Source organism: Leisingera sp. XS_AS12, assembly GCF_041224635.1.
GTDB lineage: Bacteria > Pseudomonadota > Alphaproteobacteria > Rhodobacterales > Rhodobacteraceae > Leisingera.
Genome location: NZ_JBGFGM010000104.1, coordinates 54725 through 111097 on the forward strand (window position 1 = coordinate 54725; position 56373 = coordinate 111097).

General features: G+C 66.0%; 50 protein-coding genes (2 of these 50 only partly in view). 24 read left to right on the forward strand and 26 right to left on the reverse strand.

The genetic code is table 11. The features are described 5' to 3' along the window. A protein-coding gene (locus AB9K35_RS13095) for a permease (protein ID WP_369926678.1) crosses the window boundary here: on the forward strand, positions 1-767 show its 3' portion. Its footprint begins 265 nt before the window's first position; only the last 767 of its 1032 coding nucleotides appear in the window; its start codon lies beyond the left edge, outside the window; it ends in the stop codon at positions 765-767. A gap of 298 nt (positions 768-1065) precedes the next feature. On the opposite strand, the gene AB9K35_RS13100 is transcribed toward AB9K35_RS13095, so the two are convergent. Then, on the reverse strand, positions 1066-2463 hold the full coding sequence (locus AB9K35_RS13100; RefSeq protein ID WP_369926680.1) for an aspartate aminotransferase family protein: 1398 nt from the start codon (positions 2461-2463) through the stop codon (positions 1066-1068). A gap of 259 nt (positions 2464-2722) precedes the next feature. Here AB9K35_RS13100 and AB9K35_RS13105 point away from each other — a divergent pair, with 259 nt between their 5' ends. Together AB9K35_RS13105 and AB9K35_RS13110 are read left to right on the forward strand one after the other, a co-directional pair. Continuing rightward, a complete protein-coding gene (locus AB9K35_RS13105) occupies positions 2723-3505 on the forward strand; it encodes a 3-keto-5-aminohexanoate cleavage protein (RefSeq protein ID WP_369926682.1) in 783 nt (260 codons plus the stop codon). Then, positions 3502-4830, forward strand: a complete 1329-nt coding sequence (locus AB9K35_RS13110; RefSeq protein WP_369926684.1) for an aspartate aminotransferase family protein — start codon at positions 3502-3504, stop codon at positions 4828-4830. Before AB9K35_RS13105 ends, AB9K35_RS13110 begins: the two co-directional genes overlap by 4 nt. A gap of 55 nt (positions 4831-4885) precedes the next feature. On the opposite strand, the gene AB9K35_RS13115 is transcribed toward AB9K35_RS13110, so the two are convergent. Then, the gene (locus AB9K35_RS13115; RefSeq protein WP_369926685.1) at positions 4886-5554 is read right to left on the reverse strand and encodes a DsbA family oxidoreductase; all 669 of its coding nucleotides are present in this window, start codon (positions 5552-5554) and stop codon (positions 4886-4888) included. A 212-nt stretch (positions 5555-5766) separates the two neighbouring features. Here AB9K35_RS13115 and AB9K35_RS13120 point away from each other — a divergent pair, with 212 nt between their 5' ends. The 6 genes from AB9K35_RS13120 (at position 5767) to AB9K35_RS13145 (ending at position 12765) form a co-directional block, all read left to right on the forward strand. Then, positions 5767-6870, forward strand: a complete 1104-nt coding sequence (locus tag AB9K35_RS13120) for a CaiB/BaiF CoA transferase family protein (protein WP_369926687.1) — start codon at positions 5767-5769, stop codon at positions 6868-6870. Positions 6871-6927: 57 nt separating this feature from the next. Continuing rightward, entirely contained in the window at positions 6928-8916 is a 1989-nt protein-coding gene (locus AB9K35_RS13125; RefSeq protein WP_369926688.1) for a CocE/NonD family hydrolase, read from the forward strand. Positions 8917-9150: 234 nt separating this feature from the next. Beyond that, positions 9151-10128 (forward strand): glycosyltransferase family 2 protein, encoded by a 978-nt coding sequence (locus AB9K35_RS13130; protein ID WP_369926690.1) that lies wholly within the window; start codon positions 9151-9153, stop codon positions 10126-10128. Positions 10129-10130: 2 nt separating this feature from the next. Further along, positions 10131-10511 carry a GtrA family protein gene (locus tag AB9K35_RS13135; protein ID WP_369926692.1) on the forward strand — a complete coding sequence of 127 codons (381 nt, stop codon included), beginning with the start codon at positions 10131-10133 and terminating at the stop codon, positions 10509-10511. Between the two features lie 17 nt (positions 10512-10528). After that, entirely contained in the window at positions 10529-11293 is a 765-nt protein-coding gene (locus tag AB9K35_RS13140; RefSeq protein ID WP_369926694.1) for a class I SAM-dependent methyltransferase, read from the forward strand. After that, a complete protein-coding gene (locus AB9K35_RS13145; RefSeq protein WP_369926696.1) occupies positions 11290-12765 on the forward strand; it encodes a hypothetical protein in 1476 nt (491 codons plus the stop codon). Before AB9K35_RS13140 ends, AB9K35_RS13145 begins: the two co-directional genes overlap by 4 nt. Before the next feature lie 23 nt (positions 12766-12788). On the opposite strand, the gene nadC is transcribed toward AB9K35_RS13145, so the two are convergent. From nadC to nadA, 3 genes are read right to left on the reverse strand one after another with little or no spacing between them, the layout of a single operon-like run. Continuing rightward, positions 12789-13643, reverse strand: a complete 855-nt coding sequence (nadC, locus tag AB9K35_RS13150) for a carboxylating nicotinate-nucleotide diphosphorylase (RefSeq protein ID WP_369926698.1) — start codon at positions 13641-13643, stop codon at positions 12789-12791. Further along, on the reverse strand, positions 13640-15199 hold the full coding sequence (locus AB9K35_RS13155; RefSeq protein ID WP_369926700.1) for an L-aspartate oxidase: 1560 nt from the start codon (positions 15197-15199) through the stop codon (positions 13640-13642). The genes nadC and AB9K35_RS13155 overlap by 4 nt, the downstream gene beginning before the upstream one ends. 3 nt (positions 15200-15202) lie before the next feature. Next, on the reverse strand, positions 15203-16255 hold the full coding sequence (gene nadA / locus AB9K35_RS13160; RefSeq protein WP_369926702.1) for a quinolinate synthase NadA: 1053 nt from the start codon (positions 16253-16255) through the stop codon (positions 15203-15205). A gap of 286 nt (positions 16256-16541) precedes the next feature. On the opposite strand from nadA, the gene AB9K35_RS13165 reads away from it, so the two are divergent. Genes AB9K35_RS13165 through AB9K35_RS13175 form a run of 3 tightly spaced genes read left to right on the forward strand, consistent with a single transcriptional unit; the run spans position 16542 to position 18756 of the window. Continuing rightward, a complete protein-coding gene (locus tag AB9K35_RS13165) occupies positions 16542-17246 on the forward strand; it encodes an ABC transporter permease (RefSeq protein WP_369926704.1) in 705 nt (234 codons plus the stop codon). Further along, positions 17246-17956: an ATP-binding cassette domain-containing protein gene (locus AB9K35_RS13170; RefSeq protein ID WP_222454900.1), complete on the forward strand. Its 711-nt coding sequence runs from the start codon at positions 17246-17248 to the stop codon at positions 17954-17956. Before AB9K35_RS13165 ends, AB9K35_RS13170 begins: the two co-directional genes overlap by 1 nt. Next, positions 17953-18756: a substrate-binding domain-containing protein gene (locus AB9K35_RS13175; RefSeq protein WP_369926706.1), complete on the forward strand. Its 804-nt coding sequence runs from the start codon at positions 17953-17955 to the stop codon at positions 18754-18756. The genes AB9K35_RS13170 and AB9K35_RS13175 overlap by 4 nt, the downstream gene beginning before the upstream one ends. A 75-nt stretch (positions 18757-18831) precedes the next feature. Here the strand turns inward: AB9K35_RS13175 and phnF are convergent, their stop codons facing one another. Further along, a complete protein-coding gene (gene phnF, locus AB9K35_RS13180; RefSeq protein WP_369926708.1) occupies positions 18832-19545 on the reverse strand; it encodes a phosphonate metabolism transcriptional regulator PhnF in 714 nt (237 codons plus the stop codon). Between the two features lie 107 nt (positions 19546-19652). On the opposite strand from phnF, the gene phnG reads away from it, so the two are divergent. Genes phnG through phnN form a run of 7 tightly spaced genes read left to right on the forward strand, consistent with a single transcriptional unit; the run spans position 19653 to position 24668 of the window. After that, positions 19653-20105: a phosphonate C-P lyase system protein PhnG gene (phnG, locus tag AB9K35_RS13185; RefSeq protein ID WP_369926710.1), complete on the forward strand. Its 453-nt coding sequence runs from the start codon at positions 19653-19655 to the stop codon at positions 20103-20105. Further along, the gene (phnH, locus tag AB9K35_RS13190) at positions 20105-20689 is read left to right on the forward strand and encodes a phosphonate C-P lyase system protein PhnH (RefSeq protein ID WP_369926712.1); all 585 of its coding nucleotides are present in this window, start codon (positions 20105-20107) and stop codon (positions 20687-20689) included. Before phnG ends, phnH begins: the two co-directional genes overlap by 1 nt. A gap of 3 nt (positions 20690-20692) precedes the next feature. Then, a complete protein-coding gene (locus AB9K35_RS13195; RefSeq protein WP_222454905.1) occupies positions 20693-21793 on the forward strand; it encodes a carbon-phosphorus lyase complex subunit PhnI in 1101 nt (366 codons plus the stop codon). After that, on the forward strand, positions 21790-22647 hold the full coding sequence (locus tag AB9K35_RS13200) for an alpha-D-ribose 1-methylphosphonate 5-phosphate C-P-lyase PhnJ (RefSeq protein WP_369926714.1): 858 nt from the start codon (positions 21790-21792) through the stop codon (positions 22645-22647). The genes AB9K35_RS13195 and AB9K35_RS13200 overlap by 4 nt, the downstream gene beginning before the upstream one ends. Further along, positions 22647-23417, forward strand: coding sequence for a phosphonate C-P lyase system protein PhnK (phnK, locus tag AB9K35_RS13205; protein ID WP_369926716.1), 771 nt, complete (start codon positions 22647-22649; stop codon positions 23415-23417). The genes AB9K35_RS13200 and phnK overlap by 1 nt, the downstream gene beginning before the upstream one ends. A gap of 10 nt (positions 23418-23427) precedes the next feature. After that, entirely contained in the window at positions 23428-24111 is a 684-nt protein-coding gene (gene phnL / locus AB9K35_RS13210; RefSeq protein WP_369926718.1) for a phosphonate C-P lyase system protein PhnL, read from the forward strand. After that, positions 24108-24668 carry a phosphonate metabolism protein/1,5-bisphosphokinase (PRPP-forming) PhnN gene (gene phnN, locus AB9K35_RS13215; RefSeq protein WP_369926720.1) on the forward strand — a complete coding sequence of 187 codons (561 nt, stop codon included), beginning with the start codon at positions 24108-24110 and terminating at the stop codon, positions 24666-24668. The genes phnL and phnN overlap by 4 nt, the downstream gene beginning before the upstream one ends. Here phnN and AB9K35_RS13220 read toward each other — a convergent pair. Then, a complete protein-coding gene (locus tag AB9K35_RS13220; RefSeq protein ID WP_369926722.1) occupies positions 24650-25333 on the reverse strand; it encodes a DUF1045 domain-containing protein in 684 nt (227 codons plus the stop codon). The two genes, phnN and AB9K35_RS13220, sit on opposite strands and share 19 nt — an antisense overlap. A gap of 50 nt (positions 25334-25383) precedes the next feature. On the opposite strand from AB9K35_RS13220, the gene AB9K35_RS13225 reads away from it, so the two are divergent. Continuing rightward, entirely contained in the window at positions 25384-26526 is a 1143-nt protein-coding gene (locus AB9K35_RS13225; RefSeq protein WP_369926724.1) for an alpha-D-ribose 1-methylphosphonate 5-triphosphate diphosphatase, read from the forward strand. Positions 26527-26555: 29 nt separating this feature from the next. Here the strand turns inward: AB9K35_RS13225 and AB9K35_RS13230 are convergent, their stop codons facing one another. The 7 genes from AB9K35_RS13230 to AB9K35_RS13260 are packed head-to-tail and all read right to left on the reverse strand — an operon-like array spanning position 26556 to position 33071. Further along, positions 26556-27035 (reverse strand): class I SAM-dependent methyltransferase, encoded by a 480-nt coding sequence (locus AB9K35_RS13230; protein WP_369926726.1) that lies wholly within the window; start codon positions 27033-27035, stop codon positions 26556-26558. Between the two features lies 1 nt (position 27036). Continuing rightward, the gene (locus AB9K35_RS13235; protein WP_369926728.1) at positions 27037-27795 is read right to left on the reverse strand and encodes a polysaccharide deacetylase family protein; all 759 of its coding nucleotides are present in this window, start codon (positions 27793-27795) and stop codon (positions 27037-27039) included. Continuing rightward, positions 27792-28928, reverse strand: a complete 1137-nt coding sequence (locus AB9K35_RS13240) for a glycosyltransferase family protein (protein ID WP_369926730.1) — start codon at positions 28926-28928, stop codon at positions 27792-27794. Before AB9K35_RS13240 ends, AB9K35_RS13235 begins: the two co-directional genes overlap by 4 nt. After that, complete coding sequence (locus AB9K35_RS13245) at positions 28925-29512, reverse strand: histidine phosphatase family protein (protein ID WP_369926732.1); 588 nt, start codon at positions 29510-29512, stop codon at positions 28925-28927. The genes AB9K35_RS13240 and AB9K35_RS13245 overlap by 4 nt, the downstream gene beginning before the upstream one ends. Beyond that, entirely contained in the window at positions 29512-30597 is a 1086-nt protein-coding gene (locus AB9K35_RS13250; RefSeq protein ID WP_369926734.1) for a glycosyltransferase family 4 protein, read from the reverse strand. Before AB9K35_RS13250 ends, AB9K35_RS13245 begins: the two co-directional genes overlap by 1 nt. Positions 30598-30603: 6 nt before the next feature. Next, on the reverse strand, positions 30604-31848 hold the full coding sequence (locus tag AB9K35_RS13255) for a glycosyltransferase family 4 protein (RefSeq protein ID WP_369926736.1): 1245 nt from the start codon (positions 31846-31848) through the stop codon (positions 30604-30606). Next, complete coding sequence (locus tag AB9K35_RS13260; protein ID WP_369926737.1) at positions 31845-33071, reverse strand: glycosyltransferase family protein; 1227 nt, start codon at positions 33069-33071, stop codon at positions 31845-31847. The genes AB9K35_RS13255 and AB9K35_RS13260 overlap by 4 nt, the downstream gene beginning before the upstream one ends. Before the next feature lie 388 nt (positions 33072-33459). On the opposite strand from AB9K35_RS13260, the gene AB9K35_RS13265 reads away from it, so the two are divergent. Then, positions 33460-35835, forward strand: a complete 2376-nt coding sequence (locus tag AB9K35_RS13265) for a mechanosensitive ion channel domain-containing protein (protein ID WP_369926739.1) — start codon at positions 33460-33462, stop codon at positions 35833-35835. 97 nt (positions 35836-35932) lie between these two features. Here AB9K35_RS13265 and AB9K35_RS13270 read toward each other — a convergent pair whose 3' ends face one another. The 5 genes from AB9K35_RS13270 to AB9K35_RS13290 are packed head-to-tail and all read right to left on the reverse strand — an operon-like array spanning position 35933 to position 43139. Further along, positions 35933-37276, reverse strand: coding sequence for a CoA transferase (locus AB9K35_RS13270; protein ID WP_369926741.1), 1344 nt, complete (start codon positions 37274-37276; stop codon positions 35933-35935). After that, positions 37273-38430, reverse strand: coding sequence for an ABC transporter permease (locus AB9K35_RS13275; RefSeq protein ID WP_369926743.1), 1158 nt, complete (start codon positions 38428-38430; stop codon positions 37273-37275). The genes AB9K35_RS13270 and AB9K35_RS13275 overlap by 4 nt, the downstream gene beginning before the upstream one ends. Continuing rightward, positions 38427-39455 carry an ABC transporter permease gene (locus AB9K35_RS13280; protein WP_222454922.1) on the reverse strand — a complete coding sequence of 343 codons (1029 nt, stop codon included), beginning with the start codon at positions 39453-39455 and terminating at the stop codon, positions 38427-38429. The genes AB9K35_RS13275 and AB9K35_RS13280 overlap by 4 nt, the downstream gene beginning before the upstream one ends. Next, positions 39455-41365, reverse strand: a complete 1911-nt coding sequence (locus AB9K35_RS13285) for an ABC transporter substrate-binding protein (protein ID WP_369926745.1) — start codon at positions 41363-41365, stop codon at positions 39455-39457. The genes AB9K35_RS13280 and AB9K35_RS13285 overlap by 1 nt, the downstream gene beginning before the upstream one ends. Further along, the gene (locus tag AB9K35_RS13290; RefSeq protein ID WP_222454924.1) at positions 41358-43139 is read right to left on the reverse strand and encodes an ABC transporter ATP-binding protein; all 1782 of its coding nucleotides are present in this window, start codon (positions 43137-43139) and stop codon (positions 41358-41360) included. The genes AB9K35_RS13285 and AB9K35_RS13290 overlap by 8 nt, the downstream gene beginning before the upstream one ends. Positions 43140-43491: 352 nt before the next feature. Between AB9K35_RS13290 and AB9K35_RS13295 the strand changes: the two genes are divergently transcribed. Then, positions 43492-44157, forward strand: coding sequence for a TetR/AcrR family transcriptional regulator (locus AB9K35_RS13295; RefSeq protein ID WP_222454925.1), 666 nt, complete (start codon positions 43492-43494; stop codon positions 44155-44157). A gap of 69 nt (positions 44158-44226) precedes the next feature. Here AB9K35_RS13295 and AB9K35_RS13300 read toward each other — a convergent pair whose 3' ends face one another. After that, positions 44227-47649 carry an indolepyruvate ferredoxin oxidoreductase family protein gene (locus tag AB9K35_RS13300; RefSeq protein WP_369926748.1) on the reverse strand — a complete coding sequence of 1141 codons (3423 nt, stop codon included), beginning with the start codon at positions 47647-47649 and terminating at the stop codon, positions 44227-44229. A 146-nt stretch (positions 47650-47795) separates the two neighbouring features. Between AB9K35_RS13300 and AB9K35_RS13305 the strand changes: the two genes are divergently transcribed. Further along, the gene (locus AB9K35_RS13305; RefSeq protein ID WP_222454927.1) at positions 47796-48254 is read left to right on the forward strand and encodes an Lrp/AsnC family transcriptional regulator; all 459 of its coding nucleotides are present in this window, start codon (positions 47796-47798) and stop codon (positions 48252-48254) included. A gap of 71 nt (positions 48255-48325) precedes the next feature. Here AB9K35_RS13305 and AB9K35_RS13310 read toward each other — a convergent pair whose 3' ends face one another. Continuing rightward, complete coding sequence (locus AB9K35_RS13310; protein ID WP_222454928.1) at positions 48326-48718, reverse strand: DUF3307 domain-containing protein; 393 nt, start codon at positions 48716-48718, stop codon at positions 48326-48328. 196 nt (positions 48719-48914) lie between these two features. Between AB9K35_RS13310 and AB9K35_RS13315 the strand changes: the two genes are divergently transcribed. Further along, positions 48915-51911: a cyclic nucleotide-binding domain-containing protein gene (locus AB9K35_RS13315; protein WP_369926750.1), complete on the forward strand. Its 2997-nt coding sequence runs from the start codon at positions 48915-48917 to the stop codon at positions 51909-51911. 29 nt (positions 51912-51940) lie between these two features. Here AB9K35_RS13315 and AB9K35_RS13320 read toward each other — a convergent pair whose 3' ends face one another. From AB9K35_RS13320 to AB9K35_RS13340, 5 genes are all read right to left on the reverse strand, one after another. Continuing rightward, positions 51941-53173, reverse strand: a complete 1233-nt coding sequence (locus AB9K35_RS13320) for a mandelate racemase/muconate lactonizing enzyme family protein (RefSeq protein WP_369926751.1) — start codon at positions 53171-53173, stop codon at positions 51941-51943. Positions 53174-53176: 3 nt separating this feature from the next. Further along, positions 53177-53545 carry a hypothetical protein gene (locus tag AB9K35_RS13325; protein ID WP_369926753.1) on the reverse strand — a complete coding sequence of 123 codons (369 nt, stop codon included), beginning with the start codon at positions 53543-53545 and terminating at the stop codon, positions 53177-53179. A 39-nt stretch (positions 53546-53584) separates the two neighbouring features. After that, entirely contained in the window at positions 53585-54673 is a 1089-nt protein-coding gene (locus AB9K35_RS13330) for a Zn-dependent alcohol dehydrogenase (protein ID WP_369926755.1), read from the reverse strand. 105 nt (positions 54674-54778) lie between these two features. Next, complete coding sequence (locus tag AB9K35_RS13335; RefSeq protein ID WP_369926757.1) at positions 54779-56125, reverse strand: adenylosuccinate lyase family protein; 1347 nt, start codon at positions 56123-56125, stop codon at positions 54779-54781. Further along, positions 56125-56373, reverse strand: the final stretch of a protein-coding gene (locus tag AB9K35_RS13340) for an alpha/beta fold hydrolase (protein ID WP_369926759.1). It continues 462 nt past the right edge of the window; only the last 249 of its 711 coding nucleotides appear in the window; the start codon falls outside the window, past its right edge — the gene reads right to left on this strand; it ends in the stop codon at positions 56125-56127. The genes AB9K35_RS13335 and AB9K35_RS13340 overlap by 1 nt, the downstream gene beginning before the upstream one ends.

The following is a 56373-nucleotide window of genomic DNA, read 5'->3' on the forward strand; positions in this document are numbered from 1 at the left end:
TCGTGCTGGCCGCCCTGTTTGGCGGGCTGGCGCCGTTTTGCTCCTGCGAGGTGATCCCGTTTATCGCCGGGCTGCTGGCGCTGGGGGCACCGTTGTCGGCAGTGATGGCGTTCTGGCTGTCCTCGCCGCTGATCGACCCGCCGACGCTGCTGATCACCGCGGGCGCGCTGGGGTGGCCCTTTGCCATCGGCAAGGCCGTGGCAGCGGTGGCGCTGGGGCTCTTGGGCGGCTTTGCCGTCAAGCTGTTACAGCGGCACGGCGTCTTTGCCAGCCCGCTGCGTCAGGCGCCCGCCAGCAGCTGCTGCGGCTGCGGTGCGCCGAAGCTCGACGGCCAGCCCCACTGGAGGTTCTGGCAGGAGGCCGGACGCCGGGCGGTGTTTCGCCGTGAGTTCGGCTCTAACGGGTTATTCCTGCTGAAATGGCTGACGCTGGCCTATGTGCTGGAGGCGCTGCTGGTCCACTACGTGCCTGCCGAGCTGATTGCCGGGCTGGTGGGCGGCGAGGGCGTGTTGCCGATTGCCGTCGCTGCCCTGGTCGGGATGCCGGCCTATCTGAACTCCTATGTTGCGCCACCCCTGCTGGCGGGGCTGATGGAGCAGGGGATGAGCGCAGGCGCCGCCATGGCCTTCATGGTGGCGGGGGCGGTCAGCTCGATCCCGGCGATGGCGGCGGTCTGGTCGCTGGTCAAGGCGCGGGTGTTCGTGACCTATCTGGGGCTGGGTGTCAGCGGTGCGGTGCTGTCGGGCATCCTGTTCCAGCTGGTCTGACCCGCCGCGAAGGGGCGGCTCCCGCCCGGTGCCGGGACAATTGAAAATTGCCCCGCACCCGTTGGGCCTGGCGCCGCGCTGACGCGCGGCGCTGAAAGTTTTCGCTGAGAAGGCCCTGAGGGGCAGGTCTGCCCCGCAGGGCCCGCGCCGATTTTGGGGTGAAGGATGCGCGTCAAGGACAAGCCGCCTGGCGGCGGGGCCTTGCGGCCTACTTGACCCGCGGGGACCTGCGGCCGCATGAAAAAAAACGCCCCGGAGCGGTCCGGGGCGCAGGTTGGTCGTCCGACAGGGAGGAGTGTCAGCCGAATACCTTGGTCAGGGCGTTGTCCACCGCGGCGCAGATCTGGTCGATGTCGTCCGCGGTTGCGATCAGTGCGGGGCTGAAACACAAGGTGTTGTTCTTGCCCGGAACCGAGCGGTTGGTGACGCCGATGATGACGCCTTGCGCGCCGCATTCAGCCACCACCTGCTGGGCCAGCTTCTCGTCCACCGGTTCCTTGGTTTCGCGGTCCTGCACCAGTTCGGCACCGAGGAACAGACCCTTGCCGCGCACGTCACCGATCACCTGGTGCTTGTCCATCAGGGCGCGCAGGTTGGCCTTCATCCGCTCGCCCATGGCGGTGCAGTTCTCCAGCAGGTTTTCCTCCTCGATGATGCGCATGTTTTCCAGCGCTGCGGCGGGGCCGGCGGTGCAGCCACCGAAGGTGGAAATGTCGCGGAAATAGTTCAGCGGATCACCGGCGTCGTCCTTGAACATCTCAAAGACTTCTTCGGTGGTGACCATGCAGGCAATCGCCGCATAACCCGAGGCCACGCCCTTGGCCATAGTCACGAAATCGGGCTGGATGCCGTACTGCTGGTAGCCGAACCAGGTGCCGGTGCGGCCGACGCCGCAGACGACCTCGTCGATGTGCAGCAGGATATCGTATTTCTTGCAGATTTCCTGTACGCGCTCCCAGTAGCCTTCGGGCGCCTCGATCACCCCGCCGCCTGCGGTCACGGGCTCCAGGCACAGCGCGCCTACGGTTTCGGGGCCTTCGCGCAGGATCACCTCTTCGATGGCGTCCGCCGCGGCGCGGCCGAAGTCGGCACCGGACAGATGCTCGAGGCCCAGCTCATGCTTGCGGTACTCCATGCAATGGGGCACGCGGACGAAGTCCGGCGCGAAGGGGCCGTATTGCGCGTTGCGCTCATCCTGGCCGCCTGCCGACATCGCGGCGAGGGTGGAGCCATGGTAGTCGCGGTCGCGGTAGAGGATCTTGGTCTTCTTGCCGCCGTATTTCTTGTGCGCGATCTGGCGCACCATCTTGAAGGCCTTCTCGTTCGCCTCCGAGCCGGAGTTGGTGTAGTAGACGCGGCTCATGCCCGGCATCTTCTCGATCAGCTTCTCGGCAAACAGCGCGCCGGGGATCGAGCCTGCGGAATTTGCGAAGTAGCAGAGTTTCATCAGCTGGTCGTAGACCGCCTTGCAGACGCTTTCGCGGCCGTAGCCGACGTTCACGGTCCACACGCCGCCGGACACCGCATCCAGGAACTCCTTGCCGTTCTGGTCCCAGACCCGCATGCCCTTGCCCTCGACAATGATGCGGGGGTCGGCGGTCTCCAGTGCCTTGTGCTGGAACAGGTGGTGCCAGATGTGGGCCTTGTCGGCTTCCACCACGCGGGAGAGATCGTTTTCGTTGAACGTGCCGTCCATGACATGTCCTTTCGGCGTTGAAGGTGAAACGGGCCGCCGGTTGGGCAGTCCTCTTACCTTAACACAAACGTCAGAATCGCAGCTTTCGTTAGGTCCAGTGCTTGCGGTTGTTTAGGTCCAGCGACGGGTGCCGAGGCGCTGGCAGCGAAAGAACATATGTTCTGAATTCGCCATCTTGAGATCGCACGTGCTGTCTGGCCAGTCTGCACCCGATCCCGCGCGGCGTGCGCGCAGGGGGAAACAGGCGTGGAGAACGGATGTGGCGAACTTTGAATTGATGGTGGCTCTGAACGGCGCGCGGCGGCAACGGCGCGATCACCCCCGCCTGCCGGTGACGGCCGCGCAGCTGGCCGAGGCCGCGGCGGCCTGCCAGGCGGCGGGTGCGCAGGCCGTGCATTTGCACGTTCGCGACGACCAGGGGGCACATTCACTGGATGCCGGGCGCTATCGGGAAGCGATGGCTGCAGTGGCCGAAGCTGCGCCGGGCATGGCCATCCAGATCACCACGGAAAGTGCGGGAATATACGATGTGGCCGATCAGCTGGCCTGCCTTGAGGCACTGCGACCGGGGGCGGCGTCAATCTCGGTGCGGGAAATGGCGCGGGAGCCGCGGCTGGCGGCCCGGACCTATGCGCTGTGCGCCGAGGCAGGCACGCGGGTGCAGCATATCCTGTATGGTGCCGACTGCATTGACCGGTTGCGGGCCTGGTATCGGGAGGGTCTCGTTCCGGGCACGATGCGGGACGCGATCTTTGTGCTGGGCAGCTATCGGCCTGCGATGCCGGGACAGCCCGAGGGGCTGGCGACGTTTCTGAACGCCGCGTCGGATCTGCAATTGACCTGGTCGGCCTGCGCCTTTGGTCGTCATGAGCAGGCGTGTTTGCTGGCCGCCGTTTCGGCAGGCGGGGATGCGCGAATCGGATTTGAGAATAACATCGAAACACCCGATGGCGGTCTGCTGGCGGACAACGCCGCGTCAGTTGCCGCATTTGTTCAGGCCGCAAGGGCCGAGGGCCACACACTCAAGGAGTGCCGATCATGAGCTATGTCTTTCCACGCCATACCAAGGCCGACCTGCCCACTGCCGTTGCCGGGGAGGGGTGCTACCTGATTGATGCGGCGGGCAAACGCTACTTTGATGGCTCCGGCGGGGCGGCGGTGTCCTGCCTTGGCCATTCGGATGCCGATGTCATCCGCGCCGTGCAGGAACAGGTCGGCAAGCTGGCCTTCGCGCATACCGGCTTCATGACCTCGGGGCCGGCCGAGGCGCTGGCGGATCTGCTGGTTTCCCATGCGCCGGGGGAACTGGATCGGGTCTATTTCGTCTCTGGCGGGTCGGAGGCGACGGAGGCCGCGATCAAGCTGGCGCGGCAGTACCATCTGGAGCGGGGCGAGCCGCAGCGCCGCCACCTGATCGCGCGGCGGCAGAGCTATCACGGCAACACGCTGGGTGCGCTGGCCGCGGGCGGCAACGAATGGCGGCGGCAGCAGTTCGACCCGCTGCTGATCGGCGTCTCCCATATTGCGCCCTGCTACGAATATGTTGACCGCGCGGAGGGGGAGAGCAGCTACGACTACGGCCAGCGGGCAGCGGATGAGCTGGAGACCGAGATCCTGCGTCTTGGCCCGGAAACGGTGATGGCCTTCATGGCGGAACCCGTGGTGGGGGCCACGTCCGGTGCGGTGCCGGCCGTTGCGGGGTATTTCAAACGCATCCGTGAGATCTGCGACAAGTACGGCGTGCTGCTGATTCTGGACGAGGTGATGTGCGGCATGGGGCGCACCGGGCACCTGTTCGCCTGCGAGGCAGACGGCGTCGCGCCGGATATCCTATGCATCGCCAAGGGGCTGGGCGCGGGCTATCAGCCGATCGGTGCGATGCTTTGCACCAAGGCGATCTATCAGGCGATCGAGCAGGGCTCGGGTTTCTTCCAGCACGGCCATACCTATATCGGACACCCGGTGGCCACGGCGGCGGGGCTGGCGGTGGTCAGCGCCTTGCTGGAGCGCGGTCTGGTGCAGCGCAGCGCCGACATGGGCGACACGCTGCAAGCGGCGCTGGTGGAGCGGTTCGGAGCGCATCCGCATGTGGGCGACATCCGCGGCCGCGGCCTGTTCCGCGGGGTGGAGCTGGTCGAAGACCGGGAAACCAAGGCTCCGTTTGATCCGTCGTTGGGGCTGGCCGCGAAAATCAAGAAGGCGGCGTTTCAGGCCGGGCTGATCTGTTACCCGATGTCCGGCACCCGCGACGGCCGCAACGGCGACCACATCCTGCTGGCACCGCCCTTCATCATCACCGAGGAGCAGATCACAGAGGTGGTGGACAAGCTGGAAACGGCAATCACCGAGAGCCTGCCGAAAGGCTAGCCCTCACGAAGGTGACACACTGTCCGTCCCACCGGTCGCGGGGCGGGCAGCGGTCTCAGCTGAATCTGGGGGCGGCAGCGCCCAGCTGTTCCAGAATGCTGGCGTAGGTCTCGACGCCCTGTGCGCCGGTCACCAGGTGGCGGCGGTCGAACACCATTGCGGGCACGCCACTGATGCCCTGCTGCACCCAGAACGCCTCGCGCTGGCGCACGCTGTCTGCGTGTGCGCCGCTGTCCAGCGCCGCACGTGCATCGGCTGCGTCAAGGCCGAGGCCCTCGGCGGTCTGCACCAGAACCTGAGGATCCGAGACGTCCTTGCCATCGGTGAAATAGGCCTTCAGAAGCGCCTGTTTCATCTCGTGGCCCTTGCCTTGGGTTTCGGCCCATTCGATCAGCTGGTGGGCCTGGAAGGTGTTGTAGATCTGCATGTCGTCGCCAAAACGGAAGTCGAACCCCAGCGCTGTGCCAAGTTCGGTCAGCTGGCTGCGGATCTGCGCCGACTGTTCGGCCGTACTGCCGTATTTTGCCGCCAGATGCTCGCGCAGGTTTTCGCCCTCGGGTGCCATGTCGGGGTTCAGCTCGAACGGCTGCCAGTGAATATCAAGCACAGCTCCGCTGCGGCGGGCCGCCATGGCCAGCTGGCCGTAACCGACGGCGCACCAGGGGCAGACCACATCGGAGATGATATCAACGCGCAACGGGCGCAGGTTGGCTGTGTCGGTCATAAGGGCTCCCCGGTTGGCGCAGTGGCTGGCTGACTTGACATGGGGGTTCGGCGTGCTCGGCGCAAGCGCCTTGGCCCGAGGCACCTGCTAGGAGCGATGGAGGAGCGCTTTGTTGCGTTGGGTGTCATTAATTTGATCAAATCTTGCCAGAGCATGTCAGACCGTCTATTCAGCTAGGGCACGCGCTGCCGGGACAACAGGAAGGAATGCCCATGACTCCGCTTGAAGGTCTGAAAGTGGTCGAACTCGCCCGCATCCTGGCAGGCCCGTGGATCGGCCAGTCGCTGGCGGATCTGGGGGCCGAGGTCATCAAGGTCGAAAGCCCGGATGGCGATGATACCCGCAAATGGGGCCCGCCCTTCATCGAGCGCGAAGGCGACCGCAGCGCGGCCTATTACTACTCTGCCAACCGCGGCAAATCCTGTGTGACCGCTGATTTCCGCACCGAGGAAGGCCGCCAGACGGTGATTGACCTGGTCCGCGATGCCGACATCCTGATCGAGAATTTCAAGGTCGGTGGCCTCGCCAAATACGGTTTGGACTATGCCAGCCTCAGCAAGATCAATCCGCGGCTGATCTACTGCTCGGTCACCGGTTTCGGACAGGACGGACCTTATGCGCCGCGGGCGGGCTATGATTTCCTGCTGCAGGGCATGTCCGGGCTGATGTCGATCACCGGCGAACCGGACGGCCAGCCGCAGAAGGTTGGGGTGGCGATCACCGATATCGTGACCGGGCTATACGGCAGCATCGGCATCCTCGCCGCGGTGGAGCAGCGTCATCGCACCGGACGCGGCCAGCATCTGGACATGTCGTTGATGGATTGCGCCACCGCGCTGCTGGCCAACCAGGCGATGAACTACCTGGCGACCGGTGAAAGCCCCAGACGGTTGGGCAATGACCATCCCAACATCGCGCCATACCAGGTGATGGCGGTGCAGGATGGTCATGTGATCCTCGCGGTGGGCAACGACGGCCAGTTCCAGCGGCTGTGCCAGGTTCTGGAGCTGGCGGATGTCGCCGAGGATCCCCGGTTCCAGACCAATCAGCTGCGCGTTGACAATCGCGAGGCGTTGACGACGCGGCTGGAGCAGGCTCTGTCCGGTTGGACCCAGGCTGAACTGCTGCAGGCACTGGAAGCGGCCACGGTTCCTGCAGGGCCGATCAACACCATCGGGCAGGCTTTCGACGATCCGCAGATCCGTCACCGCGGCATGAAGATCGCGCCGGAGGGGGTGCCGGGGGTGCGGGGGCCGTGGAAATTCTCCGATGCCGAACTGGCGCTGGACAAGACCGCTCCGAAACTGCCACGCTGATCCGCGTCCGCCGCGCGCAACGTCCGGCTGTGGCGCAATGCAAGATGCGAGGTCAACATGGCAGGTGCCTTTGAGGTGATCGACAACCACTGGATCCCGTTGCCGGATGGTCGACGGCTGGCAGCGCGGATCTGGATGCCCGCAGGCGCGGGGCCGTTTCCGGCGATCCTGGAATACCTGCCTTACCGCAAGGGTGACGGCACCGCGCCGCGCGACGCCACCACCCATCCGGTTTTTGCCGCCGAAGGCTATGCCTGCATCCGGGTGGACATCGCGGGCACCGGCGACAGCGAGGGAGTGTTCGACGACGAGTACTCCGAACAGGAACTGTCCGACGGCGAGGCAGTATTGACCTGGATCGCGGCGCAGGCGTGGTGCGACGGCAATGTCGGCATGATCGGCATCAGCTGGGGCGGCTTCAACGGGTTGCAGCTTGCCGCGCGCCGCCCTCCGGCGCTGAAGGCGGTGGTCTCGGTCGCTTCGACCGTGGACCGCTATGCCGATGACATTCACTACATGGGTGGCTGTTTGCTGAGCGACAATGCCAATTGGGGCAGCCAGATGTTCGCCTATCAGTCCCGCCCGGCGGATCCCGAGCAGCGGCCTGATTGGCGTGCGGACTGGATCCGGCGGATCGAGGGGATGCCCTTCATGGCAGCCGAATGGCTGCGCCAGCAGACGCGGGGCGATTTCTGGAAACATGGCTCGGTCTGCGAGGATTGGTCCGCGATTGAGGCGCCGGTGCTGGCGATCACTGGCTGGGCGGATGCCTATGTGAACGCGCCACCGGCGCTGGCGGCCAATCTGAAGGTGCCCGCCAAGGCGCTGATCGGCCCGTGGGAGCACCGCTATGCCCATATCGCCAAGCTCGACCCGGCGGATTTCCACGGCGAGGTGCTGCGCTGGTTCGACAAATGGCTGAAAGGGCAGGACAACAGCGCCGAGGCGCTGCCGGACTACCGCACTTTCATGCAGGAACACTTCAACCCCTCCATGCAGAACAAGCCGCGCCGCGGCCACTGGATCGCGGAGGCGGCCTGGCCTTCCCCCAACGTGCGGGACCGCCGCCTGCATCTGGGGCAGGGGGGGCTTTCGGATCAGCCTGCCAGTGGTACGGTTGCGGTGCGCAACCCGGCGACGCTGGGACAGGCCTCGGGCTATTTCTGCCCGGGTATGCGGTTTGACAATGAACTTGCCGGGGACCAGGCCGGGGATGATGCGCTGTCCGTCTGCTTTGACAGCACGCCGTTGCAGGAACCGTTGCAATTGCTGGGGCGGCCGCGGTTGAAGGTGGCTTTCACCGTCGACAGGCCGGTGGCGCAGCTGGTGGCGCGGCTCTGCGATGTGGCCCCGGACGGGGTGTCGCAGCGGATTACCTACCGCCCGCTGAACTTGTGCTGCCGCGACAGCTTCGAGACGCCGGAACCGCTGGTTCCGGGAGAGCTCTATGAGGCGGAGATCGAACTGAATGAATGCGCGCATCAGCTGCGGGCGGGCCATGTGCTGCGGCTGGCGCTGTCGACCTCGTATTGGCCAGTGGTCTGGCCCGCGCCGCAGGCCGCCGAGGTGACGCTGCATCTGGAGCGCTGCACGCTGGTGCTGCCACAGCGCGAGGTCACCGCGGAGATCGCGCCGCAGAACCCCGGTCCGCCGCGGGCGTACCCGACCTATGACGCCCACGAGCTGCGGGCGCCGGGCGGCCGCTCGGAAACCGTATCGCGCGCCGATGGCACGCTGGTTCTGGATACTTTTGACGATTACGGCATGGCCGAGGATGCGGCCAGCGGGCTGCGTGTCGGCAGCCATGTCGCCATGCATTACGAGATCCATCCGGACGATCCGGCCTCGGCCGTCTTTGCCAGCAACTGGACGTTTGAATTCTCCCGTGGGCAAGACTGGCAGGTCTCGATCGAAACTGAAAACCGGATGCATTGCGATCAGGAAAATTTCTACCTGTGGCGCAAGGTGCGCGCCCATGAAGGGCCGGAGCCGCGCGAGGTCGTCACACGGGAGTGGCAGGAAACGATTCCCCGAGGACTGCTGTGACAAGGCCGGTGCGGGGTGCGAATGCCGCCGCCGAGACGGTGAATTTCCGGCAGGTTTTCGGCAAGTTCTCCGCATTCGCCACGGTTTTGACATAGTGCGTTACTGAAAGCACACAGGGCCTTAACCATTTGGCTGCAAATTTGGGTCTTGGTGAACTGCCGTTGCCCTTGCTGCGCCGGACCGGCAAATATCTGGGTTAACGAGCGGTTAACGAACAGAATTGAGGGCGACACAGTGCAGCTATCGGTTGTTGTGCCCTGCTACAACGAAGAAGAGTCGGTGCCAATGCTGGTCGACCGGCTGGTGCAGGCGATTGAACCATGGGCCGACGAGGCCGAAATCATCCTTGCGGATGACGGCTCCAGCGATGAGACTTGGGCCGCGATCGAGGCGGCGCATCGGCGCTACCCGGTGGTGCGTGGCATTCGCCTGTCAGCGAACCGTGGTCATCAGGTGGCGCTCACGGCGGGGTTGGAAGCCGCGAAGGGTGAACGCATCTTCATGCTGGATGCCGACCTTCAAGACCCGCCGGAAATCCTGCCGGACATGATGATGATGATGGACCGCGGCTATGACGTGGTCTATGGCCGCCGCGCCGAACGTCAGGGCGAGACGCTGTTCAAGAAGGCGACCGCCTATCTGTTCTACCGGTTCCTGAACACCCTGTCGGATGTGGAGATCCCCAAGGACACCGGCGATTTCCGCCTTGTCAGCCGCCGCTCGCTGGATGCGGTGCTGGCGATGCCTGAGCGGGCCCGCTTCATTCGTGGCATGTTCGCCTGGGCAGGGTTCAAACAGATCGGGTTGGAATATGTCCGTGATCCACGGGTGGCCGGGGTGACGAAATACCCGTTTCGCGCCATGCTGCGCTTTGCGACCGATGCGCTGACGGGATTTTCCACCAAGCCGCTGAAAATGGCGACGCGGCTGGCATTTCTCAGCCTGTATGTCACCTTTCTGATGGCGGTCTACGTCTTCCTGTCGCTGGTGCTTCACAACACGGCGCCCGGCTGGGCCTCGATGCTGTTGGCGATCTCCTTCTTCTCCGGCATCCAGCTGCTGACACTCGGCATCATGGGCGAATACATTGGCCGCCTGTACATGGAGAGCAAGCAGCGGCCGATGTATTTCGTGGCCGAGGAAACCGGGGCCAGCGACGTGCCAACGGTTCCGCAAACTCTGCGCGAGCCTCTGCGCAGGGAAGCCTCCTGACCATGGTGGATGTCGGACAGATACTGCGCTTTGCCACAGTCGGCGTCTGCGTCGCCGCATTCTACGTGCTGGGGTATTCAATGCTGCTGAGCGCCGGAATGTCGCCACTGCCAGCCAATATCCTGGCCTTCGTTGCCGCGGTGATTGCGCAATACGTGCTTCAGACCAGCTGGACCTTTCGACGATCGCTGGGGTTGCCCGACCAGATGCTGCGTTTTGCCTGCACGGTCGCAGCGGGCCTCGCTGTCTCGACGCTGGTGACCTGGGCAGTTGGTCCCGCATTGGGCTGGGCCCCCTGGGTTGCGGCAGCGGTCGTCGCGGTGCTCCTGCCCGTGCAAAATTACCTCATCTTTCGCTTGTGGGTCTATTCCGCGGCCGGTTGAAACAGGAACAAGACACCATGTCCCATATCTATTCCAACGCCTTCTACGACTATATCGACCGTGGTGCGCGCAGCTCGGCGCAGGCGATGATCTCAGTGGTGCAGCCCTGCCTGCAGGCGCAAAGCGTGCTGGACCTCGGCAGCGGCCGCGGCGTGTGGCTGGGCGAATGGCTGAAGGCCGGAGTGGCGGATGTGGCCGGGGTGGACGGCGACTATGTCGACCGCGACCGGCTGTCGATCCCGCGCGACAGTTTTCATGCCGCGGATTTGACCAAGCCTTTCGACCTGGGGCGGAAATTCGATCTGGCGCAAAGCCTGGAGGTGGGCGAGCACCTGCCCGAGGCAGCCTCGGCCACGCTGGTCGACAGCCTGACCCGCCACGCCGACCGGGTGCTGTTCTCGGCCGCGGTGCCGGGGCAGGGGGGCGAGTTCCACATCAACGAAAAGCCTTTGTCCTTCTGGCAGGAGCTGTTCGCGGAGCGCGGCTATACCGCCTTTGATTTTGCCCGTCCCAAGCTGAAGCATATGGAGGGGCTCGAGCCCTGGTACCGTTACAACACCGTGCTGTATGTCAATGACGCAGGCCGTCAGGGGCTGCCGCCGGAGGTGCTGGCCAGCGAAGTGCCAGCCGGGCGGCCGGTGCCGCTGGCGGGCAGCCTCGGCTGGCGCATGCGGCGCGGTGTCGTGTCGATGATGCCGCGCGGCATGGTGACCAGGATTGCGCAGGCGCGCGCCGCCGTGCTGGCCCGCCAGGCGCAGCGCCAGCAAGAGGCGCAGGGATGAGCCTGACCGCCGACGTCTCCGGCGCAGCCGCCCGGCCGCAGGCAGCCTCGCAACTGCCGGTGACCGTGGCGGCGGTCTTTGCCGTGATGCTGCTGGCGGCGGTGTTCCAGCTGCCGGATCCGATGCTGCGGCATGACGACTATCCTGCGCTGCTGGCGGATCCTTCGCTGTTTTACAGCAAGACACTGACCGAAGGGCGCTGGGTCAATTACCTGTGGCATCTGCGCGGGCTGGTGACACCGGCCTGGCTGAACTTTCTGGCCTACCAGTTGCTGTGGGCGATCTACCTCGGGTGCCTGGTTCACAACGCCTTTGGTCGGGAGGTGGCGCTGTGGCAGCGGGTGATGGTGGCGCTGATTGCCGGGCTGGCGCTGCCTTGGGTGCTGATTTCCCTGTGGTTCAACACGCTGCTGCTGGGGCTGGCGATCGTTGCGCTTTATGCTTGGCTGTCCACCCGGCTGAGCGAGCGCAGCTGCCGCTGGCTGATGCTGCTGTTCGTGCCGGTGTCACTGATGGCCTATACCACCTATCCGTTTCTGATCCTGGCGCTGAGCCTGACGCGGGCAGAGACGAACAGATCTGCCCGCGATCTGGCCGGGCTGCTGGCGCTGTTCATTGCCAGTTTCGCGTTGGGCATGCTGACGATCTACTCGCTCAACTACGCGGTCCATGGGGTTTTCGGCGTGCCGATGGCCGAATGGCGCAATCCCAGCCCGGCCACCGATCTGGCTTCGCTGCTGGAAAACGGCAGACTGGCACTTGATTACCTGGTGGCGCTGGTGCGCAGGGGGACCTACGGCAATACCGGGCTCGCGCTGCTGCTGGCGGGCGTGCTGGCGGTGGCCGTCTGGTCGGTGCTGCGCCGGGACAGGTGGCGCGGGCTCTATATGCTCAGCGGTGTCGGGTTGGGGCTGGGGCTGGTCTGCCTGCAGGTCATCCGCACGGGTATCGACATGCCCCTGCGCTCTGGCGGGTTCGTGTGGCTGTATGGCGCGGTGTTTCTTGGCCTGTTCGCGATCGCTTTGCAGGATGCAGGCCGTGCCCGGCTCAGCCGCAACCTGTTGTTCTCTCTTACGGCGATGTCGGTGATCTTTGCGGGGATGACGCATTATTTCGCGTCCGAGTGGCAGCGACTCAGCCGCGCGATGGCGGACGAGCTGGGGGCGGGCAGCGGGCCGATATTCGTGACCGGCACCTATCTGTCACTGGAAGCGGCGCGCAAATCGGACCTGCAAAAGGACCAGTCGGTGGTCTTCCGGCTCGAGCACCTGACGGGCCGCCCGGTGGTGATGTGCGAAAGCCAGCCGCAGGAGTGCGCACATCTGCCAAAGGCGCTGCGCGCAGGACTGCAGGAGAGCGTCAAACCCTACGAGGTGCGCCAGATCGACGGCGCGTCGGTGCTGATGCTGTCGCCCGTTGCCCTGCGCAAGGCCAAGCTGGAACCGACGCAGCCGCAGCCTCAGGCGGATTGATCAGGGGCGGCGGCGCCCGGCCCTCAGAAATCGAGACCCAGGTCCAGGGTGCGCGCCGAATGGGTCAGTGCCCCCGAGGAGATGTAATCCAAGCCGGTTGCCGCCACCTCGGCAATCCGTTCCAGTTGCATGTTGCCCGAGGCTTCGGTCACCACATGGCCGCGTGCCATCGCAACGGCCTGCGTCAGCGTTGCGGTGTCCATGTTGTCCAGCAGCACCACGTCGGCGCCGCCGGTGGCGATCACCTCTTCCAGCTGCTCAAGGGTGTCGACCTCGATTTCCACTTTCATCATGTGGCTGGCGCAGGCCTTGGCGGCGGTCAGTACCGCCTTGATGCCACCCGCGGCGGCAATGTGGTTGTCCTTGATCAGGATCGCATCGGACAGGCCGAAGCGATGGTTGTAGCCGCCACCGTGCAGAACCGCCTGCTTTTCGGCGATGCGCAGCCCCGGCGTGGTCTTGCGGGTGCAGGTGATGCGGGTGTTCGTGCCTGCGGTCTGTGCCACGAAACCAGCGGTCAGGGTGGCAATGCCGGTCAGCCGCCCGGCAAAGTTCAGCGCGACCCGTTCGGCTGACAGGATCGATGCGGCCGAGCCTTCGATGGTCATCAGTGTATCGCCTTTGGCGCAGGTGGAGCCATCGTCCAGCAAGGTCTCTACCTTCAGTCCGGCGTCCACCAGGTGAAAGGCGATGCGGGCGATCTGCATGCCCGAAACCACACCCGCCTCGCGCGCGTTCAGCCGCGCCTGGTAGGTCGCACTGGCCGGGATCACGGCGCGGGTGGTGATATCGCCGTTCTGGCCCAGATCTTCCATCAGGGCAGCGCGCACCATCGGTTCCAGGATCAGGTCGGGCAGGCGGGCAAATTGTTGTGTCATTGGAAATCCTCTTGCACCCGGGCGCGGATGGCCAGGGCTTCGGCCAGGGTTATGCGTGTGCGTTGCGCCTGGGCCGGATCGGTTTCGGGGTAGTCATCGCGGTAGTGACCGCCACGGCTTTCCTGCCGGGCGAGGGCCGCGGCAGCGATCAGGGTGGCAGTGGCGCACATGTTGACGAAGTTCTCGTCCTCCGCCTGTTCGGCCTCCAGCCGGGCAAGGATTGCCAGGGCCCGCCGCAGGCCCGCGGCGTCGCGCCGGACGCCGACAAAGGCGGTCATGGTTTCACGCAGAGTGGTCAGCGCCTTAGCGTCCATCGGGCAGCCGCCAACGGGAAACTCCGGCGCGATCTCGGCGCACTCCGCGGTTGTCTGCAGCTGGGCTGCGATGTCCTGCGCGGCGTTGCGGGCATAGACCAGCGCCTCCAGCAGGCCGTTGGAGGCAAGCCGGTTGGCCCCGTGCAGCCCGGTCGAGGAGGCCTCGCCGCAGACCCAGAGCTTGCGCAGGCTGCTGCGTCCCTGCATGTCGGCCTCGACCCCGCCCATGTGGTAATGCGCGGCGACCGCGACGGGGATCGGCTCGGTGACCGGATCGATGCCCGCCCGGGCACAGGTCTGCGCCACGGTGGGAAAGCGGCTCAGAACCTCCGCGCCGAGGGCGGCGCGGGTGTCGAGCATCGGGCGGCGGCCAGCTTGGGTCTCGGCAAAGATGGCACGGGCGACGATGTCGCGCGGCGCCAGTTCCGCATCCGGGTGGACCGGCAGCATGAAGCGCGCGCCCTCGGTATTGATCAGCACCGCGCCTTCGCCGCGCAGCGCCTCGGTGGCCAGCGGCGCGGGGTCTTCGCCGATGTCGAAGGCGGTGGGGTGAAATTGCACGAATTCCGGATCCGCGAGCCGCGCACCGGCACGGGCGGCAAGCCCGATCACCTGGCCGCGGATGCGCGGCGGGTTGGTGGTATGGGCATAAAGCCCGCCAGAGCCGCCACCGGCCAGAAGCACCGCGGGCGTGCGGATCAGCACCGCTGCGGAGGGCGTGTCCGCCCGGCTGATCCAGACGCCGGAGACGCCATCCTCGTTGGTTTCCAGCCTCACGGCCAGGGTGTTTTCCAGCACCTGTACGTGGCGGGCGGCCCGCACCGCAGTGATCAGCGTTTGCATGATCCGGTGACCGGCCTGATCGCCCTTGACCCGTACCACGCGGGCGGCGGAATGGGCGGCCTCGCGGTTCATCACGTAGTTGCCGGCGGCGTCGCGGTCGAACGGCGTGCCCAGTTCTGTCAGGTCCAGGATGTGATCGCGGGCCACGCGTGTCACCATCGCGGCCACCCGGCTATCAACCGTACCGGCTCCGGCGCGCTGGGTGTCGGCGGCGTGGGCCTCGGGGCTGTCGGGGCGTTCCATCGCGGCGGCGACCCCGCCTTGAGCCCAGGAGGAGCTGGCGCCCCGGCCCAGTGGTTCGGGGGAGATGACCAGCACCGGGTGCGGCGCCAGTTCAAGCGCTGCGTAGAGCGCCCCCAGACCGGCGCCGACAATCACGATGCGGCCGGTGTCCAGCACGTGTCAAATGCCCAGTTTGCGGCTGAGGCCGATCATCCTCTGCACCGCGATGCGGGCTTTCTCGGCCACCTCGGGGTCCACTTCGACCGGTTCGGTCATCGTGTGCAGCGACCACAGGATCTTCTCCAGCGTGATCTTCTTCATGTAGGGGCACATGTTGCAGGGGCCGACGAATTCGACCTCCGGCAGCTGGTCGGCAATGTTGGATGCCATCGAGCATTCGGTGATCAGCAGCGCCTTTTCCGGCTTCTCGTCGGTCACGTATTTCACGATGCCACTGGTCGAGCCGGAGAAATCCGCCTCAGCCACCACGTCGGGCGGGCACTCGGGATGCGCGATCAGCCGGGTGCCGGGGTTCCATTCACGGAAGTCGCGCAGATCCTGCGCCGTGTACTGCTCATGCACGATGCAGGAGCCTTCCCACCAGACGATGTTCTTTTCCGGCACCAGCTTGGCGATGTTCTGCGCCAGATACTGGTCCGGCGTCATGATGATGGTGTCTTCCTCCATCGCGGCGACGATCTGCGCGGCATTCGAGGAGGTGCAGCAGATGTCCGACGCCGCCTTCACCTCGGCGGTGGTGTTCACGTAAGTCACCACCGGCGCGCCGGGATAGCGGCGGCGCATCTCGGCGACGCCCTCGGCGGTGATGCTTTCGGCCAGCGAGCAGCCGGCCTCCATATCGGGGATGAGGACGGTCTTTTCCGGGCTCAGGATCTTGGAGGTCTCGGCCATGAAATGCACGCCGCACTGCACGATCACGTCGGCTTCGACCCGGGTTGCCTCGATCGCCAGCTGCAGGCTGTCGCCGACCACGTCGGAAATGCCGTGGTAGATCTCGGGCGTCATGTAGTTATGCGCCAGCACCACCGCGTTGCGCTGTTTCTTCAGCTCCAGGATGGCGGCGACATAGGGCGCATGGGTGGCCCATTCGATCGGGTTCACCACCCGGTCCATCCGCGCGTAGACATCGGCCATCTTCTCGGCCAGTGCCGGATTGGGGGCCAGATCGTAGTGGTTGGCGAGCTGATCCCGCATGGATTGCAGGTCGAACATGGCATATCCTCAAGATTGCGTCCGGGGGGGGCACTTTGGGCGCGGTTTGTTTCATGTTCGCATGCCGCACGCAAGCGCAGTGGTGCGAAATAGGCACCAAATGCGGTGATTTGGCACGTTGGGCGCCGATTGGCGGCAGCGTGGGCTCCTTGGGGCGCGGCAAAGTGGCGGCAGAGCGGCGTGTTTGCCGTTTTTGACTGTCCGAATGTCCCGTCCTGTGGTTGGAACAGACCTGAGCCGTGATAGTTCCGGCAGCAATTGAAACCGCGGGGAAAAGACCGGGCCGATGGGTGATTTGTGGGCAGGGCTGGGGCAGGCATTCTGGCTGCTGGTGACGCTGGATGCGGATCTGGTCGAGATCACCCTGCGTTCGCTGCGGGTGACGCTGACGGCGCTGGTCATCGCCTGCGCCATCGCACTGCCGCTGGCGGCCTTTCTGGCGGTGCGCCGGTTCCGCCTGCGTCGCGCCACCATCGCGGTGCTGAACGCGCTGATGGGGCTGCCGCCGGTGGTGGTGGGGTTGATTGTCTACGTGTTCCTGTCGCGGGCCGGGCCGTTTGGCGTCTTCGGCCTGCTGTTCACGCCGACCGCGATGATCATCGCGCAGGTGATCATCGTGGTGCCGCTGGTGGCCTCGGTCGCGCATCAGTCCCTGCGTGAGCTGTGGAGCGACTACCACGACTTGCTGATCTCGATGAACGCCACCCAGTTCCAGCGCATCAAGGCGCTCTTGTGGGACGGGCGGCGGGCCTTGCTGACCGCGGCGCTGGCGGGTTTTGGCCGCGCCATCGGCGAGGTCGGCGCGATCATGGTAGTGGGCGGCAATATCGACCATGCGACGCGGGTGCTGACCACGGCGATCGCGCTGGAGACCGGCAAGGGCGAGTTTGCCATGGCGCTGGGTCTGGGATTTGTGCTGATCGCGCTGGCGGTGGCAGTAAACCTGATGATCCACTGGCTGGGCCGCACCGAGAGCGAGGGGCGCTGGTAATGGAGATGTTCCCTCTGGTGGTTCAGGGCGCCTGCGTGCGCCGCCGCGGTAAGCTGCTGGTCGGGCCGGTGGATCTGACGCTGGGCGGGCAGGGCAGCGCCATCGTGATCGGTCCCAACGGCGCGGGCAAGACCACGCTGTTGAAGATGCTGCACGGTATCGTGCGGATGCGCGACGGCAGCCTTGATTGGGCCTGCCCGCTGGCCGAGGCGCAGAAACATCAGGCCTTCGTGTTCCAGACCCCGGTGATGATGCGCCGTACAGTGATCGAAAACATCGCCTACCCCCTGCGTCTGACAGGTGTCCGCCGCCGCGAGGCCCGCGCCCGCGCCGCCGACTGGGCCGAGCGGGTGGGGCTGGGCAGCATTCTGGAGCGGCAGGCCACCAATCTCTCGGGCGGCGAGCGGCAGAAGCTGGCTCTGGCCCGTGCCCTGGTGCGCGAGCCGCAGGTGCTGTTTCTGGATGAGCCCTGCGCGGCGCTGGACGGCCGCGCCACCCGCGAGATCGAGGAGATCCTGACCCGCGCCGCCGCCTCCGGCACGCGGCTGATCATGTCGACCCACAACATGGGGCAGGCGCGGCGGCTGGCGGATGAGGTGATCTTTGTCCTTCGCGGCCGCATCCACGAATTCGGCCCGGCAGATGAATTCTTTGCCGGCCCGCAAACCGCGCAAGCGCGCGCATTTCTGAACGGAGATATTGTAGAATGAAAAAGCTGATTATCGGCGCAGTTGCCTCCTTGGCGATGGCCTCGACCGCGCTGGCCGAAGAGATGAAGATGGCGGTGACCACCTCTTTCCACAATTCGGGACTGGCCGAGATCCTGCTGCCGGAAATCAAGAAAGACCTCGGTCTGGATGTGCAGCTCTTGGTGGTTGGCACCGGCCAGGCGATCCGCCTGGGCGAGGCGGGTGATGTGGACGCGATCCTGGTGCATTCAAAAACCGCCGAGGAGAAGTTCCTCGCGGGTGGCAACGGCACCCACCGGCGCGAGATCATGTACAATGATTTTGTCTTTATCGGCCCCAAGGCGGATCCGGCCGGTATTGCACAGGCCGCCGATGCCGCCGCTGCCCTGCAGCAGATCGCACAGGCCGAGGCGGCATTTGTCAGCCGTGGCGACGACAGCGGCACCCACAAGAAAGAGCTGAGCCTGTGGTCCGCTGCCGGTCAGGCGCCGGAGGGTTTTGGCGATTGGTACCGCGCGGTTGGCGCAGGCATGGGCGCAGCGCTGAATACCGCCGCTGGCATGGATGCCTACATCATGTCGGACCGCGCGAGCTGGCTGAACTTTGGCAACAAGGGCGGCCTGGATCTGCTGTTTGCCGGTGATCCGGTGCTGTTCAACCAATATGCCTACCTGCCGGTGAACCCGGAAAAGCACCCCCATGTGAAGCATGATCTGGCGATGCAGCTGGAGGGCTGGCTGGTCTCGGACAAGGCCAAGGAACTGATCAACGGCTACCAGATCAATGGCGAAACGCTGTTTGTCTTCAACGCCAAACAGTAAACTCCGCACCAGCGGAACACGGCCCCTGCCAAGCGGCGGGGGCTTTTTTGTTGCAAAGGGGGGCTGCGGCAGGCCTCAGTCCTCGCCACCGACGGTCAGGGTGACCCGGTCTCCGGCAAACCAGGTGCGGCCGAACTCGACCGGGGTGCCGTCGGTGTCCACGCTGATCGAGGTGGTGCGCAGGATTGGCGCGCCCTCGCTGATGCGCAGGTGCAGCGCCTGCGTGGCGGTGGCCAGCTTGGCGGTGATGCGGGTTTCCAGCCGGGTGTAATCCGCCACGCCGCAGGCCTTCAGCGCCGCGGTGATCGAGGCTTCTTCGCGCAGGGCGTTGCAGAGGTCCGGCAACCGCTCCGCCGGGAAGATTGCCTGCGCCAGCGCCACAGGCTGGCCGTCCGCCAGCGACAGCCCGTCATAGACATGCACGGGATCACCGGGCGCCAGCCCCAGTGCCTCGGCCTCGCGGACACCGGCCGCACGGGTTTCCAGCATCAACACCTGCTTGGCCGGGGTGCGCCCCTCGCGCGCCAGGTTCTGGTGAAAGCGCACCCGCTTGCCGATCGGATAGTCAGCTGGCTTGGCCGCCACGAAAACGCCCGCACCGCGGCGCGCATGCACCAGGCCCTGCTCGGCCATCTCGGCCAGGGCGCGGCGCACCGTGTGCCGGTTCACCCCGAAGCGTGCGGACAGCTGTGCTTCGGGCGGTAGCTTGGCACCGGTCTCATAGCGCCCCTGCGCGATGTCGTCGGTCAGGGCGATGGCAATGGATTTCCAAACGGGGGTGCGGGCCATGTCACGGAACTTTCACAAGACTCAGATTGCGCCGCCCGGGGCGACTCGGCTAACATTTGTCTAGTTGTATAGTTGAAGTAGACAACCCGGCCAAGAGGCTTAGACAGATGAACACAGAAATTTCCGCACAGGACCGCAAGGGCTGGATGAGCCTGCTGGCCAGTGCAGACGAGGCCCGGCTTTCAGAGCTGTGGCAGGGCTATGGGGCGGATCCCGCCTTTGACTGGCTGCGCGCGCCCGAGGCGGGCGGCGTCATGGTGCGTGGTCGCATGGGCGGCAGCGGCGCGCCCTTCAACCTCGGCGAGATGACCGTCACCCGCTGCGCGCTGGTGCTGGCGGATGGCACCGCGGGCCACGGCTACGTGCAGGGCCGCAGCAAGGCCAAGGCCGAGATCGCCGCCAAGATCGACGCGCTGATGCAGACCTCGGCGGCAGAGGATCTGCGCGCCGCGGTGCTGGCGCCGCTGGCCGCCGAACAGACGGCCAGGAAGGAAGCCCGCGCCGCCAAAGCGGCGGCCACCAAGGTCGAATTTTTCACGATGGTACGGGGAGAGGACTGATGCAGGCACAGGCCCGAAACACGGTCTATGGCGGTGGTTTTGCCAACCCGCCGGTGGACTCGGCGCATGGGTTCCGCGCCGCGATGAACGTCATGGCGCGCCCCGGCACGATCCAGCAGATCAGCGGTGCTGTGCCGCCCGACGGCATCTCGCCTGCGGCTGGCGCGCTGCTGCTGACCCTTTGCGACCCGGAAACCGGCGTCTATCTGGCGCCGGATGTGGACAGCGACGACCTGCGCGGCTGGCTGACCTTTCATACCGGCGCGCCGGTTGTCGCGGCTGAGCAGGCGGACTTCGCCTTGGGCAGCTGGGCGGCGCTGATGCCGCTGGACCGCTTCCGCATAGGAACCGCGGAATATCCGGACCGGTCGGCGACGCTGATCGTCGAGATGCCAGAACTGGATGCCCCCAACGCACGGCTGCAGGGGCCGGGGATCAAGGACAGCGCCGACCTGACGCTGCCGGACCTGGAGGCATTTCAGCACAACGCGATGCTCTATCCGCTGGGCGTCGATTTCTTTTTCACATCGGGTTCGCAGCTGGCGGCGCTGCCGCGCTCGACCAAAGTCACCGCTGGGGAATAGTCCATGTATGTTGCAGTAAAAGGCGGCGAGCAGGCGATCGACAACGCCCATGCCTGGCTGGCTGAGGAACGCCGCGGCGATACCTCGGTGGCCGAGCTGAGTCTTGCCCAGATCCGCGAACAATTGGCCCTCGCGGTCAACCGGGTGATGGCCGAGGGTTCGCTCTATGATCCCGATCTCGCCGCGCTGGCGATCAAGCAGTCGCGCGGCGATCTGATCGAGGCGATCTTCCTGATCCGCGCCTATCGCACCACGCTGCCGCGCTTTGGCTACACGCAGCCGGTGGACACCGGAGCGATGGCCTGTGACCGCCGCATCTCGGCCACCTTCAAGGACGCGCCGGGCGGACAGGTGCTGGGGCCGACATTTGACTACACCCACCGGCTGCTGGACTTCAAACTGGCTGCCGACGGGGAGGTGCCTGCCGCGCCCGAGGCAGAGCCGCGCCGCGAGCCGACGCCGCATATCACCGAGTTCCTGCAGGGCGAGGACATCATCGAGCGCGAGCCCGCCTCTGACGCGGAGCCGGGCGATCTGACCCGCGAGCCGATGGCCTTTCCGGCTGGCCGCGCGGTGCGGCTGCAATCGCTGACGCGCGGCGATGAGGGTTTCATCCTTGGCATGGCCTATTCGACCCAGCGCGGCTATGCGCGCAACCACGCCTTTGTCGGCGAGCTGCGCATCGGCACAGTGCCGGTCGAAATGGAGATCCCCGAACTGGGCTTTGCCATCGAGATCGGCGAGATCGAGCTGACCGAATGCGAGACGGTGAACCAGTTCAAGGGCTCCAAGACCGTGCCGCCGCAATTCACCCGCGGCTATGGTCTGGTGTTCGGCCAGTCAGAGCGTAAATCCATCGCCATGGCGCTGGTTGATCGCGCCCTGCGCTGGGAAGAGCTGGGCGAGGACAATGTCGGGGCGGCCGCACAGGACGAGGAATTTGTCCTGAGCCACGCCGACAACATCCAGGCCACCGGCTTCCTCGAGCACATCAAGCTGCCGCATTACGTCGATTTCCAGTCCGAGCTGGAGCTGGTCCGCAAACTGCGCCGCGAGGCCGCGGAACTGGCGGAAAACCTTGCAGCACAGGAGGCTGCGGAATGAGCGACTACAACTTTGCATACCTGGACGAACAGACCAAGCGGATGATCCGTCGGGCGATCCTCAAAGGCTTGGCGGTGCCGGGCTATCAGGTGCCCTTTGCCAGCCGCGAGATGCCGATGCCCTATGGCTGGGGCACCGGCGGCGTGCAGGTCTCGGCCGCAACGCTGACGCCGGACGACACGCTGAAGGTGATCGACCAGGGCGCAGATGACACCACCAACGCGGTGTCGATCCGCAAGTTCTTTGAACGCACGGCAGGCGTGGCCACAACCGAAGAAACCGCCAAGGCCAGCGTCATCCAGACCCGTCACCGCATCCCCGAGGCCGAGCTGAGCGAAGATCAGATCCTGGTCTACCAGGTGCCGATCCCCGAGCCCCTGCGCTTCCTTGAGCCGCGCGAAACCGAAACCCGCAAGATGCACGCCTTGCAGGAATACGGGCTGATGCACGTGAAACTCTATGAGGACATCAGCCAGCACGGCGCCATCGCCACCGCCTATGCCTACCCGGTCAAGGTCGAGGGGCGCTACGTGATGGATCCCTCGCCGATCCCGAAGTTCGACAACCCCAAGATGGAAATGGCCGCGATCCAGCTATTCGGCGCAGGCCGCGAGCAGCGCATCTATGCGGTGCCGCCCTACACCAAAGTCGTGTCGCTCGATTTCGAGGACTACCCGTTTGAGGCCAGCAAGGCCGACCACCCCTGCGACCTGTGCGGGGCAGAGGACAGCTATCTGGACGAGGTGATCCTGGACGACGCGGGCAACCGGATGTTTGTCTGCTCGGACACCGATTATTGCCGCTCGCGGCGCGAGGCGGGCCACAGCGGCCGTCTGGGAGAGGAGGCAGCGTGATGACACCTTTGCTGCAAGTGAAAAACGTCGCCAAGATGTATGGCGCACGGATCGGCTGCACCGACGTCAGCTTTGATCTCTACCCCGGCGAGGTGATGGGCATCGTCGGCGAAAGCGGCTCGGGCAAGTCGACGCTGCTGAACAGCCTGGCAGGGCATCTGACGCCGGACCGCGGCGAGGTGATCTTTGACACCCGCGCGGACGGGCCGGTGGATGCCGTCACCATGTCGGAACCGCAGCGGCGCATGCTCAGCCGCACCGATTGGGCCTTTGTGCATCAGCATGCCCGCGACGGGCTGCGGATGTCGGTTTCGGCCGGCGGCAACATCGGTGAACGGCTGATGGCGGTGGGCGACCGGCATTACGGGTCGATCCGCGAACGCGCCGCCGACTGGTTGGGCCGGGTCGAGATTGCCGACAGCCGCATCGATGACCGTCCCTCGGCCTTCTCCGGCGGCATGCAGCAGCGGCTGCAAATCGCCCGCAACCTGGTGACCGGCCCGCGGCTGGTGTTCATGGATGAACCAACCGGCGGGCTGGATGTCTCGGTGCAGGCACGGCTGCTGGATCTCTTGCGCGGGCTGGTGCGCGAGATGGGTCTGAGCGCCATCATCGTCACCCATGATCTGGCGGTGGTGCGGCTGCTGGCGGACCGGCTGATGGTGATGAAAGACGGCCATGTGGTTGAAAGCGGGCTGACCGATCAGGTGCTGGATGACCCCCAGCACGGCTATACCCAGCTGCTGGTCTCCAGCGTGCTGCAAGTCTGAGGGTGACGAGATGATTGAACTGAACAACGTCAGCAAAAGCTTCACACTGCACAATCAGGGCAGCGCGGTGATCCCGGTGATGGAGGGCGCCAGCCTGAGCGTCAAACCCGGCGAATGCGTCGGCCTGATCGGCGCGTCGGGGGCAGGGAAATCCACCCTGATGCGGGTGATCTACGGCAACTACCTGGCAGCCTCCGGCAGCGTCATGGTTGGTGGCACCGACGTGGCGACGGCAGAGCCGCGCGAGATCCTTGAGCTACGCCGCCACACGATGGGCTACGTCAGCCAGTTCCTGCGGGTGGTGCCGCGGGTGGCGACGCTGGACGTGGTGGCGGAGCCGCTGCTGGCGGTGGGTACACCAGTTGATGCGGCCCGTGACAAGGCCGCGTCCTTGCTGGCGCAGCTGAACATTCCCGAGCGGCTCTGGGGGCTCAGCCCGACTACCTTCTCGGGCGGTGAACAGCAGCGGGTCAATATCGCCCGCGGCTTTGCCCATGACTACCCGGCGCTGCTGCTGGATGAACCCACAGCCAGCCTGGACGCGCAGAACCGCGCCACGGTGCTGGAGCTGATCACAGGAGCCAAGGCGCGCGGCGCGGCGATTGTCGGCATCTTCCATGACGAGGCCGCCCGCGAACAGGTTTGTGACCGCTTCATCGATGTCTCGGCCTTCACCCCGCGGAGTGCGGCATGACCGGCCCCGCGGTAAAAGGCCCGGTGATCGCCGTGGTTGGTCCCTCGGGCGTGGGCAAGGACAGTCTGATGTCGGCGCTTGCGGTGTCGGGGCCGGGGCTGCGGATCATGCGGCGGGTCATCACCCGCGCGCCGGAGGCAGGCGGCGAGGACTACCAGCCGGTGAGCGAGCCAGAGTTCTCCGCCCTGGCAGAGAATGGCGTCTTTGCGCTGCACTGGCAGGCGCATGGGCTGCACTACGGTATTCCGCGCGACATTGAAACGCTGCGTGAGGGCGCAGGCGGGGTGTTGGTCAACCTGTCACGGGCTGTGCTGCTCGAAGCACAGGAGGTGTTCGGCGATCTGATCGTGCTCTCGGTTACCGCCCGGCCCGAGGTGCTGGCACAACGTCTGCTTGCCCGTGGGCGCGAGGATGCGCAGGAGGTCGAACGCCGATTGGCCCGCTCCGGCAACCCGCTGCCGCAGGGGCTGGCGCGGGTGCATGAGATCGACAACAGCGGCGCGCTCAGCGCTGCGGTGCAGGTGGCGCTGAGCGCGCTTCAGCCGCTGAGGGCGTAGCGATGGATCAGGTGAAACCGCCCGTCCTCAGCCTCGCCCATCAGCGCCAGATCGCGGATTTCGAACGGTTCGGGCAGCAGCGGCAGCAGGTGGCTGGCCAGCGCGTCCTCGACCACGGGCAGCTGGGGCTTCGGCAGCTTGCCGGTCAGGGTGATGTGAAAGCGGAACTGGCCCAACACGTAAGGGTAGCCCCAGCGGGTCAGGTTCTCGTCCTGCTCGGCGCTCAGCCCCGCCGCGCGGCGGCGGGCCAGCTCAGCCTCGGGGGCAGGGGCGCGGAACGGATCAAGGTCTCGCACGCAGGCCGAGGCCAGCGCATTCAGCGCCGTCTCATCCCCCACCGGGCGCAGCGCCAGGAACCGGCCCAGCCGCGCAAGCTGCAGACCGTCCAGCGTGACGGGCTGCTGGCGCGCGGCCAGCGCGGCGCAGGCGTCCTCCAGCGCGGCCTGGGTCTGCCCCTTGGCCAGCCGCAGCGGCGGTTTCATCGTCGCATGCAGCCCGTACTTGCGCGGCACCGCGGTGATTTCGGCAACATCCAGTCCGGCGATGTCGGGATGGGGCAGCTCTGCCCCCGTTTCCATGTCCCAGCCCAGCCAGCTGGCGGCAAACCGGCTCCAATCCGCCGTCGCGGGCGGAGCATAATAGATCGCGTATCGCGTGAATGTCACATTGGCCTCCTAAACGTGGCCTTCCATAGCTCGAAAGATGTGAAGTTCAGATGACAGAAGAGTTGATTCTTGCCAATGCCACCCTGGTACTGCCCGGCGAAACCCGCACCGGCAGCGTGAAAGTCGTGGATGGCGCCATTGCCGATATCTCCGATGGGACTGCCGTGCCTGCAGGCGCGGTCGATTGCGGCGGCGACTGCATCTGCCCCGGTCTGGTCGAGCTGCACACGGACAATCTGGAACGCCACATCCAGCCGCGCCCCAGCGTCGACTGGCCCCATGCCAGCGCCATCATCGCCCATGATGCGGAACTGGCGGGCACCGGCATCACCACCGTGTTTGACGCCATGCGCGTCGGCTCGATCAAGCGCAAGGAAAGCCGCTATGGCGCCTACGCCCGGCAGCTGGCCAGCGAACTGCTGGAGCTGCGCGGCCAGAACGCGCTGAAAATCTCGCATTTCCTGCATCTGCGGGCCGAGGTCTGTTCCGACTCGCTGGTGGAAGAGCTGAACGAGTTCGGCGAGGCGGACCGGGTCGGGCTGGTCTCGCTGATGGACCACACGCCGGGCCAGCGGCAGTTTCGCGACATCTCCAAGCTTGAGGCCTATGTGAAGGGCAAGCACGGGTTCGATGACGCGGGCTTTCAGGCCCATGTGGCGCACCTGAAATCGTTGCGCGACACCTACGGCGATCTGCACGAGGCCGAGGCGGTAAAGGCTGCGCGGCGCTTCGGGGCGGTGCTGGCCAGCCATGACGACACCACGGCGGAGCAGGTCGCGGTTTCGGCGGGTCACGGCATCCAGCTGGCGGAGTTTCCCACCACGGTGGAAGCGGCGCGGGCCTGCCATGCCCACGGCATCAAGGTGATGATGGGCGCGCCAAACCTGATCCGCGGCGGCTCGCACTCCGGCAATGTCGCAGCGCATGAGCTGGCAGAGCTGGAGCTTCTGGACATCATCTCATCCGACTACGTGCCGGCTGCGCTCTTGGTGTCGGCAGTGCGGCTGGGCGAGCTGTGGGGCGATATGGCCCGCGGCCTCGGCACCGTGACCCATGCGCCTGCCGATGCGGTGGCGCTGGCAGACCGCGGGCGGCTGGAGATCAGCAAGCGGGCCGACCTGATCCGTTTCCGGCTGGTCGGCGGCGCGCCGGTGCTGCGTGGCGTCTGGTCACGCGGACAGCGGGTGGCCTGACGGCGCGGGCGCGCGCCGTCAGCGGGCAGTCAGGACGCGCGGTAGAACATGTAGCGGCCCGGCGGGATGCCCGCGGGGCCGTCCAGCTCCTCCAGCCCGACCAGCGGCTGGCCGGAGACGATGATGCCGCCGGGGGCCATCACGGCGGCGACATGCGGCGACAGGGCTGCGGCCTCGGCCACGTCCTTTTCCTTGTCACCAACGCCGAAATCGTAGTGGGCTAGGGCAATCCGGTGACCACCGGCCGCCAGCTGCGCCAGCATCGGCTTTGCCTCACCTTGCAGGAAATCCTGTTCCGGCGGCACGCAGGAAGGATGGCATTGCAGCACCCGATCGATCACCCAGACCCGCCGGTCCGGCAGCGTTTCGCGCAGATGGTCGTAGGTGCGCCCATTGCCGAGCCCGAGGTCCAGCACATCGCCGGCGGTGTCCGCAATCTGGTTGGCAGCCCAGTTCAGCCCGTCGCGTTGGGCGGTCAGTCGGCGCAGCATGGAATCAAGGCGGCTCATGTCAGGAAATCCTTTCGTCGAAGGTCCAGGCTTCTGCCGGTCCGGCCAGCAAGCGCTCTGCAAGGGCAACGGTGAAGTCCCACGTCGCGCGGTCCTGCACAAGGTGGTGGGTCAGCAGACCATAGGGTTCGTTGTTGTCGGCTTCGCCGAGGCGGCGGTCGCGCAGCTGGCGGGTCACTTGCGCAATCAGCTGCTGCGGTGGCAGCAACCCGCGTCCCCCCTTCCAGTCAATCGGATCCAGATGGGTGTTGACCCGCAACAAACCCGGCGCAGGTTTGGCCTGCTTGCGGGGCGTGAAGGTTGAAATTGCCGAGTACCCCGCGCCTGCGAGCCAGGTCAGCATCTGCGGGGTGATGCGGTTCCAGGGCGGAACGAACATCGGGCGCAGGGCGCTGCCGAACAGGTCCTCTAAGGCCGCCAGCCCGCGTTCGGCGTCGTCCAGCAGGTCATCCAGGGGGCGATGGGCACCGAATTCGGCTTTCTTCTCGCCCGCCGGGGCATGGTTCTGATGCGCCCAGCCATGCACAACCGGCAGCAATTGCGGATGTGCCGAGACATATCGGGCAAGGTCCGCCGTGGCGCCCTGCGGGATCACCGCCAGGTGTACGGGCAGCTCCAGCCGGGCAGAGACCTTGGCCAGGCGTTCCAGCTCGGTGGAATGGGAGGTGGCGTCATCATCGCGCCACCACAAGGGGAGCGTCATGCGCGCCGCGCGCCAATGGCTCAGCTCTGTATCCAGCTCGTTCCAGTCGGGTTTCATCCGCGCTCCTTCTCCAGCTGCGCAGCAATCTCCACGGTCCGGGCGGCGCCGTCAAACCGGAAACCGCTGGAATCACGCTGCGGCGCCTGCATGGCAGCCTTGACCGCAGTGCATAGCGCCTCGGGCGTCAGCGCGGCCGTGGCCAGCACCTCGATGCCATCAAGTGGTGCGAGGCTGTCGGCGCGCAGGCTCTGTTCGGTCTCATTGCCCGCATCAAAGGGGATCAGCACCGCCGGGGTTGCCGCCTGCAGAAGATCCAACGCGGTATTATAGCCGCACATGCTGACAGAGGCGGCGGCATGCGACAGCATCTGACGGAAATCGGGGCGGGCAGGTTCCAGCAAGGCGGGGGAGCCCGCCTGCGCAAACTCCGCAATCCGCGCCGCTGCGTCGGTGCCGCCGACCAGCAGCCGCCAGCGATGGTCCGGCATCAGCCGTGCGGCCTCCAGCGCGGTGCGGTAAAGATCGGCACCGACGCTGCCGCCACCGGCGCTGACCAGGATTTCGCCCGTCCCGGCCCGCTCGGGGTGCGGCCCGGCAGCGGCGGGGGCGACGTAGCCGGTATAGCGCAGCTTGGCCTCCAGCATCGGCGAGACCGGCCAGCTGACCTGCAGCCGGGTCGCGGCGGGGTCGGAATGCACCAGCACCGCGTCGTAGAAATGCGAGATGACCGCATCGGCCTTCTCGGCCTTTTCCGGTTTCGAGGGCGGCGCCAGGATGTCGCGCACCGAAGACAGGATCACCGGGCGGCGCGGCATCTTGTGGGCCGCCTCCAGCAGCGCCAGGAACTCGCCGCGCAGGGAGCGGCGGCCAAAGGGGTAAAGCTCGGTAATCAGCACATCTGGCTGCGCCTTTTGCAGGGCAGCGCAAAGCTGCGACTGACGCTGGGCCAGATCCTCAGCCTGCGCCACGGAGCCTTCCGCGGTCAGCAGCCGGGTGAAATCCACCCCGTCAGAGCGCAGCGGCGGCAGCTGCACCAGCGTCACGCCGCACGTGTCCAGCTGCGGTGCCGGAAAGCCGCCGCTGACCAGCGTGACCTGATGCCCTTCGTGGTCGAAGGCCCGTGCCAGTGTCAGCGCCCGCGACAGATGGCCCGTGCCCAGAAGATGCGTGACTGCGATCAGGACTTTCATGCGGTCTCCTCGCGGATCAGGCGGATGGGCTCATCCACGGGGCGCAGGGTCGGGCCGTCGATTTCCACGATGAACAGCCGGTTGCGCTTGACGCGGAAGGGCGCGGGGCCGTCAAAGTCCCAGCCGTGGGCGCGGGCGAGGATCATCCGCATGATGCCGATGTGGCAGACTGCGACCGTGTCGCGCGTCAGCCCCCGCAGCCAAGGTTCAATGCGATCCCAGACCTCGGCCGGGGTTTCGCCGCCGGGCGGGCGGTAGTGCCAGCCCCAATCCTCGATGTCGCGAAAACCGCTGCTGGAGTCCGCCTTCAGGTCGGTGCCGTGCAGTCCTTCCCACTCGCCCCAGTTCATTTCCGTCAGCGCGGGCGCGGTGCGGGGCGGGCGGCCCGCGACCAGTTCCGCGGTCTCCGCCGCGCGCTTCAGCGGGCTGGACCACAGGTCTGCATCCGCCCAGTCCGGGGGCAGGCTTTGTGCGGCCAGCTCGGCGCGGGCGGTGTCATCCATCGGGATATCGCTGCGGCCCTGAATGCGGCCCGCGCGGTTCCAGGAGGTATGGCCGTGGCGCAGCAGGGCAAGTCGGATCATCAGGAGACCTCGATCAATGGGGTGACAGTGTTCCAGAAGCAAGCGACCGCTGCCGGTTCAAGATGGCGGCCCGCGATCCGCGCGCGGGCCTGGGTGCCGCGGTGGCGACGCAGCGCGGTATCGCCCAGCAGTTCCGTTGCCAGTGCCGCGAGGCCCGCCGCACCCTGTTCTGGCGCAGGATACGTTCCGGGCAGGAGCACGTCACGCACGCCGGGCCGGTCCTGTGCCACCACCGGCAGCCCATGCGCCTGCGCCTCCAGGTAGACCATGCCGAAGGCCTCGTTGACGCCGGGCCACAGCAGCAGGCTGGCGCGGGCATAGGCCTCTGCCAAAGCGTCCTGCGACAGCTGGCCCAGAAACCGGACGCGACTGGCGAAGGGCGCCATCATCGCCTCGACTTCCGGGCGGGCAGGGCCGTCGCCGGCAATGTCCAGCTGCCAGTCGCCTGCCATCATCGACAGAGATTCGGCGATCAGCCGGTAGGATGCCAGTTTGTCGCCCTTGCGCATCATCGCAGCGGTCAGCATCGGTCCGTCCAGTGCGGACGCGCGGGGCAGAGCGGTGCGCGGCAGGAAGGGCGGCAGCTGCGCCAGCAGTTGACTGCCTGTGCGGTCCCGCTGCAGGGCAAAGCGGTCGTGTTCGGTGAAATAGAAGATTGCCGCGGCAGCATCGGCGGCGGCATGGGCCGCACGGGCGAACTCCGCCCAGTCGCCGCTCAGCCGTTTCTGCGCGCGGGTGGATTCGATCTGCACATAGGGCATGCCGCGGGCGCGCGCCACGGCGGGCCCGATCAGGTCCGGCGCCTTGTAGTAGTTGTGGTAGGTGACCCAGAGATCCGCCGGGGGCATGTCGCGCAGCAGCCGGGCGACCTCTTGACTGGCTGCATCTTTCAGCTTCGCTTGCGTCTCTGCACAGACCTGCTTGTCATAGATCCGCAGTTCCGAGGCAAGCTGCACTTCGGCCCCGCTGGCGGTCAGCATCGCCATCAGGTTGCGGGCAATCGCGCGGTCGCCCGAGGGCACCGGGTGGTGCGGCGGCTTCATTGGCGCGTAAAAGGCGATCCGCGTGCCGCGTCCCGGTGCCATCCGTGATCAATCCTGCGCCAGCATCGCCTTCAGCCGCCGCGACAGCTGGGCAATGCCGGGGTCCATGCCAAAGTCGCTGCGCAGCCGCTCCAGCGCGGCTTCGGCCATTTCTGCCAGCCGGTCCGGATGCCGCGCGGCATAGAGCAGGCTTTCGGCCAGCATCTCGGGGCTGTCCTCGCTCAGCAGGCCGTGGGTGCCGTGGGTGATGAACTCGGGGATGGCCGACACCGGCGTCGACAGGATCGGCAACCCTTGCGAGGCGGCCTCCATCAGCACGTTCGGCAGCCCGTCGCGGTCGCCGTCGGCGGCCACCCGGCTGGGCAGCACGAACAGATCGCTGGCCCGCATCGCCTCGATCACCTCTGGCTGGTCGCAGGCGCCGCGCCAGGTGATGCGATCGGCGATGCCCGCATCCTCGGCCATGCCTTGCAGCAGATCGCCAAGGCCGCCGCCGCCGATATGGGTCCAATGCCAGTCCAGCCCCGCAGGCAGCAGCGCCAGCGCCGCGATCAGCCGGTCAAAGCCCTTCTTCTCCACCAGCCGCCCGACGGACATGAAATGCACGGGGTCCTGCGGCTGGCGCGGGCTTCGTTGCGGCGGGGCCGGAAAGCGTGACAGGTCCAGCCCGTGATAGACCAGATCCACCCGGTCGGGCGTATCGGCCATGTCCTGCAGATGACGGGCGCCAAAGCCGGTGCAGGTCGCACCGAACGCGGCCCCGTGATGCGCGGCAGAGAGTTTCTCGGTGATCTCCCAGTCGGGCGAGGTCCAGATGTCCTTGGCGTGGGCGGAGAAACTCCACGGCAGGCCGCGCATGATGGCGGCGTAGCGCGCGACCGAGGACGGCGTGTGCAGGAAATGCGCGTACAGCCCCAGCACCTCGGCGGGCATCTCGGCGGCCAGCACGCAGGCCTGGCCAAAGCGGCGGATCCGGTTGGGGGTGCAGTCGCGGCGCAGGTCGGCGCGCCAGACGCGGTAGGCCTCGGCGTAGCCCGGCAGCTGCTGCGCGGCGGCGCGGGCGCGCCAGACCCGGTCGGGTTCCTCGTACAGGTATTCCGGCAGGTAGTTCACCCGTGCCTGCAACTGCTGATGCAGCGGGTGGCGCTTGACGTCGGTGGGGTGGCGCAGCGACCAGATCTCAAAACTGTGGCCAGCGGCTTCCAGCGCCACCAGCTCCTGCGCGATGAAGGTTTCTGACAGTCGCGGCCAGCCCTTGACCACCAACGCCAGCGGCGGGCGAGCGGCGGTCATTCTGCCGTCCTCTGCTGCGCGTCCTGCAACAGGATCTGGACCCGACGGGTGACATAGTCGAGCCCGTCCAGCAAACCTTCCGAGCCTGCGGCAGAGGGCGGCTGCTGGGTGGCGAGGGCGCGGATTGCACGGGCCAGGGCCGAAGCCGTCCAACCGTCACGGGTTTCATCCAGCATGGTCGACAGCCCCAGTTCCTCGGCGCGGTTGGCGCGGATCCACTGTTCGAGACGTGGGGTCGTGCGCGGCACGATCACTGCGGGTTTGTCAAACGACAACACCTCGCAGAAGGTGTTGTAGCCGCCCATGCAGACCACGCCCTGGGCTCCGGCGAACAGGGTTTCGATCTGCGATTCAAAGCCGACGGCGGTTACGCGCCCCTGCAAACGGGCCACCCGCTGTTCGAAATCCGCGCGCGTGTCACCCGACAGGAAGGGGCCATAGACCAGCACGGCACGCGGAGACAGGTCCGGGTCGGCCTCGTAGGCAGACAGCACCAGATCCACCATCATCTCTCCGTCGCCCCCGCCACCGGCGGTGACCAGCAGATAGGGTTGCTGCGGCGGTTCGCCGACCTGGCCCAGGTCGCGGCGCAGGTAGCCGGTCCAGTGCATCCGGGCCCGCATCTGCGGCGTGAACGGCAGGCCCTCGGTCGGGTCATAGACGGACTTCGGCCCATAAACCCAGATCTCGTCATAGAAGTCGCGGGTGGCCTCGACCGCCTGCTTGCGCTCCCATTCCGCGGCCAGCACGTCGGGCGCATCCAGCACATCGCGCAGCCCCAGTACCAGTTTGCAGCGGCCTTCCGACTTCAGGAACTCCAGCGCGGGGATCAATTCGCCGCGAAAGCCGGTCGGTTCCTTGTCCGCAACCAGCACATCTGGCTGGTATTGCTCCACGGTGGAGCGGATCAGGGCTGCCCGCAGTTCGGCGGTTTCCTCGATGCTCATGCCCATGGTGCGCGAGGCATAGGAGCCGTCGGAGCGCTTGATGACGCCGGGCAGGCGGATGTGATCGACCCCGGCCGGGAACGAGAACCGCCCCGCAACCGGCGATCCGGTCAGGATCAGCGCGGAGGATTGCGGCGTCGCGGTGGTGATGGCGCCTGCCAAGGCCCGGGAGCGGCGTAAATGGCCGAGCCCGAACGTGTCGTGACTGTAGAACATGACCCGCGGCCCGCGTTTCGGGGAGCTCGCAGAGGCTGGGGATTCACCTGGCTGTGTCATGGGCTCGCTTGCCTGAAGGGTCCACGCCCAAACCGGCCGAAACGGGCGGCGCCAGGACCGGAACACGGGGGTTGGGGGCTGAGCCTGGGGCCGGGCGGGGGCTGTCGTATTTTGCCATTCTCTGCCTCGGGTTGCGCAGCCCCGACTGCTGAGGGCGGGGTGCCGACTGTTGGTTCTGCTTTTGCAGGATACAGCCGACCGCACCCGCGGGACAAAGCTGCGCTGCTGCCCGCCCGTCGGCGGAGGTTGGGATCGGTATAACCTGCCCCCCGCACCTATGCAATCATGCGGCAGGGGCAAGGGGGCAATCTGATCCGCGTCGGGAAAATTTGCATGACGTTACCGCGCGTGGTTAATTCTGGATACAATTCCAGAAGGATAGGCGCCCATGCTGCACGTTGTTTGTCGAATTCTGCTGATGGGGCTCCTGATCCTGTCATCGGTTGCTCACGCCGAAGCGCAGGAACGTGAACCGGCGAGCGCGGATAGCCTGTCCCGTATTCTCGAACAGGCCGCGAAGGCAGGCGTCGGCGTGGTCGTTGTTGACAGCAACGGGCAGCTGCTGACCCCGCCCGCGCCCCCCGAGACGAGCGGGCAGCCGACAGGCGAGCACATGGAAAAGCCCTCGGCGCTGATGCAGGCGCAGTCCAAGGTCGCGGCCTTCCGGGCCGAGCTTGCCAGCCGTCTCGAGGCGCTGCCCTATTCGGTCTTTGAAATGCAGTACATCCTGCGCCAGACCAGCCCCGACGGGCGCATCAGCACCTATGTCGAAGTGCTGGGATGGAGCGTGCTGTTGCTGATGATCGGCCGCTGGTTGTCGGTCGAGATCTACGGCAAGCGTATTGCCAAACGCTACGTGGTCGCACGCATCAAGCAGCAGCCCGAAGGCTATCAGGAGAAAATGCCGTTCCTGATTTTCCGGTTCTTCATGGGGGTCGGGGGCACCGTCTTTGCGATGCTGTTTGCCGCCCTTGCGTCCTATGTGATCTTCGGTCCGTCCGGCGATCCCTCAATCGAGTTTACCACCACCGCGATCTACACCGCTTTTTTCCTGGCCCGGACCGTGTCGGATCTGTGGCGCATGGTGCTGTCGCCCTATCTATCGCAATACCGCATTCCGGTGTTCTCCGACCGGGATGCCCGGCGGCTCTACATCTGGGCATCGTTGCTGGCGACCTATGACATTTCCTCGGTCCTGTTTGCCACCTGGGTGGGTGATTTCGGGCTCAACTACAACGTCTATGCGCTGGTTTATGGCGTTCTGGCGCTTGTGGGGACCTTCGGGAACCTGGTGCTTGTGCTGGTCAACGGGCGGGCCATTTCCAATGCCATCCGTGCAGGCCGACCGCCCGAGGAATGTTCCTGGCTCGTGCGGGGGCTGGCGCTGGCCTGGGCGCCGGTTCTGATCGCCTACATGATCTTTGGCTGGCTCAAGCTGGCGTTTGACCTGGTGCTGGAAAATGACATGGCGGTGCCGGTGATGGCGGGCAGTTATTTCGTGCTGACCACGATCCTGATCGTCTACGGTGTCATCAACTATTTCATTGAACGCTATTTCAGTCGCGCGCGTCGTCACGAGTCTGCGCCGTCGCTCGAAGAGGAGGGGGCGGAGTCCGGCTCGGCAGAGGGGGAAGAGGCGGGCGAAGCCGATGTACCGGACGCGCCAGCCGAGGCCGTCGAGGTCTCGCCGCCGCTGCCGCGCCGCCACCCCATAGCGACCTACCAGGATCTTGCCCGCCGCGTGGCCGGTATTCTGGCCTTCGTGGTCGGCGCCTATTCGCTGGTGATCGTGTGGAACCCCGATGCCGCCTGGCTGAACACCACCTCCGCCGACCGGGTGATCGACATAACGGTGATCCTGTTCATCGGCTACATCGTCTATCACCTGTTCCGTATCTGGATCGACAGCAAGATCGATGAAGAAGTCGGGTCCGCACCGGCGGAGGCAGAACTCGGGGACGAGGGCGGAGCCGGTGGCGCAAGTCGCCTTGCAACCCTGCTGCCGCTGTTTCGCGGGGCCATACTGGCCGTGGTTGTGGTGTCGATCGTGCTCATCGTTCTGCTGGAACTGGGCATAAACGTCAGCCCGCTGTTCGCCGGTGCCGGTGTCGTTGGTCTTGCCGTAGGGTTCGGCTCGCAAACACTGGTCCGAGACATCTTCTCGGGCGCGTTCTTCCTGGTCGATGACGCCTTCCGCAAAGGGGAATACATCGACATCGGCGAGGTCAAAGGCACGGTCGAGAAGATCTCGGTGCGCTCTTTCCAGCTGCGCCATCATCTTGGTGCGCTGCACACGATTCCCTTTGGCGAAATCAAGGTGCTGACCAATTACTCCCGCGACTGGGTGATGATGAAGCTGCCGTTGCGGGTCACCTATGACACCGACGTCGAAAAAGTGCGCAAGCTGATCAAGAAGCTGGGCCAAAGCCTGCTGGAAGACCCGGTGATCGGCGATGCCTTCATCCAGCCGCTGAAGTCGCAGGGTGTGATCGAGATGCAGGATTCGGCCATGATCATCCGGGTGAAATTCATGACCAAACCGGGCGATCAGTGGCTGGTGCGCAAGCGGGTGTACCAGGAGATCCGCGAGCTGTTCGCGCGCGAAGGCATCAAGTTCGCCCACCGCGAGGTCACCGTTCGGCTGGCTCCGGATCAGGAAGACGAGCTGACGCCGAAACAGAAACAGCTGGCCACGGGGGCGGTGCAAGCTGCCATCGACGAAGATGCGCTGGATGAAATGGGCGGCAATGGCGACGACCGCTGACGTCGCCGTTGCGGAAGCAGGCCTGTTTCTGGCTGAATAGTCTCCGGGGTGTATTTCCCGGGACCGCTATGAGGGGCAGCGCCCCTAGGCCCGCCTGCTACTGCCAGCGTGGTGCGGCGCTGTCGCAGCGTGCGGCGGGCAGGTCCCAGCGCATCGCCGTCTGCCCCAGCCGCAGGGGCGGCAGCAGGCGTCGACCCGGCCCCCAGCCGCTGGCCTCCAGCGCGGCGGCAAAGTCCGCGTCCTCTGCGCCCTCGATGACACCGCCCCCGGCAGACTGCGGCAGCGCTGCCAGTTCCTCTGCCGTGCGGGCCAGCGACAGGCGCGCGGTGGCAACCGGCGCGCCGCCCTGGGCGGTGTGCAGCGCCGACACCACTGCTGCCGCCATCAGATAGCCGGTGGCATGGTCCAGCGCCTGCACCGGCAGTGGCACGGGGCGGTCGGCGCCCGCCCAGCTGCGGCCTGCATCGGCGATGCCCGCGCTCATCTGCACGAGGCTGTCGAAGCCGCGCCGCTGCGCCCAGGGGCCGGTCCAGCCGTAGGCGTCCAATGCCACTTCGATCAGGTCGGGCGCGACGCGGCGGCGGGTCTCGGCGCCGAAGCCCAGCCCGTCCAGCGCGCCGGGGCGGTAGCCGTGCACCAGCACATCGGCCTGCGCCAGCAGCGCCTGAAACTGTTGCCGCCCGGTGCTGCTGCGCAGATCCAGCGTCGCCATGCGCTTGCCCAGTGACACATCCGTGATCACCCCCGGCTCGTCCCAGCCGGGCGGATCGATACGCAGAACCTCGGCGCCAAAACCGGCCAGCGTGCGGGTCGACACCGGCCCTGCGATCACCCGCGTCAGATCCAGCACGCGCAGCCCGGCCAGGGGCCGTTCCCGCGTCGCCCGGGGCCGGTTCCGCAGGTGGATCTCGCGGCGTGCGCCCCAACGGATCAGCGGCTCCGCCGCCACCGCGCGGCCCTGCGGATGGGCGAGCCATGCCGCCCGGCTGCGCATGGCCGCGGCCACGCCACCAGCCGAAACCACCGCGGTTTCCAGATCCTCTGCCCGCCAGCCGCGTACCGCGGCAGCCACCGCCGGGCGGTCCTCGGCGCAGCCCAGCACCTGCAGCGCGGCGCGGCGATGGTGGGGCAGGTTGGTGTGCAGCCTGATCCAGCCGTCCGCGGTTTCATAATCGCCCGCGATGGCGTCCCACAGACCGGGCATTTCCCAGCCCTCGGGCCGGAAGCTGTAGCTGAACCACAGCGAGGCCAGGCGCTGGTCCACCGTGACCTCCGGCGGCGCAGGTGCCAGGTTCAGCGCGGCGATCAGCTTGGCCAGCTCCACCCCGACGGCAGCGACCGAGGCCGTGGCCAGTTCGGTCACGGCAAAGGCGCTCTGCCAGTGGCCGGTGCCGGTGATACGGTAGTGACCGGGCGCGGGGAGGGCAGAGATCAGGCTCAATGCTGGTACGGGTCCAGGCTGTCGCGCAGCCCATCGCCGAGGAAATTGAACGCCAGCACCACGATCACGATCGGCAGCATCGGAATGGCGGTCCAGGGGTAGATCTCGATCGAGGCGAGGTTCTGCGCATCGTTCAGCATCACGCCCCAGCTGACCGCTGGTGCCCGCAGACCAAGGCCAAGGAACGACAGCGCGGTCTCGCCGAGGATCATCGCCGGGATCGACAGCGTGGCCGAGGCGATCAGGTGCGACATGAAGTTCGGCAGCAGATGCTTGCGGATCACCCGGCCCGAGGAGGCGCCCATCATCTCGGCTGCGCGCACGAATTCCTCCTCGCGCAGGGACAGGAACTTGGCCCGCACCGCCCGCGCCAGCCCCGGCCAGTCGAGAATGCCGAGAATGATCGAGATGATGAAGAACACCGTCACCGGCGACCAGTTCGACGGCACCGCCGCCGACAGCGCCAGCCACAGCGGCAGTTCGGGCAGGGAGCGCAGCACCTCGATCACCCGGTTGATGACCCAGTCGGTCTTGCCGCCCAGGTAGCCCGCCAGCGAGCCAAAGAAAATGCCCAGCACGAAGGACACGGTGATCCCGATCAGGCCCACCGTCAGCGACAGTTGCGCGCCGTACAGAATGCGCGAGAACATGTCCCGCCCCAGCCGGTCGGAGCCCCACAGGAACACCGGCTTGGCCGGGTCCGGCGAGCAGAACAGATGCGTGGTGGAGGGGATCAGCCCGGCGATATGGTACTCGGTGCCCTCGCAGAAGAACTTCAGCTTCTGCGGGTTTTCCAGATCCGGGGTGAACACCCACTGAAAGCTTTCCAGATCCGCGTGCGAGGTCAGCGGATAGACATAGGGGCCGATGAACTCTCCCTCGTGGAACAGGTTGATCGATTGCGGCGGGGAGTACAGATGCTCGCTGTGGCGCTGGTTCGGCCCGTAGGGCGCGATGAAGCCGGCCACCGGCAGCAGCACATAGCAGATCAGCAGAAAGATGCCCGAGACCAGCCCCAGCCTGTGGGTGCGGAACTTGCGCCAGACCAAAAGCCAGTTGGGCGCGTCCAGATCCTTGCGCTCCACCTCCAGCAGGGCGGCCTTCGGGTCATAGGGCGCGTCGTCGACATAGCGACCGTCGGGCAGCTGGGTCATGCGCTTTTTCCTTCATAGCGGATCCGCGGGTCCAGCAGCATCAGCAGAACATCCGACACCATCGTGCCGATCAGCGTCAGCAGCGCCACGAACATCAGCACGAAGCCGGACAGGAACATGTCCTGCGTCTTCAACGCCGTCAGCAGGGTGGGGCCGATGGTCTGCAGCCCCAGCACCACCGAGACCAGAACGGAGCCCGAGATCATCGAGGGCAAGAGGTTGCCGATGTCGGCCACAAAGGGGTTGAAGGCCACCCGCAGCGGGTATTTCGCCAGCATCCGCGACGGCTTCATGCCCTTGGCGATGGCGGTCTCGACGTAGGGTTTGCCCAGCTCGTCCAGCATGTTGGCGCGCAGCCGCTGCATCATCGCCGAGGCGCCGGCGGTGCCGATCACGAAGGTTGGCACGATCAGATGCGCAAGGATCGACTTCACCTTGTCCCAGCTCATCGGCAGCCCCTCGTATTCGGGCGCCATCAGCCCGCCGATCGGCAGGTCGAACCAGCGGTGGCCGTAATAGAACAGGATCAGCGCCAGCAGGAAGTTCGGCGTCGCAAGTCCGAGGTAGCCGACAAAGGCGGTGGTGTAGTCGACCCAGGACCGCGCCCGTGCCGCGGCCAGCACGCCCAGCGGCAGCGCCACCAGATAAACAAACAGCACCGCGGCGAGGTTGACCAGCACCGTCAGCCACAGGCTGTCGCCGACGATCTCGGCCACCGGGCTGTCAAACTCGAACGACCAGCCGTAGTTGCCCTGGATCATGCCGGAAAACCCGTGCGGGCCGGGCATGAACCCCATCCAGATCATGTATTGCTGCCACAGCGGCTTATCCAGCGCGTATTCCTTGCGCAGAAATTCCGCCTTGGCGACGCCGGCGGATTGGCCGGTGGCCTGCAGTTCGGCGATTTGGTTGGACAGGTAATCGCCGGGCGGCAGGTTGATGATGATGAAGATCAGCACCGATACCACCAGCAACGTCAGCAGCATGGTGCCAAAGCGGTAAAGAGCGTAGCGCAGAATTTCCATCAGCCCTGGCCGTCCTCGAAGTAGAATTCATCCGGCCGGTAGACCCCGAAATGTGCGCCCGGATCCCAGGCCCAGATCGCCTGCTCCGGCACGTTCCGCAGTCGATTGGACACCACCACCGGCTGCGGCGCCGCCGCCACCACGCCGATGGCAAAGACCTGATCCGCATGGATCTGCAGCATCTCGCGCCAGGCGGCGCTGCGCTCCTCTCCGGTGGTGGCAGCCTCCCAGTCCTCCAGCAGCGACAGCAGGCGCTGCGCTTCGGGCAAGTCCGGCGGTTCACCGGCCTGGCCGCCGGTCTGATAATACTGCCCCCACTTCGGCCAGGACAGGAAGGTCTGGTCCGTGGGGGCCAGATAGACCGGCGAGGTATAGGGTTGCGGCAGGCCGTTGTCCCAGCCGAACCACGTCGAGGCCATGGTGGTGCCGGAGAACACCCGGTTGCGCAGGATGTCGCGGTCGAGGGGGCGCATCACCAGCTTCACGCCCACGTCGCGCCAATCGTCGGTGATGATCTGGAGCGCGTTTTCCTCTTCCTGACGTTCGCCCGCGGTTTCCACTATCAATTCCATCCGGCGTCCGTCAGGCAGGTAGCGGATGCCATAGGCGTCGCGCTTGTCCAGTCCGGCCTCGTCCAGCAGGCGGTTGGCCTCTTCCGGGTCGAAGTCTGCCCAGGCGTCACGCAGGCTCTGGTCGAAAAAGGCGCTTTGCTCCAGCACGGCCATCGCGCCCGGCTTGGCGAGGTTGAAATACAGGGCCCGGTTGATGGCGCGCCGATTGATCGCCAGCGACAACGCCCGGCGCACGCGCACGTCGCGGAACACCTTGCGCCACACCGGGTCGTTGACGTTCAGGTTGGGATAGATCGCAATCTGCGAGGCCGCCCCGCTGCCCCACAGGTAGGTGCGGTAGTTGCCGCCGTCCTTCTCGCCCTTGCGCAGGATCGGAATGTCGCGGAAATCCAGCCCGCGGGCCTGCAGATCCGTCTCGCCGGCGTTCGACTTGGCGGCCACCAGCCCGGCGCCGACGATCTCCATTTCGACCGTGTCGATATAGGGCAGCTGCACGCCGCGGCTGTCGATCCGGTGGTAATAGGGGTTGCGCACGAACTGGTGGCGGATCTTCTTGCCGGCCGAGGCATTGATCCAGGGCTGCAGGGTCGGCAGCTCGTGATTGTCGAATTTGTACATGTTGTCGTACTTGTTGTGCAGCGCCGCCCAGCTTTTGACGCGGGCGTAATCGACCTCTTCCGCCAGCGCATCGGGATCGGCGTAATCGGCGTGGAACTTCTTCAGAAACTTCGCGGGACGGTAGATGAAGGGGGGACGCGCCAGTGCCAGCGTGTGCAGAAAGCCGGGGTTGGGGTGGTCCCACTCGTAGATGACGGTGGTTTCATCCGGGAAGCTGACCCGCGGCAGTTGGCCGCCCGCCCGCAGGAAATCCGGTGGCCCGGAGGGGCTCAGCAGCTCGTTGTTGGCGACGTCCTCCCACCAGTAGCGGAAATCGTCCGAAGTGAAGGAGTCACCATTGGACCAGCGGTGCCCGGGGCGCAGCCTGAGGGTAAAGCGGCGGTTGTTCTCGTTTTCATAGTCCAGCAGGATGTCGGGCCGCAGCTTGTAATCTTCGCCATAGCCCGCCAGCCGGGCATAGCCATAGACCACCATCTGCCGGATGTCCTTGGAGCGGGTCACCATGGTGTTCAGCGTGCCCCCCTGAACGCCATGCGTCCGGCCTTTGGCGGCGAGATCGACCACCAGCGGCACTTCGGGGAGGCGCTCGGCCACGGGCGGCAGGTGCCCGGCGTCGACCTCGGCCCGCCAGAAGGCGCTTTCCTGCACCGGCGGCTGCGCCAAGGCGGGCAGGGCGGCTAGGCACAGCGCCGCAAGAAGGGGTTTCATCACGTCAAACATGGCAGCGTACCTTGTGACCAGCCTCCAGTTGCGGCAGTTGCACCAAGGGCGGCGCCATGGGGCCTTGAAAGCGGAAGGCCTCGGGCCATTGTTCCGGGGCGCCTGCGCCCTGGGCCACCAGCTTCAGATCGATGGGACGGTCTATGTCCGGCTCCGGCTGGGCCGCGATAAGCGCCTTGGTGTAGGGATGCTGGGGGTTGTAGAACAGGGTTTCCGGCGGTGCCTGCTCGACGATCAGGCCGCGCCGCATCACCGCCACCTCGTCGGCGATGCGCGCCACCACCGCCAGATCGTGGCTGATGAACAGGTAGGACAGTTTCTGCTGGTCGCGGATGTCCTCCAGCAGGCGCAGGATCTGCTCCTGCACCGAGACATCCAGCGCAGAGGTCGGCTCGTCGCAGACGATCAGCGACGGTTCCAGCATCAGCGCGCGGGCAATCGACAGGCGCTGGCGCTGACCGCCCGAGAACGCATGCGGATAGCGCTGCAGCATGTCGGGAGACAGCCCCACCAGCCGCAGCTTCTCGGCCGCCTTTTCGCGCCGCTCGCTGCGGCTGCCGATACCGTGAATGTCGAGAGGCTCCACCAGCGTGTCCTGAATGCGCATCCGTGGCGACAGCGAGGAATAGGGATCCTGAAACACCATCTGCGCCTGCCGCTGAAAGGCCATGCGCTCGGCGCGGTCCATGTCATGCACCTTCACCGGCGGCTGGTCGGGGTCGGGGCGGAACAGCACGCTGCCGCCGGGATCGGGGGGCTCTGCCCCCAGCGCGATGCGCGCCGCGGTGGTCTTGCCCGAGCCGCTTTCGCCGACGATGGCCAGGGTCTCGCCGCGGGTCACCCGCAGGTCGATCTCGCGGCAGGCCTGGATCAGAACCGGTGCCCGCCAGCCCTTGCCCGACCGCAGCGTGTAGGTCTTGGAGACCGACTTCATTTCCATGATGAGGTCATCGCGCGGCGGCGGAATGGCAACCACGGCCTCGTCCGGGATGGCGGGGGCGGCGTTGAACAGCGCCTGGGTGTAGGGGTGGGCGGGCGCGCGCAGCAGCGGCTCGGCGCGGCCTGCTTCCATCACCCGGCCCTTGTGCATCACCACCACCTGCTCGGCCATGTTGGCGACCACGCCGAGATCGTGGGTCACCAGGATCATCGCCATGCCGGTCTCGCGCTGCAGGTCCTTCATCAGGCCCAGCACCTGCGCCTGCGTCGTCACATCCAGCGCCGTTGTCGGCTCATCCGCGATCAGCAGCTCGGGCTTGGCCACCATCGCCATCGCGATCATCGCCCGCTGCCGCATGCCGCCCGACAGCTCGAACGGGTAGGAGCGGTAGGTGCGTTCGGGATCGGGGAACCCCACACGCTCGAAACACTCCAGCACCAGCTTGCGCGCCTCGCGCTCGGTCTTGCCGCCGTGCAGCCACAGCACTTCGGACACCTGGTTGCCGATCCGGTGCAGGGGGGAGAGCGAGCGCATCGGCTCCTGGAAGATCATCGAGATGATGTTGCCGCGCACATCGCGCATGCGGCGTTCGTCCAATGTGGCAAGGTCGCGCTGCTTGCCGCCGGTGTTCAGCAGGATCCGCCCCGAGCGCAGCTGCGCCACCTTGGGCAGGATGCGCAGCACCGCGCGGCAGGACACGGTCTTGCCGGAGCCACTTTCACCGACCAGCGCCAGTGTCTCGCCCGGCTGCACCGCAAAGCTGACGTCCTGCACCACCGGCGCGCCCTTGCCGAATCCGATGCTGAGGTTCTCGACGGACAGAAGCGGTTGCATTCAATATGGCCCGCCTGGCGGGGTTGAGACGTGCATGAGATCGCATTTTCCCTGTTTTTAAGACACCTTCGCGCGTCCGGACCGGGTTAGTCAAACCCCATTTGGGCAATGTGACGCAGGGCAGGGGGCCGTTGCCGCCCTTTCGTGCACCTGTCGGGACCTGCCCGCGGGCTGCTAGCGGGATTCGGTGTCGAATTCATGAAGGTTTCACCCTAGCGAGGGATCTCCACTCGCCAAATCACTTGGCAACACGATCCGGTGTTTCGATCGGGCGCGGGCAGGTCGCTGCCAACTGGCGTTACCGCGCCCGCCGCCGTAAGGTGCAGGGATCAGTGTCACCTAGGGGGGCTCAATGTCACGCAAACCTGTTCTGCACCGGGACAACCCGGCGGCATCACCGCTGATTGGAAACGTCAAGGTTACCCGCGAGGATTGGCTGAACGTCGCGATGGACGTGCTGATCTCGGACGGCGTGGAGCAGGTGAAGGTGCTGGCGCTGGCCGAGCGGATGCAGGTCTCACGCTCATCCTTCTATTGGTACTTCCGGTCCCGACAGGATCTGCTCGACGCGCTGTTGCAGACCTGGGAGCAGACAAACACCGCCGGGATGGTGCGCCAGGCAGAATTGCCAGCCAAGACCGTCACCGGCGCGGTGCTGAACGTGTTCCATTGCATTGCCAATTCCGAGCTGTTCAATATTGCGCTTGATTTTGCCGTGCGCGACTGGGCGCGGCGGTCGGGCAAGGTGCGCAGCCTGCTGGATCGGTCCGATCAGCGCCGGGTCGAGGCGTTGACGGCCATGTTCATGCGTTATGACTACCCGCCGCTGGAAGCGATGACGCGCGCCAAGGTGCTCTACTACATGCAGATCGGCTACGACATGGCGGATCCCAACGAAAGCCATGCCCACCGGTTGGAGATGACGCCGGAATACCTGCGCGTATTCACCGGTCGTGAGCCGCTGCCGGAGGAACTGGAAGAGTTCGCCGCGTTTACCCGGCAGCACTGGGATATCTGACGGCAAAACCGCCCCGGTCAGGGGCGGTTCGTCCAGGTTCACTTGCGCGCTGAGGCGCGGGTCGCAGCGTCATAGCGCCGCCAGCGCCTCGTCGGCCTCCTGCCGGACCTTTCGGGCGGCGCTGAGGCGCACGGGGCCATAGCCGCGGATTTCCATCGGCGCTTTCAGCACTTCCAGGCAGGCTTCGTGGTTCTGGCCGTCATATCGAGCGGCCACCTGTTCCAGCGCCTGTTCGTACCAGCGCAACAGGTCGCGGTGCAGCCGGGCTTCCTCATGGTAGCCAAAGATGTTGAAGGCCGTGCCCCGCAGGCGCTTGCCCCGTGACAGCAGGTCCATCAGCGGGCGCAACCAGGGGCCAACGGCCCGCTTCACGGGGCGTCCGCGGGTGTCGCGCTTCCATGTCATCAGCGGCGGGGCCAAGTGGTACTTGACGCTGAAGTCGCCCTCGAACTCTTCGTTCAGCTGGTGCTGGAAGGTCTCGCTGGTCAGCAGCCGGGCAACCTCATACTCGTCCTTGTAGGCCATCAGCTTGAACAGGGAGCGCGCTGCGGCGCGGGTCAGCTCATCGCGCACGTCTGTGGGTAGCGCCTTGCGGAAGCGTTCCAGCGTATCCGCGTAGCGCGCGGCATAGTCACGGTCCTGATAACCGGTGAGGAAGGTCGACCGGCGGCCGATCAGCGCCTCCAGCGTCTCTGCCTTGGGCTTGGGCTCCTCGTAGTGGTCGGCGACCAGTTTCGCATCCACCGCCATCGCGCGGCCGATGGCAAAGGCCAGCCGGTTCTTCTCGATGGCAACGCCGTTCAGTTCGATCGCCTGGTCCAGCGCGCCGGCACTGACCGGGACCAGCCCCTTCTGCCAGGCAAAGCCCAGCATCATCACATTCGCCAGCACCGCATCGCCCAGCAGTGTCTCGGCGGCCTCGTTGGCGTTGAAGCCCGACAGGTTCTGCGGCCCCACCGCGTCGGCGATGGTCTTTTCACGCACGCCCGCCATCAGGTCGGCATCGCGGCGCAGAACCAGATCGCCAGTGGGCATCTCGGCGCGGTTCAGCACCACTTTGGTCCCCGCCCGATAGTGGACCGAGGCCTTGGGCGCCGAGCTGACAACCACGTCGCAGCCGATCACCGCATCCGCGCTCGCTTCGCCGATCCGCACCTGGTTCAGCGCCTCGGGGGCGTTCGACAGCCGGATGTAGCTCAGCACGGTGCCGAACTTCTGGGCAAAGCCGGTGAAGTCGAGCACGCTTGCGCCCTTGCCCTCCAGGTGCGCCGCCATGGTGATCAGCGCGCCGACGGTGACAACGCCGGTGCCGCCGACACCGGTGACCAACAGGTCGAACGGGGCCTCCAGCGACGGCAGGTCAGGCGCGGGCAGCTTGGCGGTCAGCCGTGCCGCATCCAGGCCCGCGATCTTCTTCTTGCGGCGGGTGGCACCCTCGACGGTGACAAAGCTGGGGCAAAAGCCGTTCAGGCAGGAGAAGTCCTTGTTGCAGGTCGACAGGTTGATCTTTCGCTTGCGACCGAACGGCGTTTCCTTCGGCTCTACGCTCAGGCAGTTGGATTCCACAGAGCAGTCGCCGCAGCCCTCGCAGACCAGATCGTTGATGAAGGCGAACCGCTTGGGGTCCTCCATCTTGCCGCGCTTGCGGCGGCGGCGTTTCTCGGTCGCGCAGGTCTGCTCGTAGATCAGCACGGTCACGCCGGGGATCTCGCGCAGCTCGCGCTGCACCGTGTCCAGTTCGGTACGGTCGTGGAAGGTGGTGCCGGAGGGGAAGTCGCTGCGGTGGAACTTGTCGATGTCGTCAGACACCAGCGCAATCCGTTCCACGCCCTCGGCGCGGCAGGTCTGGGCGATGCCATGCACCGAAACCGGCCCGTCCACCGGCTGGCCGCCGGTCATCGCCACGGCGTCGTTGTAGAGGATCTTGTAGGTGATGTTGGTGCCCGCCGCGACCGCCTGGCGGATCGCAAGGGAACCGGAGTGATACCAGGTGCCCTCGCCGAGGTTCTGGAACACGTGCTTGCCGCCGTTGAACTGCGACGCCACCGTCCAGGGCACGCCCTCGCCGCCCATCTGCGCATAGCCCGCGGTGTCGCGGTCCATCCAGCTGGCCATCACGTGGCAGCCGATGCCGGAAAACGCCTTGGAGCCTTCGGGCAGCTTGGTCGAGGTGTTGTGCGGACAGCCCGAGCAGAAATAAGGCGTGCGGGTCGCGCCGGGCACGTTCAGCACCTTGGGCTTCTCGGCCGTCAGCGCCGCGGCCTTGGCGGGCAGGTTTTCCTCCGGGAAGAACTTGTCCAGCCGTGCCGCCACGATCGGGGCCAGCATCCGCGGGCTCAGCTCACCAGTCCAGGGGATCAGCGGGTTGCCTTCGCTGTCATATTTGCCGACCATCTTTTCCGGCTTCTTGCCCGGCCAGTCATAGAAGTATTCCTTGAACTGGCTCTCGATGATGCCGCGTTTTTCCTCGACGACCAGCACCTCCTGCTTGCCCTGCACGAAGGTCAGCGCGTCCTTGCGGTCGAGCGGCCAGACCATGCCGACCTTGTAGATGTCGATGCCCAGGCGGCGGCAGGCAGCCTCGTCCAGGCCGAGGAGCCGCAGCGCCTCCATCAGGTCGAGATGCCCCTTGCCGGTGGTCACGAAGCCAAAGCGCGCCTCGCTGATGTCGTAGATCTTGCGGTCGATCGGGTTGGCCTCGGCAAAGGCGCGCACCGCGTCGAGCTTGGCCTGGATGCGGGTCTCGATCTCGGGGGAGGGCAGGTCGGCACGGCGGATGTGCAGGCCGCCGGGGTAGTCCGGCAGCTCGGGGTAGATGAACTGTCGATCCGGCTGCAGCTCGACCGAGCGTGCGCTCTCGACCGTTTCCGACACCGCCTTGAAACCGACCCAGGTGCCGGAGTAGCGCGACAGCGCAAAGCCGTATTCGCCGAACGACAGGTATTCCGACACGTCGGCCGGGTTCAGCACCGGCATGAACCACGACAGGAAGGCCGCGTCCGACTGATGCGGCATCGAGGAGCTGACGCAGCCGTGGTCGTCGCCGGCCACCACCAGCACGCCGCCCTTGGGCGAGGAGCCATAGGCGTTGCCATGCTTCAGCGCATCGCCCGAGCGGTCGACACCCGGCCCCTTGCCGTACCACATGGAAAACACGCCTTCGACCTCGCAATGCGGGTCCAGCACCGCCTGCTGCGCGCCCAGCACGGCGGTCGCGCCCAGATCTTCGTTGACGGCGGGCATGAATTTGATCCGGTTGGCCTTCATCCGATCCTTGGCGCGCCAGAACTCCAGGTCGACCCCGCCCAAGGGCGAGCCGCGGTAGCCGGAGACAAAGCCGGCGGTGTTCAGCCCCGCGTTGCGGTCGCGGCGGGCCTGGTCCAGCATGATGCGGGCCAGCGCCTGGGTGCCGGTCAGGAACACCCGGCCCTGGGTCAGCTCATAACGGTCATCCAACTTGTAGCTGCGGAAATCGTGGCTCAGCTTGGTCATCTGCGAGAGTGTCCTTGCGCGCGTTCATATCTGAACGGTAAGATAATCCTGATCCTTTGAAAAATTTTGCCCCATTTGCTGGAGTTTCGCTGATTTGTGGTCGGTTGTGCCGGAATGAGGTCGAAAACTGGATGATTGGACCGGAAATGAAACTCGACGACAGGGACCGCCGCATTCTGAAGATGCTGCAGGAGGATTGCCGCATCTCGAACGCGGATCTGGCAGAGGCCGTGGGCATGTCCTCGTCGGCGCTGTGGCGGCGGGTGCGCGCACTGGAGGAGGCCGGAGTGATCGAGCGCTATGGCGCTATCGTCAGCGCTCCGGCGATGGGGCTGGGCTTTGAGGCGCTGGTGCACGTGCAGCTGACCCGGCACGATCCGGAAAAACTGGTTGAGTTCATCCGCGCGGTCGAGACCAGCCCGCTGGTGCAGGAGTGTTATGCGACCACCGGTCAGGCGGATTACCATCTTCGGGTGCTGGCCCCGGACCTGGAGGCCTACAACCGGTTCCTGGAGGAATTTCTGTTTCGCCTGCCCGCGGTGGCAAGCGCGCAAACCAATGTTGTGTTGCGCACGATCAAGCGCGACCGTCCCCTGGTGCCCTGAGCGGCGGGTCGGCCCACCGGCGCTGCGCAGGCGTAACGGGCAATGTCAGCGCCGTGGTCTATGCGACTTGATTACAATGCCACGTATTTTATCCAGGCCCAGCCCATGGCGATATAGGTCAGTTGATGCAGCGCCTGGTCCGCCCCCATGGCCTGCCAGAACCGGGCCTGCTGGGGGTTCAGCTCCTTCATTTCGCAATAGCGTGCCTTGGCAAAGTCGATGTGGAAATGCACCACCCACTCCAGCATTGCCAGCGGCAGGATGAAGCTCAGCGGGGAGCCGAACAGGGCAAAGACGATGATCGATCCGATCACATGCACCCCGGCATGTTGGGCGCGGCCCATGTGGACATAGGCACAGCGGCCGGACAGCATTTTTGACGTTTGCAGGAAGAAGTCGGCAAACATGTGCTTGACCTGCAGAGCGCAGAGCAGCAGCAGAACGGAACCGACAAATTCAGGCAACGCAAAACACCTCCAGCAAGTGTACTTCGCTGGAACCTTACGGATTTTTTCCCTGCTGGCAAATGTTGTGACGTATGATGCCGCAACGGGATACGCGATTTTACTTGCCATTGCCTGTTCCCGTCAAACCGGGGTACCCCTATATGAGATCCTGACCAGCCGCCGCCATTGATGGAGCCTTCCCATCGAACGCTCTTTGTTCCGTTTCATTTGGAAATATTCGAAACGCGATCAGCTGGTTCTGCTGGTCGTCACCGCCTGTCTGTTTCCGCTGCTTTACCTGACGCTGGAGCTGCCCAAGCGCATCATCAACGATGCCATCGGCGCAGAGACCCAGACCATTGATGTGCTGGGCTACAGCGTCGACCAGCTGACCTTCCTGTGGCTTCTGTGCGGCGCCTTCCTGCTGTCGGTTCTGTGCCACGGCCTGCTGAAGATGCGCATCAACACCATGAAGGGCGTGCTGGCCGAGCGCATGTTGCGGCGGTTCCGCTATCAGCTGATTGGCCGGGTACTGCGCTTTCCGCAGCCCTATTTCGAAAGGGTCAGCCAGGGCGAGCTGGTCTCCATGGTCACCTCCGAATCCGAGCCGATGGGCGGGTTGATGGGCGATGCGGTCAGCCAGCCGGTGCTTCAGGCCGGACAGATGCTGACGATTTTGTTCTTCCTGTTCCTGCAGAACTTCTGGTTCGGGATGGCGGCCATCGCGCTGATTCCGTTGCAGGGCTGGCTGATCCCGATGCTGCAGCGGCAGATCAACCTGCTGAACAAGAAACGGATCAAGCAGGTCCGCGCGCTGGCCACCGAGATCGGCGAAAGTGCGGCAGGAGCCTCGACGCTGCGCATCAACGGCGGCTGGCGTTACCGGATGGCCGTCATCACCGCCCGGCTGGGGCGGCTCTACGACATCCGCTTCGAGATCTACCAGAAAAAATTCTTCATGAAGTTTCTCAACAACTTCATTACCCAGCTGACGCCGTTCTTCTTTTACGCGGTGGGCGGCTATCTGGTGCTGCAGGGCAAGGTGTCGCTGGGGGCGCTGGTGGCGGCGCTGGCCGCCTACAAGGATCTGGCCTCGCCCTGGAAGGAGCTGCTGACCTATTACAATCAGACCCAGGACATGGCCCTGCGCTGGGAGGTGATCCTGGAGCGCTTCGCTCCGCCGGGCATGGTGGACGAGACCCTGATGACGGGCGAGCCGGACGAGCTGGAACATCTGAACGGGGATGTGGTTCTGGAGTCGGTCAATGTGCGCGACACCGACGGTAATCTCGTCCTCGAGGATCTCAGCGCGACCTTCCCGGCCGGGCAGGTGGTCGGCATCGCGGCCCCTTCCGAGGAGGACCGCCGGGCACTGGCCGAGCTGCTGACCCGGGAAATCCTGCCGACCGCCGGTCGTGTGACGGTGGCGGATCGTGATCTGCGGGGGCTGCACCAGGCGACGATCGCGGCGCGCATCGGTTATGCCACCTCGCGACCGGTGCTGTTCCAGGGCTCCTTCGGCGACAACGTTCTGATGCCGATGCGCCTGCGCCCACTGGGCGAAGGGCTCGACAGCAAGAAGCTGGACATGGCGCAGCGGGCCGGCAACAGCCCGGACCCGTTTGATGCCCCCTGGCTCGACCCAAGCCTGGCAGGTTTCTCGAGCGAGGCGGAGCTGCGCGGATGGTGGCTCAACCTGGTGGAGGGCATCGGCTCGGACACGGCCTTGTTCCGGCGCGGGATCGAACAGCGTTTCGAGGCGCTGGCGCACCCGGAGCTGGCCGAACAGCTCACCGCTCTGCGCCCGACCTTCCGCCAGGCTGTCCGTGACGCCGGGCTGGAAGCCCATGTGCATTTCCTCGACCCCGACACCTATAACCCGACGCTTCCGGTGGTGGAAAACCTCGTCTTCGCCGCCAGCAGGGAGGCGTTGACCGGCGAGAATCTGCAGCGCCATGGCGAGTTCCTTCGCCTTCTGAAGCAGCTGGGCCTCGATGAGGGGCTGGTGGCCTTGACGCGCGATGTGGTCGAAATGCTGCGGCAGATCTTCGGCATGGATGGCACAGACCACCCGCTGTTCCGCAAGCTGGGCCTTGATGTCGCGGCCTACGAGGCTGCACTGGCGCTGACCGAACGTCCCGGCGATGTCAGCGCAGCCGGGCTCAGCCGCGAAGAGCTGGCGCAGCTGTTGATTGTGCCCTTCACCATTTCCGCCGAACAGATCGGCCCCGCCTTCGGGGAGGATATGAAGGAGCGTATCCTGAGCTACCGCCGCAGCCACGGCGACAGCTTGCTGAAGGCCTTGCGCACCGGGTTCGAACCCTTCTCCGCGACGCGTTTCGCCCCCAGCCTGACGGTGCTGGAAAACGCGCTGTTCGGCAAGATTTCCGACAGCGCGGGCGGCAAGGGGGACGAGGTGCGCAAACTGGTCTCCGAGATCATGGTCCGCGAGGGGCTGCGCGATCAGGTGGTGGCGCTGATCTTTGACATGCCGATCGCAGTGGGTGGGCAGGGGCTGGCCGCCAGTTTTGCCGAGCCGCTGGCCTTCTGTCGGGCCACCATCAAGCGGCCGGACATCCTGATCCTCGATTCCGCGATGGCGAGCTATGATCTGGAGACCCGCATCGCGGTTCACAACAACCTGCGCAAACTGCTGCCGGAGACCACGCTGATCTATCTCGCGCCCTCCTTCCAAAGCCCCGATGTCTTTGACGCCTATTTCGAGCTGCGACAGGGCCGTTTGGTCAGCGACAAGGTGCAGGCACCCGCGTCGGGCGACGGGGCGGGCAGCCAAGACCTTGCGCGCAAGCTGCGGGCGCTGGAACAGACCGAACTGTTCTCCGGGCTGAACCGCCGCCAGCTGCGGCTGCTGGCCTTCGGCGCGCGCTGGTACGAGGCCAAGAAGGGCGAGACCGTGTTCCTCAAGGACGACGAGGCCTCGGACGGCGCCTATATGGTGCTGGAGGGCGAGGCGGGGCTCTACCTGCCACAGGACGGCGGCGAGGACCGGCTGGTCACCACGGTCGGCCCCGGCCGCCTGGTCGGCGAACTGGGCCTGATCCGGCAGGAACCGCGGGCGCTGAGCATGGTGGCGGCCACCGATCTCAAATGCCTGCGTATCGGCGAGGAGGAATTCCTGGCCGTGGTCGAAAATGACGCCTCTACCGCGTTCAAGCTGTTGCAGGTGGTTGCGGGTTACGTCTCGAACTGAACCCCGGCGAGGCTGGACCGACGCCGGGCCTATTCCGCCTCTGGCGGCGCCCCGCCGACAAAGGCGTTGCCATTGGCATAATCGCAGGGCGCTTCCTGCATGTTGAGATGCAGGTCCGAGCCGGTGAACGGATGGGCGCGGGCCAGCTCCTCGTCCACCTCGATGCCGAGGCCCGGCGCATCCGGCGCGGTGACAAAGCCGTTCTCGACCCGGATCGAGCTTTTGATCAGCTGGTCGTGGAACGGCGTTTCGATGGTTTCCAGCAGCAGGATATTCGGGATCGAGGCCGCCAGATGCACATTGGCGGCCCATTCCACCGGCCCGGCATAGAGATGCGGCGCCATCTGCGCATTGAAGACCTCGGCGATGGCGGCGACCTTCTTCATCTCCCAGATGCCGCCGGCCCGGCCGAGGGCAGGCTGCAGGATTTCCGCGGCTCCCGCGCGCAGGATGGCGGCAAACTCCGCCTTGGTGGTCAGCCGCTCGCCGGTGGCCACGGGGATGCGCACGTCGCGCGCGACGCGGGCCATGTCCTCAACGGCATCGGGTGGTGTCGGCTCCTCGAACCACAGCGGCGCATAGGGCTCCAGCGCCTGGCCCAGCCGGATCGCGCCCGCGGTGCTGAACTGGCCATGGGTGCCGAACAGCAGGTCGGCGCGATCGCCCACCGCCTCGCGGATCGCCTTGCAGAATTTCACCGACAGGCTGATGTCCGACATCGCAGGCATATGGCCGCCGCGCAGCGTGTAGGGGCCGGCGGGGTCGAATTTCACCGCCGTGAAGCCCTCGGCCACTTTCTGCGCTGCCGCTTCCGCCGCCATTTCGGGCGAGGTCCAGAAGGCGCTGATGTCATGCTGCGGCAGCGGATAGAGATAGGTATAGGCGCGGATGCGGTCGTTCATCCGCCCGCCGAGCAGCGCATGCACCGGGCGGCCACGGTGCTTGCCCAGGATGTCCCAGCAGGCGATCTCCAGCCCGGAAAACGCGCCCATGACGGTCAGATCGGGGCGCTGGGTGAAGCCCGAGGAATAGGCGCGCCGGAACATCAGTTCGATGTTTTCCGGGTTCTCCCCCGCCATGTGGCGCACGAACACGTCGCGGATCACATGGGCCATCGCGCCGGGCCCGACCGAGGAGGCATAGCATTCGCCCCAGCCGGTGATGCCACAAGCGGTGGTGACCTTCACCAGGATCCAATAGCGCCCGCCCCAGCCGGGGGCCGGTGGGGCGGTGACGATGATATCCAGGTCCTGCAGCTTCATGGTCTAGCGCTCCGATGCGGCGTCAAAGGCGCCGAGTTCGCGGTTCAGCTCCTCGATGGCGAATTGGGGCGTGAAAAAGGTCACATCCGCTTCGCCGCCGCTCTCCATCACGACCTCGATCCCGAACTCCGCCGGGGCGCCGTCAAAGGCACCTTCGATCTGCCAGCGGCGGCGCTGATGCAGGTCCAGATGGGGCAGGGCGGTGGCGATCTCCTCCGCCAGACCCTCCGGCAGGCCAAAGCGCGGGTTGTTCGCGAGCCGGGTCAGAAACGGCGCGATTTCGACCACCGCAAACAGCATCGAGGTTTCGGACGTTGCCGCGGCAGGTTTCACCGCCTCGGGCTTGAACAGGCTGGTCAGGAATTTCAGCACGGCGCGGGCTCCGCTGTCTTGGGTGTCGTTCGTCGGGTGTCAGCCGAAGACAATCACATTGCGCTTGGCACTGCCAGTCCTGGTGTCGGCAATCGCCTCGTTGATCTGCTCCAGCGTCCAGCGGCCCGAGATCAGCTCATCCAGTTTCAGCCGCCCCTGCTGGTACAGGTCGATCATCCAGGGAATGTCGCGCTGGATCACCACGTCGCCCATCTTGGAGCCGATCAGCCCCTGGCCCACCGCGGCCAGCACCACCGGTTCATAGGCGGCCTTGGCGCCGGAATGCGGCATGCCGATCATCACCGCCCGGCCGCCGCGCGCCAGGTAACGCGGTGCCTGCTCATAGGCGGGGATGGCGCCGACGGTGATCAGCACCGCATCGGCGCCACGCCCGCCAAGCGCTGCTTGCGCGGCCTTCCAGGGCTTGTCCTCGGTTGCCAGCACGCCGTGGGTGGCGCCAAACGCGCGGGCGATCTCCAGCTTCTCGGCGCTCATGTCCACGGCGACGATGCGGCGCGCCCCGGCGATGCGCGCGCCCTGGATGGCGTTCAGCCCGACGCCGCCCGCGCCGATCACCACCGCGTCCTGGCCGGGCCGCAGCTGAGCGGCGTTGACCACCGCGCCGACCCCGGTGATCACCCCGCAAGAGACCAGTGCTGCGGCGTCGCGGCGCATTTCCGCGGGGATCTTCACGATCTGGCGCTGATCCACCACCACCTTCTCGGCAAAGGCGCCGCAGGCCATGGCCTGCTCCAGCGCGCCGCCATCGGCGGTCTTCAATGGACCGTTGACGGTGTCATGGGGCGTTTCGCAGATCGTCGGCTTTCCGCCTGCGCAGCTGGGGCAGCTGCCGCAGCTGCGGATCAGTGTGACCACCACCGCATCGCCTTCGACGAAGCCCTGCACGCCCGCGCCCACGGCACTGACGGTGCCCGCGGCCTCATGCCCGTAGACGGCCGGCAGATGGCCGCCCCAGGCGCCGTCGGCAAAGGAAATGTCGCTGTGGCAGATCGCAACCGCGTCCAGCGTCACCTCCACCTCGCCCATGGCGGGCGGAGCCAGCAGCACCTCCTCGATCACCAGCGGGGCGCCGAATTCACGGCAGACGGCGGCTTTGATCTTCTGCATGATCTGTCTCCCTGTTTTCAGGCAGGGTGGCGCGGAGCAGGGGCGCGCATCAAGCCGGAAAGTGCCGCGGCTGCCGCTTTTTCGCAGCGGCACCGCGGCACGTGGCTATTTTTTGCCCTCTTCGGCCAGCGCAGCCGCCTGCGCGGCGAACCGCTGCGCTTCGGCCGGGGCCTGGCCCAGCTGACGGGCCGGATCAAACAGCCGCGCTATGTCCAACGCGGGATAGTCGCGCGCCGCCAGTTGCCGCAGCGGCGTTGCGCTGTTCTGCGCCTCGCGGCACAGCGCTTTCACGGCGGCCTGCGCGTCCGGGCGCGGCATCTGCTCGGCCAGGGCAAAGCTCAGCGCCTCGGCGTGGATCATGTCCAGCCCGCCGGAAACTGCGGCCTGCATGGCATCGGCATTGGGGCTGAGACCCGCGCAGAGCGCCTTGCCCGTCGCCGCGGCGCTGGCGGCCCCCAGAACGATCTGCGGCAGGCACATCCATTCGGTGAACCAGGCCGCGCCGTCGCGCTGATGCTGCTGCAGGGCCGCGCCTTGCAGCACCGCCATCAGGCCGCTGCCCTGCCGCGTCAGTGCCACCAGTGCCGAGGGCACCACCGGGTTTTGCTTCTGCGGCATGGTCGAGGACGCGCCGGCCCCGCCCAGGGTGATCTCGCCGATGCCGCTTTGGACCAGCGCGGTGCAATCCTCGCCGATCTTGCCGAAGGCCAGCGTGACCCGCATCAGCCAGTCGGCAATGCGCAGCACCGGGGTGCGGTCGGTGTGCCAGCTGCGGCCGGGATCGGCCAGCGCCAGCCCGCGCGCCACCGCCGCGCGCAACTCAGCCGGTTGCGCCCCCAGCGCCGAGGCGGTGCCCGCCGCCCCCGACAGGGACACCAGCAGGCAGGTTTTGCGCAGTTCCGGCAGCTCTGCCAGCAGGTTGGCCAGCGGCGTGCCCCAGCTCGCCGCCACCGCGCCAAAGCTGGTGGGGGTGGCATGCTGCCCGTAGGTGCGCGCCGCCATCGGCAGCGCGGCGTGGTCCCCGGCCAGCTGGCCAAGCGCGGCAACGGCGCTGCGCACATCAGCCTCGACCAGCGCCAGCGCCTGGCGCAGCCGCAGCATCAGCGCAGTGTCCATGATGTCCTGCGAGGTGGCGCCCCAATGCACGTATTGTGCGTGCTCGGGGGCTTTCATCTCCTCGCGGAAGGCAGCGACCAGGCCCGGCACCGGCACGCCGTTCTGGCCCGTGGGCCGCTTCAGCACGCCCGGATCCACCGCGATCTCGACCACCGCGCGGCCGATCGCGGCGGCGCTTTCCTGCGGGATCACCCCGGCCTCGCCCTGCGCCTTGGCCAGCGCGCCTTCGACCAGCAGCATCGCCCGTACCTCGGCGCTGTCGGAAAACAGCCGCCCCGCCTCGCCGCAATTGAAAAGCCCGCCGTAAAGCTGGCTGTCGAATACCGAGCCTGCCATCAGAACGCCTCCGCGATACGTGTCATCAGATCCGCCAGCCCCGCCGGGTCGGCAAAGAAGGGCGAGTGCGAGGCCGCCATGTCGAACACCCGGTCCGCGGGCAAGGCAGAGGCCATCTGCGCCTGATACTCCGGCGGGATCACCCGGTCTTCGGAGCAGCGGATATAGGCTTTGGCCACGCTGTCAAACCGCGCCCCCAGATGGACAGGCGTGTCCTGCGGCGGGATCGGCTGCGCACAGAGATTGTC

Coding starts and splice junctions, on each gene's coding strand:
- AB9K35_RS13100 (WP_369926680.1), bottom strand. CDS start 2,463: ATGGACGGCACGTTCAACGAAAACGATCTCTCCCGCGTGGTGGAAGCC.
- AB9K35_RS13110 (WP_369926684.1), top strand. CDS start 3,502: ATGAGCTATGTCTTTCCACGCCATACCAAGGCCGACCTGCCCACTGCC.
- AB9K35_RS13115 (WP_369926685.1), bottom strand. CDS start 5,554: ATGACCGACACAGCCAACCTGCGCCCGTTGCGCGTTGATATCATCTCC.
- AB9K35_RS13120 (WP_369926687.1), top strand. CDS start 5,767: ATGACTCCGCTTGAAGGTCTGAAAGTGGTCGAACTCGCCCGCATCCTG.
- AB9K35_RS13125 (WP_369926688.1), top strand. CDS start 6,928: ATGGCAGGTGCCTTTGAGGTGATCGACAACCACTGGATCCCGTTGCCG.
- AB9K35_RS13135 (WP_369926692.1), top strand. CDS start 10,131: ATGGTGGATGTCGGACAGATACTGCGCTTTGCCACAGTCGGCGTCTGC.
- AB9K35_RS13140 (WP_369926694.1), top strand. CDS start 10,529: ATGTCCCATATCTATTCCAACGCCTTCTACGACTATATCGACCGTGGT.
- AB9K35_RS13145 (WP_369926696.1), top strand. CDS start 11,290: ATGAGCCTGACCGCCGACGTCTCCGGCGCAGCCGCCCGGCCGCAGGCA.
- nadC (WP_369926698.1), bottom strand. CDS start 13,643: ATGACACAACAATTTGCCCGCCTGCCCGACCTGATCCTGGAACCGATG.
- nadA (WP_369926702.1), bottom strand. CDS start 16,255: ATGTTCGACCTGCAATCCATGCGGGATCAGCTCGCCAACCACTACGAT.
- AB9K35_RS13165 (WP_369926704.1), top strand. CDS start 16,542: ATGGGTGATTTGTGGGCAGGGCTGGGGCAGGCATTCTGGCTGCTGGTG.
- AB9K35_RS13170 (WP_222454900.1), top strand. CDS start 17,246: ATGGAGATGTTCCCTCTGGTGGTTCAGGGCGCCTGCGTGCGCCGCCGC.
- AB9K35_RS13175 (WP_369926706.1), top strand. CDS start 17,953: ATGAAAAAGCTGATTATCGGCGCAGTTGCCTCCTTGGCGATGGCCTCG.
- phnF (WP_369926708.1), bottom strand. CDS start 19,545: ATGGCCCGCACCCCCGTTTGGAAATCCATTGCCATCGCCCTGACCGAC.
- phnG (WP_369926710.1), top strand. CDS start 19,653: ATGAACACAGAAATTTCCGCACAGGACCGCAAGGGCTGGATGAGCCTG.
- phnH (WP_369926712.1), top strand. CDS start 20,105: ATGCAGGCACAGGCCCGAAACACGGTCTATGGCGGTGGTTTTGCCAAC.
- AB9K35_RS13195 (WP_222454905.1), top strand. CDS start 20,693: ATGTATGTTGCAGTAAAAGGCGGCGAGCAGGCGATCGACAACGCCCAT.
- AB9K35_RS13200 (WP_369926714.1), top strand. CDS start 21,790: ATGAGCGACTACAACTTTGCATACCTGGACGAACAGACCAAGCGGATG.
- phnK (WP_369926716.1), top strand. CDS start 22,647: ATGACACCTTTGCTGCAAGTGAAAAACGTCGCCAAGATGTATGGCGCA.
- phnL (WP_369926718.1), top strand. CDS start 23,428: ATGATTGAACTGAACAACGTCAGCAAAAGCTTCACACTGCACAATCAG.
- phnN (WP_369926720.1), top strand. CDS start 24,108: ATGACCGGCCCCGCGGTAAAAGGCCCGGTGATCGCCGTGGTTGGTCCC.
- AB9K35_RS13225 (WP_369926724.1), top strand. CDS start 25,384: ATGACAGAAGAGTTGATTCTTGCCAATGCCACCCTGGTACTGCCCGGC.
- AB9K35_RS13230 (WP_369926726.1), bottom strand. CDS start 27,035: ATGAGCCGCCTTGATTCCATGCTGCGCCGACTGACCGCCCAACGCGAC.
- AB9K35_RS13235 (WP_369926728.1), bottom strand. CDS start 27,795: ATGAAACCCGACTGGAACGAGCTGGATACAGAGCTGAGCCATTGGCGC.
- AB9K35_RS13240 (WP_369926730.1), bottom strand. CDS start 28,928: ATGAAAGTCCTGATCGCAGTCACGCATCTTCTGGGCACGGGCCATCTG.
- AB9K35_RS13245 (WP_369926732.1), bottom strand. CDS start 29,512: ATGATCCGACTTGCCCTGCTGCGCCACGGCCATACCTCCTGGAACCGC.
- AB9K35_RS13250 (WP_369926734.1), bottom strand. CDS start 30,597: ATGGCACCGGGACGCGGCACGCGGATCGCCTTTTACGCGCCAATGAAG.
- AB9K35_RS13255 (WP_369926736.1), bottom strand. CDS start 31,848: ATGACCGCCGCTCGCCCGCCGCTGGCGTTGGTGGTCAAGGGCTGGCCG.
- AB9K35_RS13260 (WP_369926737.1), bottom strand. CDS start 33,071: ATGACACAGCCAGGTGAATCCCCAGCCTCTGCGAGCTCCCCGAAACGC.
- AB9K35_RS13265 (WP_369926739.1), top strand. CDS start 33,460: ATGCTGCACGTTGTTTGTCGAATTCTGCTGATGGGGCTCCTGATCCTG.
- AB9K35_RS13275 (WP_369926743.1), bottom strand. CDS start 38,430: ATGACCCAGCTGCCCGACGGTCGCTATGTCGACGACGCGCCCTATGAC.
- AB9K35_RS13280 (WP_222454922.1), bottom strand. CDS start 39,455: ATGGAAATTCTGCGCTACGCTCTTTACCGCTTTGGCACCATGCTGCTG.
- AB9K35_RS13285 (WP_369926745.1), bottom strand. CDS start 41,365: ATGTTTGACGTGATGAAACCCCTTCTTGCGGCGCTGTGCCTAGCCGCC.
- AB9K35_RS13290 (WP_222454924.1), bottom strand. CDS start 43,139: ATGCAACCGCTTCTGTCCGTCGAGAACCTCAGCATCGGATTCGGCAAG.
- AB9K35_RS13295 (WP_222454925.1), top strand. CDS start 43,492: ATGTCACGCAAACCTGTTCTGCACCGGGACAACCCGGCGGCATCACCG.
- AB9K35_RS13300 (WP_369926748.1), bottom strand. CDS start 47,649: ATGACCAAGCTGAGCCACGATTTCCGCAGCTACAAGTTGGATGACCGT.
- AB9K35_RS13305 (WP_222454927.1), top strand. CDS start 47,796: ATGAAACTCGACGACAGGGACCGCCGCATTCTGAAGATGCTGCAGGAG.
- AB9K35_RS13320 (WP_369926751.1), bottom strand. CDS start 53,173: ATGAAGCTGCAGGACCTGGATATCATCGTCACCGCCCCACCGGCCCCC.
- AB9K35_RS13330 (WP_369926755.1), bottom strand. CDS start 54,673: ATGCAGAAGATCAAAGCCGCCGTCTGCCGTGAATTCGGCGCCCCGCTG.
- AB9K35_RS13335 (WP_369926757.1), bottom strand. CDS start 56,125: ATGGCAGGCTCGGTATTCGACAGCCAGCTTTACGGCGGGCTTTTCAAT.